This is a genomic window from Pseudomonas graminis (assembly GCF_900111735.1).
Taxonomy (GTDB): Bacteria; Pseudomonadota; Gammaproteobacteria; order Pseudomonadales; family Pseudomonadaceae; genus Aquipseudomonas; species Aquipseudomonas graminis.
In genome coordinates, this window is sequence record NZ_FOHW01000029.1 from 1 (window position 1) to 46002 (window position 46002).

The 46002-nt window shown below is 62.2% G+C and carries 40 protein-coding genes, 1 tRNA gene and 1 pseudogene; 24 read left to right on the forward strand and 18 right to left on the reverse strand.

Annotated features, from left to right (window positions below; all coding sequences use genetic code 11):
- Positions 1-181 precede the first annotated feature (181 nt).
- Positions 182-1069, reverse strand: coding sequence for a YghX family hydrolase (gene yghX / locus BMY98_RS19390; protein WP_074891819.1), 888 nt, complete (start codon positions 1067-1069; stop codon positions 182-184).
- A gap of 266 nt (positions 1070-1335) precedes the next feature.
- Between yghX and BMY98_RS19395 the strand changes: the two genes are divergently transcribed.
- On the forward strand, positions 1336-1767 hold the full coding sequence (locus BMY98_RS19395) for a nuclear transport factor 2 family protein (RefSeq protein WP_074891821.1): 432 nt from the start codon (positions 1336-1338) through the stop codon (positions 1765-1767).
- Between the two features lie 92 nt (positions 1768-1859).
- On the opposite strand, the gene BMY98_RS19400 is transcribed toward BMY98_RS19395, so the two are convergent.
- Positions 1860-2744: a LysR family transcriptional regulator gene (locus tag BMY98_RS19400; RefSeq protein WP_074891823.1), complete on the reverse strand. Its 885-nt coding sequence runs from the start codon at positions 2742-2744 to the stop codon at positions 1860-1862.
- 132 nt (positions 2745-2876) lie between these two features.
- Here BMY98_RS19400 and argC point away from each other — a divergent pair, with 132 nt between their 5' ends.
- On the forward strand, positions 2877-3800 hold the full coding sequence (gene argC, locus BMY98_RS19405) for an N-acetyl-gamma-glutamyl-phosphate reductase (RefSeq protein WP_139214542.1): 924 nt from the start codon (positions 2877-2879) through the stop codon (positions 3798-3800).
- Positions 3801-3822: 22 nt separating this feature from the next.
- On the opposite strand, the gene BMY98_RS19410 is transcribed toward argC, so the two are convergent.
- The 4 genes from BMY98_RS19410 to eat form a co-directional block, all read right to left on the reverse strand.
- On the reverse strand, positions 3823-5241 hold the full coding sequence (locus BMY98_RS19410) for a CoA transferase (RefSeq protein WP_074891827.1): 1419 nt from the start codon (positions 5239-5241) through the stop codon (positions 3823-3825).
- A 287-nt stretch (positions 5242-5528) separates the two neighbouring features.
- The gene (gene eutC, locus BMY98_RS19415) at positions 5529-6347 is read right to left on the reverse strand and encodes an ethanolamine ammonia-lyase subunit EutC (RefSeq protein ID WP_074891829.1); all 819 of its coding nucleotides are present in this window, start codon (positions 6345-6347) and stop codon (positions 5529-5531) included.
- Positions 6348-6382: 35 nt separating this feature from the next.
- Entirely contained in the window at positions 6383-7774 is a 1392-nt protein-coding gene (locus BMY98_RS19420) for an ethanolamine ammonia-lyase subunit EutB (RefSeq protein WP_074891831.1), read from the reverse strand.
- 27 nt (positions 7775-7801) lie between these two features.
- Positions 7802-9154, reverse strand: coding sequence for an ethanolamine permease (gene eat / locus BMY98_RS19425; RefSeq protein WP_074891833.1), 1353 nt, complete (start codon positions 9152-9154; stop codon positions 7802-7804).
- Between the two features lie 474 nt (positions 9155-9628).
- Between eat and qhpR the strand changes: the two genes are divergently transcribed.
- Positions 9629-10708 (forward strand): AraC-like transcriptional regulator QhpR, encoded by a 1080-nt coding sequence (gene qhpR, locus BMY98_RS19430; protein WP_074891835.1) that lies wholly within the window; start codon positions 9629-9631, stop codon positions 10706-10708.
- Positions 10709-10950: 242 nt separating this feature from the next.
- On the opposite strand, the gene BMY98_RS19435 is transcribed toward qhpR, so the two are convergent.
- The 3 genes from BMY98_RS19435 to BMY98_RS19445 form a co-directional block, all read right to left on the reverse strand.
- Complete coding sequence (locus BMY98_RS19435) at positions 10951-12900, reverse strand: AAA family ATPase (RefSeq protein ID WP_074891837.1); 1950 nt, start codon at positions 12898-12900, stop codon at positions 10951-10953.
- A 139-nt stretch (positions 12901-13039) separates the two neighbouring features.
- A complete protein-coding gene (locus tag BMY98_RS19440; RefSeq protein WP_074891839.1) occupies positions 13040-13294 on the reverse strand; it encodes a hypothetical protein in 255 nt (84 codons plus the stop codon).
- A 78-nt stretch (positions 13295-13372) separates the two neighbouring features.
- Complete coding sequence (locus BMY98_RS19445) at positions 13373-13636, reverse strand: DUF2790 domain-containing protein (protein ID WP_074891841.1); 264 nt, start codon at positions 13634-13636, stop codon at positions 13373-13375.
- Between the two features lie 303 nt (positions 13637-13939).
- Between BMY98_RS19445 and BMY98_RS19450 the strand changes: the two genes are divergently transcribed.
- Both BMY98_RS19450 and BMY98_RS19455 read left to right on the forward strand, forming a co-directional pair.
- Positions 13940-14680 carry a response regulator gene (locus BMY98_RS19450; protein WP_074891843.1) on the forward strand — a complete coding sequence of 247 codons (741 nt, stop codon included), beginning with the start codon at positions 13940-13942 and terminating at the stop codon, positions 14678-14680.
- Positions 14677-16017, forward strand: a complete 1341-nt coding sequence (locus BMY98_RS19455) for an ATP-binding protein (RefSeq protein ID WP_074891845.1) — start codon at positions 14677-14679, stop codon at positions 16015-16017. Before BMY98_RS19450 ends, BMY98_RS19455 begins: the two co-directional genes overlap by 4 nt.
- A 799-nt stretch (positions 16018-16816) precedes the next feature.
- Here the strand turns inward: BMY98_RS19455 and BMY98_RS19460 are convergent.
- Positions 16817-18943: a TonB-dependent siderophore receptor gene (locus BMY98_RS19460; protein ID WP_074891929.1), complete on the reverse strand. Its 2127-nt coding sequence runs from the start codon at positions 18941-18943 to the stop codon at positions 16817-16819.
- Positions 18944-19210: 267 nt separating this feature from the next.
- On the opposite strand from BMY98_RS19460, the gene BMY98_RS19465 reads away from it, so the two are divergent.
- Together BMY98_RS19465 and BMY98_RS19470 are read left to right on the forward strand one after the other, a co-directional pair.
- Positions 19211-21376, forward strand: a complete 2166-nt coding sequence (locus tag BMY98_RS19465) for a PA5441 family protein (RefSeq protein WP_074891847.1) — start codon at positions 19211-19213, stop codon at positions 21374-21376.
- 23 nt (positions 21377-21399) lie between these two features.
- The gene (locus BMY98_RS19470) at positions 21400-22116 is read left to right on the forward strand and encodes a DUF3142 domain-containing protein (RefSeq protein ID WP_074891931.1); all 717 of its coding nucleotides are present in this window, start codon (positions 21400-21402) and stop codon (positions 22114-22116) included.
- A gap of 484 nt (positions 22117-22600) precedes the next feature.
- Here BMY98_RS19470 and BMY98_RS19475 read toward each other — a convergent pair whose 3' ends face one another.
- Genes BMY98_RS19475 through BMY98_RS19485 form a run of 3 tightly spaced genes read right to left on the reverse strand, consistent with a single transcriptional unit; the run spans position 22601 to position 25713 of the window.
- Positions 22601-22918: an AtuA-related protein gene (locus BMY98_RS19475; protein WP_074891849.1), complete on the reverse strand. Its 318-nt coding sequence runs from the start codon at positions 22916-22918 to the stop codon at positions 22601-22603.
- Positions 22915-24279 carry an acyclic terpene utilization AtuA family protein gene (locus tag BMY98_RS19480; RefSeq protein ID WP_074891851.1) on the reverse strand — a complete coding sequence of 455 codons (1365 nt, stop codon included), beginning with the start codon at positions 24277-24279 and terminating at the stop codon, positions 22915-22917. The genes BMY98_RS19475 and BMY98_RS19480 overlap by 4 nt, the downstream gene beginning before the upstream one ends.
- The gene (locus BMY98_RS19485; RefSeq protein ID WP_342742123.1) at positions 24280-25713 is read right to left on the reverse strand and encodes a CitMHS family transporter; all 1434 of its coding nucleotides are present in this window, start codon (positions 25711-25713) and stop codon (positions 24280-24282) included.
- Between the two features lie 36 nt (positions 25714-25749).
- Between BMY98_RS19485 and BMY98_RS19490 the strand changes: the two genes are divergently transcribed.
- The 6 genes from BMY98_RS19490 to BMY98_RS26960 all read left to right on the forward strand — a co-directional run bounded on the left by BMY98_RS19490 (position 25750) and on the right by BMY98_RS26960 (position 32164).
- Positions 25750-26643, forward strand: coding sequence for a LysR family transcriptional regulator (locus tag BMY98_RS19490; protein ID WP_074891933.1), 894 nt, complete (start codon positions 25750-25752; stop codon positions 26641-26643).
- A 272-nt stretch (positions 26644-26915) separates the two neighbouring features.
- On the forward strand, positions 26916-27797 hold the full coding sequence (efeU, locus tag BMY98_RS19495; RefSeq protein ID WP_074891855.1) for an iron uptake transporter permease EfeU: 882 nt from the start codon (positions 26916-26918) through the stop codon (positions 27795-27797).
- Positions 27798-27805: 8 nt separating this feature from the next.
- Positions 27806-29017: an iron uptake system protein EfeO gene (gene efeO / locus BMY98_RS19500; protein WP_074891857.1), complete on the forward strand. Its 1212-nt coding sequence runs from the start codon at positions 27806-27808 to the stop codon at positions 29015-29017.
- Positions 29018-29082: 65 nt separating this feature from the next.
- Complete coding sequence (efeB, locus tag BMY98_RS19505) at positions 29083-30399, forward strand: iron uptake transporter deferrochelatase/peroxidase subunit (protein ID WP_074891859.1); 1317 nt, start codon at positions 29083-29085, stop codon at positions 30397-30399.
- A gap of 27 nt (positions 30400-30426) precedes the next feature.
- The gene (efeO, locus tag BMY98_RS19510; RefSeq protein WP_074891861.1) at positions 30427-31251 is read left to right on the forward strand and encodes an iron uptake system protein EfeO; all 825 of its coding nucleotides are present in this window, start codon (positions 30427-30429) and stop codon (positions 31249-31251) included.
- 565 nt (positions 31252-31816) lie between these two features.
- Positions 31817-32164: a hypothetical protein gene (locus BMY98_RS26960; protein ID WP_074891863.1), complete on the forward strand. Its 348-nt coding sequence runs from the start codon at positions 31817-31819 to the stop codon at positions 32162-32164.
- A 148-nt stretch (positions 32165-32312) separates the two neighbouring features.
- Here BMY98_RS26960 and BMY98_RS19515 read toward each other — a convergent pair.
- Positions 32313-32664: pseudogene (locus tag BMY98_RS19515) on the reverse strand (phosphohydrolase); the annotation flags it as partial.
- Positions 32665-32956: 292 nt separating this feature from the next.
- On the opposite strand from BMY98_RS19515, the gene rarD reads away from it, so the two are divergent.
- Positions 32957-33841 carry an EamA family transporter RarD gene (rarD, locus tag BMY98_RS19520; RefSeq protein ID WP_074891865.1) on the forward strand — a complete coding sequence of 295 codons (885 nt, stop codon included), beginning with the start codon at positions 32957-32959 and terminating at the stop codon, positions 33839-33841.
- 24 nt (positions 33842-33865) lie between these two features.
- On the opposite strand, the gene zapE is transcribed toward rarD, so the two are convergent.
- Positions 33866-34987 carry a cell division protein ZapE gene (gene zapE / locus BMY98_RS19525; protein ID WP_074891867.1) on the reverse strand — a complete coding sequence of 374 codons (1122 nt, stop codon included), beginning with the start codon at positions 34985-34987 and terminating at the stop codon, positions 33866-33868.
- 9 nt (positions 34988-34996) lie between these two features.
- Complete coding sequence (locus tag BMY98_RS19530) at positions 34997-36205, reverse strand: MFS transporter (RefSeq protein WP_074891869.1); 1209 nt, start codon at positions 36203-36205, stop codon at positions 34997-34999.
- Positions 36206-36409: 204 nt separating this feature from the next.
- Here BMY98_RS19530 and BMY98_RS19535 point away from each other — a divergent pair, with 204 nt between their 5' ends.
- On the forward strand, positions 36410-37855 hold the full coding sequence (locus BMY98_RS19535) for a SulP family inorganic anion transporter (RefSeq protein ID WP_074891871.1): 1446 nt from the start codon (positions 36410-36412) through the stop codon (positions 37853-37855).
- A gap of 27 nt (positions 37856-37882) precedes the next feature.
- On the opposite strand, the gene BMY98_RS19540 is transcribed toward BMY98_RS19535, so the two are convergent.
- Both BMY98_RS19540 and BMY98_RS19545 read right to left on the reverse strand, forming a co-directional pair.
- A complete protein-coding gene (locus BMY98_RS19540; protein ID WP_074891873.1) occupies positions 37883-38443 on the reverse strand; it encodes a cysteine hydrolase family protein in 561 nt (186 codons plus the stop codon).
- A gap of 248 nt (positions 38444-38691) precedes the next feature.
- Entirely contained in the window at positions 38692-39615 is a 924-nt protein-coding gene (locus BMY98_RS19545) for a LysR family transcriptional regulator (protein ID WP_074891935.1), read from the reverse strand.
- A 119-nt stretch (positions 39616-39734) separates the two neighbouring features.
- On the opposite strand from BMY98_RS19545, the gene BMY98_RS19550 reads away from it, so the two are divergent.
- The 9 genes from BMY98_RS19550 to BMY98_RS19585 all read left to right on the forward strand — a co-directional run bounded on the left by BMY98_RS19550 (position 39735) and on the right by BMY98_RS19585 (position 45687).
- Positions 39735-40484 (forward strand): 3-oxoacyl-ACP reductase family protein, encoded by a 750-nt coding sequence (locus BMY98_RS19550; RefSeq protein WP_074891875.1) that lies wholly within the window; start codon positions 39735-39737, stop codon positions 40482-40484.
- Between the two features lie 164 nt (positions 40485-40648).
- Positions 40649-40738 (forward strand) — tRNA-Ser (locus BMY98_RS19555).
- 466 nt (positions 40739-41204) lie between these two features.
- Complete coding sequence (locus tag BMY98_RS26965; protein WP_074891878.1) at positions 41205-41699, forward strand: helix-turn-helix domain-containing protein; 495 nt, start codon at positions 41205-41207, stop codon at positions 41697-41699.
- Between the two features lie 67 nt (positions 41700-41766).
- Complete coding sequence (locus BMY98_RS19565; protein ID WP_074891880.1) at positions 41767-42201, forward strand: DUF4124 domain-containing protein; 435 nt, start codon at positions 41767-41769, stop codon at positions 42199-42201.
- 9 nt (positions 42202-42210) lie between these two features.
- A complete protein-coding gene (locus BMY98_RS27840) occupies positions 42211-42339 on the forward strand; it encodes a hypothetical protein (protein WP_281248196.1) in 129 nt (42 codons plus the stop codon).
- Between the two features lie 254 nt (positions 42340-42593).
- Positions 42594-42887, forward strand: coding sequence for a DUF6388 family protein (locus tag BMY98_RS19570; RefSeq protein WP_074891882.1), 294 nt, complete (start codon positions 42594-42596; stop codon positions 42885-42887).
- A gap of 139 nt (positions 42888-43026) precedes the next feature.
- Positions 43027-43716 (forward strand): crotonase/enoyl-CoA hydratase family protein, encoded by a 690-nt coding sequence (locus BMY98_RS19575; protein WP_074891884.1) that lies wholly within the window; start codon positions 43027-43029, stop codon positions 43714-43716.
- A gap of 151 nt (positions 43717-43867) precedes the next feature.
- Positions 43868-44623, forward strand: a complete 756-nt coding sequence (locus tag BMY98_RS19580; RefSeq protein WP_074891886.1) for a lysophospholipid acyltransferase family protein — start codon at positions 43868-43870, stop codon at positions 44621-44623.
- A gap of 92 nt (positions 44624-44715) precedes the next feature.
- Positions 44716-45687, forward strand: coding sequence for a magnesium and cobalt transport protein CorA (locus tag BMY98_RS19585; protein ID WP_074891888.1), 972 nt, complete (start codon positions 44716-44718; stop codon positions 45685-45687).
- Positions 45688-46002 lie beyond the last annotated feature (315 nt).

The window sequence follows — 46002 nt, forward strand, 5'->3', positions numbered from 1 at the left end:
CCGTTCGGCGCGGGCCCACGGAGCGAGACCGGAGTGAAGGAACCCTGACGAAGGAAGGGCCCAACCAGGAGCAGGCACTTTTGCTTACTTTTGGTGCTGTTCAAAAGTAAGTCGCCGAAGGCGAAACAGTCTGCCCCCAGGCAGACGCCCTTGACCTTCTCCCAGCCGCACCACCCTCCCCTCAGACCAGATACTTCTTGAACCAATCCAACGTCCGGCTCCACGCCAATGTCGCGGCAGCGTCGTCATACCGCGGCGTCGAATCGTTATGAAAACCATGGTTGGCGCCCTTATAAATATGCGCCTCATACGTCTTCCCCGCCGCCTTCAATGCCGCCTCATACGCCGGCCAACCATCGGTGATCGGCTTGTCCAGCTCCGCGTAATGCAACAACAACGGCGCCTTGATCCGGCTGACATCTTCAGCCTTGGGTTGACGGCCATAAAACGGCACCGCCGCCGCCAGCTCCGGGTAAGCCACGGCGGCCGCATTGGCGACGCCCCCGCCGTAACAAAAGCCAGTAATCCCGACCTTGCCAGTGGAAGCGTGATGAGCCATCAGCCACTCGATGCCGGCGAAGAAATCGTTCATCAGCTTCTCCGGATCCACCTTCTGCTGCAGCTCGCGACCCTTGTCGTCATTGCCCGGGTAGCCGCCGACCGAGGACAAACCGTCAGGCGCCAGAGCGATGAACCCGGCTTTGGCCACACGGCGGGCGACGTCTTCGATGTAGGGATTAAGGCCGCGGTTCTCATGCACCACCATCACCGAGGCGACTTTGCCGTCAGCCTTCGCCGGCCGCACCAGATACCCGCGCACCTGGCCGTGACCTTTGGGCGACGGATAGGTGATGTACTCGGCGATGATGTCCGGGTCGGTGAACTCGACCTGCTCGGCCAAGGCGTAATTGGGGCTCAGCGAGGCAAGAATCGTCGTCGCCGCAAGCCCGCCCACGGCGAACACCGCGGCGCGATCGAGAAACTCGCGGCGGTTGATCTTGCCGTGAACGTAGTAGTCGTAAAGCTCAAGCAATTCCGGGGCGAAGTCTTTGGCGGTGAGACGGGTCATCAGTGCGCATCCTCATCGATAGGTCAGCGGCCACAGACGCGAAAGCGAGCGTCTGAAGGTGCCGCGCCGAGCCCTCAGTAAAGCAGTATTTCGCCGGCCTGTACCACCCCGCGCCGCGGCAGGCGTCCGCTTTCAACCGCGGCCTTTCCAACACGCCCATTGTGGGCTAGCCTGAGCGGCGCAGTTGTACGACGACGTACAAAGCATCTTTCGAACGAAAGCCGCTCCTGCATGACGCTCCATCAACAATAAAAAGGGATGCACCCATGACCAGACTCAAACTGACCCTCGGCTTCTTGTGCCTGTTCTCAGGCTTCGTCGCAGCAGCCCCCTCCGCCGATGAGCAAGACGTCGCCAAGGCCGTCGACAAAATGACCCAGGCCATGCTGCACAAAGACATCGCCGCCCTGGGCGCGCTGACTTCCGACAACGTTACCTACGGACACTCCAGCGGCAAGGTGCAGAACAAGGAAGCGTTCATCGCCGACATCGAAACCGGTCGCAGCGGTTTCAATACCCTCGAAATGAAAAACCAGACAATCAACATGAATGGCGACGTCGCCCTGGTGCGCAACCACTTCTCGGCCGAGGCGGTGAACAGTGGCAAGGTCGTGCCGACCGAGATCGAAAACTTTCAGGTCTGGCAGAAACAGAAAGGCCAATGGCTGCTGATCGGGCGCCAGGCGTTCAAGTTCTGACGGACTGATCGCACCGTTCTCGCCGACCGCGCCTGACAAATTCATGGGCCGGTCGGCGACCGTACCCGCTACCCCCCCCCCCCAAAAAAAAGCTACAACGCCTCCAGCTCCTGCAACACCTCCAGCACATACCCGGTCGACCGTTCGACGCTTCCGGCCCGGTGCGCAATGCCCAACTCCCGCCACAACGCCGGCTGCAACGCACGCATGACAATGCGGCTTTCCGGCGCCGGGGTGGACGCCTCATGGGGCAGCAACGTCGCGCCGTAGCCCGCCCCCACCAGACTCTTGATCGCATCGTTGTAATTGAGCTGAATGCGCGGCGTCGGCTGCGGCCCCTCGCCGGCAAACCACTCGGCCACCTGACGGGACAGACGGGTGGTGGCGTCGTTGAGAATCAGCGGCTGACCGGCAAGCCATGCCGGCGTGATGAGCAGCGGACAGTCCCAGCGCGCCGGCAGAAACGCCATCACCGGGTCGCGCCGCCACGGCTGAATCAACAGGCCCTTGACCGGCGCCTGGGGCAGCGCAATCACGCCGATGTCCAGGCTGCCGTCCGCGAGCTTTTGCAAGGTCTGTTGCGACGTCAGCACCGCCACCTGCACGTCGATGCCGGGATGCAACTGCTCCAGGGTTTCCAGCGCGTGGGGCAGCAATTGCGCGATGACGCCGGTTGACGCCCCGAGTCGCACCCTTCCGGCCAACCCTTTGACCTGACGCTCGACGTCTTCCAGCGCCTGCTCGGCATCGGCCAGCAAGCGCCGCGCGCGCTCGATCAGGGTGTCACCAATGGCCGAAGGCTGAACCCGCCCGCGGGTGCGCGACAGCAACGTTCCGCCCACCCGTTGCTCGAGGTCGGCGATGTGCAGACTGACCGTCGGCGGCGCGAGATTCAGCACCCGCGCCGCTTCGGCAAACGAACCGTGGTCGGCGATGGCCACCAGGGTGCGCAAACGATCCAGACTGATTTCCCGCACTGGTCAATCCTTCCTTCAGAAAAGCTGAAGTGTACCGTCATCAAATTCAACTTTCGCTATCAGCGAGCAGAATCGAAGATGTCGGTCATTGACGACCTCCTGCGGAATTAAAACCCCATGTCTTTAAAACAAGTGCCCCTCCCTATAGTTTTCATCGACGGCGACCAAGGCACCACCGGCCTGCAGATTCACCAGCGCCTGCAAGGCCGCACCGACCTGCACGTGGTGACGCTGCCGGCCGAGCATCGCAAAAATCCGGCCAGCCGCGCCGCCGCGATCAACGCCTGCGACATTGCCGTGCTGTGCCTGCCTGACGATGCTGCCCGAGACGCAGCGGCGAGCATCACCAATCCCGACGTGCGGGTTATCGACGCCAGCTCTGCGCACCGCACCCACCCCGACTGGGTCTACGGTTTCGCGCAGATGAGTGAAGCGCAGAAACAACGCATCGCCACCGCCCGCCGCGTCAGCAATCCCGGCTGCTACCCCACCGGGGCGATCGGTTTGTTGCGGCCGTTGCTGGAGGCGGGTCTGCTGCCGCGCGACTACCCGATCAGCATTAACGCAGTGTCGGGCTATTCGGGCAAAGGCCGCGCCGGTGTCGATGAATTCGAAGGGCCGGACGCGGCCCAGGCGATTCCGTTTCAGATTTACGGCCTTAGCCTGGCGCACAAGCACGTCCCGGAAATCCAGCAGTACAGCGGGCTGAGCGAGCGGCCGGTGTTCGTTCCGGCCTATGGCGCGTTTCGTCAGGGCATCGTGCTGACCATCGCGCTGCAAACGCGCTTGCTGCCCCACGGCGTCACCGGCAAGACGCTGCATGCCGCGCTGGCGGAGCATTATCAGGGCAGCGTGTGTGTGGAAGTGATGCCGATGGAGCAATCGCGCGCGCTGACCGGGATCGACCCGCGCCAGCTCAACGGCACGGATAACTTGAGGCTGATGGTGTTTGAAAACGATGGACACGTGTTGCTCGCCGCCGTGTTCGACAACCTCGGCAAAGGCGCGGCCGGGGCGGCAGTGCAGAATCTGGATTTGATGATTGCGGGTGGCTGACGCGCGTTCGACCCGTTACGCGTTACAGCCATCTCGCGTCGCCACTGCCCAGTGCGCTCGCCGGTAAATCCCAGTGGGTCGGCGTGCCGTCGATCTGCCCGGCGGGTTTGAGGCGCAGCGCCGGTCCCCAGGCGGTGTGCTCGATGTCTTCGGAATAATCGCTCGGATTCAACGGCTGCAGGGCTGAAGGCTGCGACTCGGTCGGGGCAAACGACATCAGCGATAACGCGGTGCGCGCCAGGGATGCCTGGACTTGAACGCCGTTGCCGGTGATCAGTCGCTGAGTCAACCCGCGCACCGCTGCCGCCGCCATCAAATAACCCGTCGCGTGATCCAGCGCCTGCACCGGCAGCGGCACGGGCCGATCACTGCCCGCTGCGACCTTGCCGGCGTCGGCGATGCCGCAACTCATCTGCACCAGGCTGTCGAAACCCCGTCGCTCGCGCCACGGGCCGGTCCAGCCGTAGGCGTTCAGCGAGACATCCACCAGACCGGGATTGAGCTGGCGGCGGCGTTCAGCACCGAGGCCAAGGCGCGCGAGGGCATCGGCGCGGTAACCGTGAATCATCACGTCTGCTTCGCTGATCAAGCCCTCCAGCACCGCGCGATCGGCAGGGTCGCGCAAATTAAGCCGCGCGCAGCGTTTGCCGAGCACCACTTCGGGCACGGTGCCCGGCTCGTCCCAGCCAGGGGGATCGATGCGCAAAACCTCTGCGCCGAACCCGGCGAGGAACCGCGTCGCCACCGGGCCGGCCAGAATGCGCGTGAGGTCGAGCACGCGGATGCCTTGCAAGGGACGTTCGCGCGGCACACGCCATTCGGGTCGTGCAGGGTTTGACTGATGCGATGCAGCCGGTCCCCCTGACGCATCAGTGCGATGCAACAACGGTTCCGCAGCGACGGCGCGACCCTGGGGATGCTCGCGCCAGGCAAGCGCATTGCCCATCGCGGCAGCGCAACCCTGATTGTCCACCACTGCCTGTTCAAGTTCACGGGTCTTCCAGACCAGCACCACCTGACTGACCGCGTCGCGCTCGGCAGCGGTTTTCAGCACGGCGAGAGCGGCCTGACGATGGTGCGGCGCGTTGGTGTGCAGACGAATCCAGCCATCCGCTGCGCGGTAATCCCCCGCCACCGCATCCCACAGCGACGGCAGCGACCAGCCTTGGGGTTGGAGCGAGCTGCTGAACCAGAACGAGGCCAGCCGCCGATCGACGGTGATCAGAGGCAAGGTGCCGTGGGTCTGATCGATCAGTTCGCCCACCGCCAGGTGCGCGGCAGCGATGGCGGCTGTGGCGAAATCGGTGACCGGGAACGCTGACGGCAGCGCGCCTTCGCCGGTGATCTGAAGATGATCGAGATAGCGAGGCTCGCCGCCAAGGGCCAGCCAGAATTCGCGCAGGAAATGCGTGGAGGCAGTGTCGGAATGGGCAGTGGGCATAACGCGGCGCTCTCGGAAGTGGTGAGAGCAGCCTAGCAAATGAGTGTGGGAAGGGGCGTGAAGCTGGCGTATCTGCCGCTGGAGATGCGGCGGATGTGATGGCGTCTTCCCGGCTCAAGCCGGTCCTACTAAAAGCACCGCGTGCATCCAGTCAAACTGGCTGTGACCTAAAATGTAGGACCGGCTTTAGCCGGGAAAGCGGTGTCTCTGCCAGTGGAGATGCAGCGAATGCACTGGCTTCTCCCGGCTGAAGCCGGTCCCACAAAACCCCGCAGTGTCTGAGACATTCACCCACCCAGCAAAAAATTCCCCGGCCGGCTGCCCTCTCCCGCTTCCAGCACCGGCACTTGCGCGTCGTCTTTCAGGTTCACGCCGGACAATTGCCGGCGCCAGGCCTCACGCATCAGGTACAACAACTTGTGCGCTGCCATGGCATAGCTCATGCCTTCAAGCCGCACGTTGGAAATGCAGTTACGCGCAGCGTCGTTCAGGCCCACGCGCGGCGCGTAGGTGAAATACAGGCCGAGGCTGTCCGGCGAGCTGAGGCCCGGCCGCTCGCCGATCAGGATCACCACCATGCGCGCCTTGAGCAGCGCGCCAATTTCATCGGCAACGGCGACGCGACCCTGTTCCACCAGCACCACCGGCGCCAGGCTCCAGCCTTCCGCCGCCGCCATCTCGTCAATACGCTCCAGCATCGCCGGGCTGTGACGCTGCACCGCCAGCGCAGACAACCCGTCCGCCACCACCAGCGCCAGATCGAAGCCTTCAGCATGGCCTTCCGCGTAACTGCCCAGTTGCGCAGCCGACGCCTCGGACAAACGTCGGCCCAGATCAGGCCGTTGCAGGTACATATGGCGGTCGGTTGCCGAGCTTTGCAGGGTCAGCGTCTCGCGGGAGCGGCCCGCCAGTTGCTCGGCCAGCGCCCCGTGATCGAACGCCAGATGCACAGCGTCGCGGGCCTGGGCGTGGGCGAACTGGAAATCCAGCTGCGCCGCCGTCGGCAAACTCGTGCCCGCATGCCCGAGGGCGATTCGCGCCGAGGTCAGCGACCGCAGCTGCTGCCAGGCATCGGCGTGTGCGGGTGATTTCTTGTCATCGCTCATGGCTCAGGCCCTTATCTCAACTGCTGATCAAGCGACTAATTCAATTGCGCCAGCGCCTTGCGGAACAGCGGCGGTACGCCCTGCCCCAGCCGCACGCCGCCGTCATCCTGGCGCAGGATGTCCATGCGCGTCAGCCATTCCTCGAATTCCGGCGCCGGGCGCAGGCCGAGGGTCTTGCGGGCATACAACGCGTCGTGAAACGAGGTGGTCTGGTAATTGAGCATCACGTCGTCAGACCCCGGAATGCCCATGATGAAGTTGATTCCGGCGACGCCGAGCAAGGTCAGCAAAACGTCCATGTCGTCCTGATCGGCTTCGGCGTGGTTGGTGTAGCAGATGTCGCACCCCATGGGCACGCCGAGCAGCTTGCCGCAGAAATGATCTTCCAGGCCCGCGCGAATGATCTGCTTGCCGTTGTACAGGTATTCCGGGCCGATGAAGCCGACCACGGTGTTGACCAGAAACGGGTTGAAATGCCGCGCGACGGCGTAGGCGCGGGCCTCGCAGGTCTGTTGATCGACACCGTGGTGAGCGTTGGCCGACAAGGCGCTGCCCTGCCCGGTTTCGAAGTACATCAGGTTGTCGCCCAGCGGGCCGCGCTTGAGGCTCAGCCCGGCTTCGTAACCTTCGCGAAGGATTTCCAGGCTGATGCCAAACCCGCTGTTGGCCGCTTCGCTGCCGGCGATGGACTGGAACACCAGGTCCAGCGGCACCCCTTTTTCGATGGCCGCCACCGATGAGGTGACGTGGGTCAGCACGCAGGACTGGGTGGGAATCTCGTAATGACGAATGACGCCGTCGAGCATTTTCAGCAGTTCACTGATGGCGCTGACGCTGTCGGTTGCCGGGTTGATACCGATCATGGCGTCGCCGTTGCCATAGAGCAGACCGTCAAGCACGCTGGCGGCGATACCGGCCGGGTCGTCGGTAGGATGATTGGGTTGCAGCCGTGTGGACATGCGCCCACGCAGGCCGACGGTGTTGCGAAAGCGGGTGACGACACGAATCTTCTGTGACACCAGCACCAGATCCTGCACGCGCATGATCTTCGACACCGCCGCCGCCATTTCCGGCGTCAACCCCGGCGCCAGGTCCTTGAGGCTGACCTCGGTGGCGTCTTCCCCCAGCAGCCAGTCGCGAAAACCGCCGACCGTAAGGTGGCTGACCGGGGCGAAGGCCGCGCGGTCATGGCTGTCGACGATCAAGCGGGTGACTTCATCCTCTTCGTAGGGAATCAGCGCCTCGGTGAGGAAGCGCTTGAGCGGCACGTCCGCCAGGGCCATCTGCGCCGCCGCACGTTCGGCATCGCTGCTGGCGGCGACTTCTGCCAGGAAGTCGCCGGAGCGTGCGGGGCTGGCCTTGGCCATGAGTTCCCGCAGGCTGTCGAAGCGCCAGACCATGCCACCGATGCTGTGGGAAAAGCTCATGCACACCTCTTCATTGGAACTGCGTGATTAACCGGTGACCGTGACCGACGCACTGCGCCCGCGGACCATTTTGCAGAACAGCGCGCCCACGGCCATCAGGCAGATGAATATGGCGCAGATCAGCAGGTTGAACCAGACCATGGCGACGAGGCACACCACCGCCAGCACCAGGGCGATGCCCGGCACGATCGGATAACCCGGCGCACGGAAGCTGCGCTCTAGGTTCGGTTCGCTGCGGCGCAACTTGAACAGGCTGAGCATGCTGATGATGTACATCACGATAGCGCCAAACACCGACATGGTGATCATCGCGGCGGTCAGCGTCATGCCCTGCAGGTTGATCACGCCGTCGCTGAGAATCGCGATGATGCCGATCACACCGCCCGCGAGAATCGCACGGTGCGGCGTCTGGAAGCGCGACAGTTTCGCCAGGCTCGCCGGCAGAAAGCCCGCCCGGGCCAGGGCGAAAAACTGCCGCGAGTAACCGAGAATGATGCCGTGGAAACTGGCCACCAGACCGAACAGGCCGATCCACACTAGCATGTGCATCCAGTTGGAGTTGCCGCCGACCACGGCCTTCATTGCCTGTGGCAGCGGGTCATTGATGTTCGCCAGGGTGCGCCAGTCGCCGACGCCGCCGGCGAAGATCATCACCCCGATCGCCAGCACCACCAGGGTCAGAATGCCGCCCACGTAAGCACGCGGAATGGTGCGTTTCGGGTCTTTGGCTTCTTCCGCCGCCATGGCTGCGCCTTCGATGGCGAGGAAGAACCAGATGGCAAACGGGATCGCCGCGAACATGCCGCTGATGGCCGGCAGCCCGAAGGTGTCGGACCCGGCCCAGCCGCCCAGCACGAAATTACTGAAGCTGAAGCCCGGGGCGACCACGCCCATGAACACCAGCAGTTCGGCCACCGCCAGAATGGTGACCACCAGTTCGAAGGTCGCTGCGATGCTCACGCCCAGGATGTTCAGGGTCATGAACACGAAATACGCGCCGATGGCCGCGACCCTTGGATCAAGGGCCGGGAATTGCACGTTGAGGTACGCGCCAATGGCCATGGCGATGGCCGGCGGGGCGAAGACGAATTCGATCAGCGTCGCCAGGCCCGCGATCATCCCGCCGGTCACGCCGAAGGCGCGCAAGCTGTAGGCAAACGGTCCGCCTGCGTTGGGAATCGCGGTGGTCAGCTCGGTGAAACTGAAGATGAAGCAGGTGTACATCACCGCGACCATCAGCGTGGTCACCAGAAAGCCCAGCGTCCCGGCGGTGCCCCAGCCGTAGCTCCAGCCGAAGTATTCGCCGGAAATCACCAAGCCCACGGCCAGCCCCCACAAATGCAGGGTTCCCAACGTTGGTTTGAGTTGTGAAGCAGTCATGAGCGTGTACCCCGGTAGCCAGGCGACGGTATTTGTCTGACGTCGAGCATAGTCACAGCTGGCAGGCCAAGGCTTGACCGTACGGCGCGCGGATTGTCGTCTGCGGTCAAGTTTTTCGGGTATCTGCCGGGGGTGCCCCACCGTGGCGCGTGAAAATGGCCCGGTGCTTTATTGAAGGTCACGCTTTGCCTGTGTTTGCTGACCGGCGTGGCACCAGACTTCCCAAATACCCGGTCGCCGAATGGGTCGCCAGGTAGCACCGATGCCCATGTAGGAGTGAGCTTGCTCGCGATGAGGTCGATACATTCGCCGAGTATGCAGCGGCTGGAATGCAGTCTTCGCGAGCAAGGTGGAGCGCCACCCCGGTCACTCCCACAGGACCGTTGATTCCCCGCCGACAAGGCCTGCGGCTGCAACAAGGTATGACATTTGCTTGCAAGGTCTGCCTACACACCGTCAGAGCCATCATCCCCCATGCTCCAGACCCTCGCCCCCGCCGCCGCATCGAACACGCCCGCCGCCAGCAATCGCGGCGTGCTGTCGGCTGCAGCCAACGGGCTCGATGGTTTTATCGTGCAGCACGGCGGTGATCTGGACCGGGTGTTCGGCCGCTCCGGCATCGACCCCGAGCAGCTGCTGCACCCGACCCTGAGCCTGCCGCTGACCAACTACTGCAAAGTGCTGGAAGAAGCCGCGAGTCAGACCGGCTGCGACAATTTCGGCCTGCGTTACGGGCAGCAATTCCGGCCCCAGGCGCTGGGCCTGCTGGGCTATATCGGCCTGTGCTCGGCGACGCTGGAAGACGCGCTGATCAATTTCTCCGCCGCCTTCCCGTTCCACCAGCACAGCACGCTGATCGAACTGGTCGATCAAGGCGAGTGCTACCGTTTCGATTACCAGGTCCGCCACGGCGCGATCAACGAACGCCGCCAGGACGCCGAGCTGACCATGGGCATGGCGCTGAACCTGGTGCGTCACGTGCTCGGCCCGAACTGGGCACCTCGGCAAGTGGCCTTCGAACACGCCCAACCCGAAGGCTGGCACGAACACCGCGACGTGTTTCACGCTGACGTGTGTTTCAGGCAGGGCTGCAATTCACTGCTGATTCCCAAACACGATGTCGTGGGCAAAGCCATGCCCGGTAGCGACCCGGTCCTGCTGATGCTGATCAAGGACGCGATCCGTCAACTGGGCGATACCGGCAGCGGCACAGGCAACGGCCAAGAAGCAACGCTCCTCGACCGCGCCCGCCAGACCCTCCTCGCCACCCTGCATCTGGGCGAACCGGCGCTGGACGACATCGCCCACACCCTGGGCCTGTCCGAATGGACCCTGCAACGCAAACTGCGCGAACACGGCATCAGCTTTACGCAACTGGTCGACCAGATCCGCCAGGACCTGGCCCTGAATCACCTGAAACAACAGAACCTCAGCATCACCCAACTCGCCTCGCTGCTCGGTTATTCGGAAACCAGCGCGTTCTCGCGGGCGTTCAAAAGATGGTTTGGCGTGAGTCCGAAGCAGTGGCGGGGTGGCGTGACAGCGCACCTTTGACGGTGCTCGACACTACCCATCCTCTACCGTGAACACGATTCCGTAGGAGCCGGCTTGCTGGCGAAATCATCGTATCGGTCGACTACGATGTCGAATGTGCCGACCTCTTCGCGGGCAAGCGCGCTCCTACAGGTCTTGCGCACGACGTCAGTTGTGAGGCGGGCGGAATCTCCATTGTAGGAGCGCGCTTGCCCGCGAATACGTTTTCCCGGACGGCCCTGCCTGCACTGACGAAACGCGGTTTACTTACGCCCCAAATCCTGCAACCAGTCATTCATGTTCCCCGGCAGCAGCAGTTCATGCCGGGCGCGGGAGCTGGCGGTGTAGAGCAGGGAACATACGCTGGCCAGTGAATGCGTCGAGCCCTCGCGCGGTGGGCGCATGAGGTCGCGGGAGAGCAGCACCGAGTCGAATTCCTGGTTTTTCACGTCTTCGACTTTCGCCAGTTTGAGGATCGCGGCCGGGTCGTTGCAGAACCGCTGGGTGGTGTCGAGGAAGTCCTGCAGCCGGTTGCCCTGGCCGAGCCACTCGTGCATGGCTTTGAATTCATGGCTGCCGCCCATGGCCGAGGCCAGCGCGTCCCAATAGGCGTAGCGGAAGATCAGCCGGTGTTGCGGGCGCAGGTCTTCGCGATAGAGCAGGTCCAGGCCTTTGACGAACAGCGTGAGATTTTCAAGGGTGCGCGGCGGCATCTGAAAACGTGCCCTCGCTTCGGTCAGACGCTTGAACCAGGCGAACAGGCCCCATTCGTTGGCGACCAGAATCGTCGTGGGTTTTTCCGGAATCGGCATGACGCCGTGGCCGATGATCCGTGTCGGGTGGGGCGCGCGTCCGACGAAGCCTTCTTTGATGTCGCTGGGGTGCAACTGAATCATCGGGTTGAGCACGTCGGCCATTTGCTTGCCGGCGCGAATCGACTGGGTCATGAAACGCTGGCGAATGAAGCCGCCGTGGCGCGGGGTCTTGCCGCTGAGCTGCTGGAATTCGTCGCCCAACGTAATGACCGCCTGGGGACTGCGATCGAGGATCTGCACCATTGGCGCCGTCAGCTCATGGCTTTCATCGATGATGATGTGGCTGTAGTTCTCGGGGATGACTTCGCTGGTCAGCGCCAGAAACTTGATCCGGTGGCTGTTGCGGATCGGCAGACGAATGTGCGGCGCCGACGGCCTGACCGTTTCGCGCCAGAGCAGGCGGCTGTATTCCAGCAGCAGGGCGATGTCCGCCTGACTCGCCGCGTGGCCCAACGACGGCAAGTGCCGCGCCTCAATGTTGGCCAGCGGCGACAGGCTGAAACTGTGCACGGTGCTGCGGCAGACCCGCGCCACATCCCGCGGGTGCAGCTTGCCCACGGCTTGCAGGTTCAGCCACTGCGCCACTTGCCGGTCATCGACCAGCGAGCTGGCGCCGGAGCGCTGAAGGTCGGTATTGCGCCAGCCCCGAGCGGTCAAGTCGCGGTTGAGCAGCAGGTTGGCCATGTGGCCGAAGGTGCAGGCGTTGATCCGTGCGTCGGGGTTGGCCTGACGCACCCGCGCCTGAAGCGCGGCCACTTGCCCCGGAAAGGTCGCCATGAGCAAGGTCTTTTCCGGGACCAGCACCTCGAAGAACTTTGCCAGCAGGTACGTCTTGCCCACCCCGGCATAGGCCTGCAGATGGAACGACTCTTCGTTGCAGACCTTGAACTCGTCGAAGATCCGGCTCTGCTGATCACTCAGGTGCAGGACGTCGCCGGACGGCATCACCACCTCGCGGGTCAGGGGTTCCAGTTTGGCGCGATGACGCAGTCCAAAGCCGAAGTCCCACTGCCCTTCCCCGTCGAGGTAATCCTGCTGCTCGACGTCCGCGTCTTCGAGCAGACTGACGCCGGCGACTTCAAGCACCGAGAGCCCTGCGGCCAGGTGGTCGACGGTGAACCTGCCGCGCACCAGATCGGCAAAACGACCGCCCGCTTCTTCAACGGAAGCGGCCGCGCGCAGCACATCATCGAGCATACGTTCGAGCTGTTCGACGGCGGTGTTTTGCGCGACCAGCGCGTTGAGATTGAGCAGCAGCATCAGCGCAGCGAGTTGCGCCCTGCCCGCCTCACTCAAAAAAACGTCCAGCGATTCGCCCGCGGCCAGGCCTTTGCACACCTCTTCGGTCAGGGGCAGAAACAGTGACGGCGGTGGCGCGAAGGCAGCGGGTGATCTCATTGCGGGTGTCAGGTCCTGAGCGGCGCGTGGGCGCGGGCAGTCAAAAAGGAGCACAGCTTACTCCTGCCGCCCGATCACCGCCCACTTGGGTGTCGCCGTTACTACCGACGGCCCGAAAGACCAGCGTCTGGCACGCCCTTCACACCCGGCTCTGCTGATGCCCCGCCACGCCGACCCGGGTGTGTTCCGAGCCGCCTTCGGCAACCATCTGCCCGCGGCTTTCGATCCACATCACCAATGGCGTTTTGTCGGAGCCGTTTTCGGCGACTTTCGGCGCAAGCTGGAAGCAGGTGCGCTCGTCGCCGCCGGTGTGCTGCACCGCTGCGTTGGCGTGAACGGCGAAACCCGCGAGTGCGAATGCTACGGCGGACAAGGTGGTTTTGATCGGTGTCATGGTGTGATCCTCACGTAATCTTCAACGGTAATGGGCGAACCGGGCGGCCGGCGACACGTCATCCGCGCGGCCCAGGACTCAGTTGTCCTGCGGGCAGTTCTGGGCAACGGTCTCGTAGTTCAGAACCTGTTGTTGGCCCTGAGAGTCGAGGTAGCGAAGGTGAGCATTGACCACGCCGCAGGCCGGGCTTGGGTCGACTTCGGTGGACAAGGCCTTGGCGATGTCCAGGTGCTCGCCGTACATGTAGTTGTGGGCTTGAGCAACGGGCTGGGCTTGGGCGGTCAGGGCGCCAAGGCTCATGGCGGCAAACAGGGTGGCGATGCTGAGGTTCTTCCAGTTCATGATGTTCTCCGGTATTCAAAGGGTCATTCGGTCAGGGTTCGAGGCGGTGTGTGTCTGTCGTCTCGATGGGTCCCATTGAACGCCCCGCAGGTATCTCGCTTGTGTCGCGAACCGCCGGAAAATCATCCTGACGTGTCAGAGCCCGCCGCAGATACACAGCGATACATTCGCATCGAAAAACCCGCTATTTGCATGCGCATGTATGCCCGGCAGCGCCAGATACAGTGGAATACAAAGCCCGGCAGGCAAGTCACGCGCGACTGGTTAAGATGCGCCACACACATGAATACGGGAACTGCGGCAATGGAGCACGTCGATCACATTCTGATTGTCGATGACGATCGCGAGATCCGAGAGCTGGTGGGCAACTACCTGAAGAAGAACGGCCTGCGCACCACCGTGGTGGCGGACGGCAGGCAGATGCGTTCGTTTCTGGAATCGACGCCTGTGGACCTGATCGTGCTCGACATCATGATGCCGGGCGACGACGGCCTGCTGCTGTGCCGCGAACTGCGCACCGGCAAGCACAAGACCACGCCCGTGCTCATGCTCACCGCCCGCAGCGACGAAACCGATCGCATCATCGGTCTGGAGATGGGCGCCGACGATTATCTGGTGAAACCCTTCGCCGCCCGGGAACTGCTGGCGCGGATCAATGCCGTGCTGCGCCGTACCCGCATGCTGCCGCCGAACCTGATCGTCAGCGAAGCCGGGCGTTTGCTGGCCTTCGGCAAATGGAAGCTGGACACCACTGCCCGCCATTTGCTCGACGCCCAAGGCACAGTGGTCACCCTCAGCGGCGCGGAATACCGCCTGCTTCGCACCTTCCTCGATCACCCGCAACGGGTCTTGAGCCGCGATCAGCTGCTGAACCTGACCCAAGGCCGTGACGCCGATCTGTTCGACCGTTCCATCGATTTGCTCGTCAGCCGCCTGCGCCAGCGCCTGGCCGACGACGCCCGCGACCCGGCCTACATCAAGACCGTGCGCAACGAGGGTTACGTGTTCACTTACGCCGTGGAAATTCTCGGGGACAGCCCATGAAGCTGAGCTTCGGATGGCCGCGCACCCTGGCGTCACGGCTCTCGCTGATTTTTCTGATCAGCCTGGTGCTGGCCCACGGGCTGTCGTTCGGCCTGCAATTCTATGAGCGCTACCAGAGCGCCATGACGCTGATGCTGGGTAATCTGGAACGGGACTTGAGTAACGCCGTGGCCGTTCTGGAACACTTGCCAGCCGACGAGCGTCAAGCCTGGCTGCCGCGCTTTGAGAGCTCCAATTGTCGTTACATCCTGGGTGCCGGAGAGACCGGCGCGCCGATGAACATGAGCAACGCGCCGATGTCAGTGCATTCCATGCAGCGCAGCCTTGGCCGTGATTACGCGCTGACCTTCACGGACATCCCAGACACCCGACTGCACTATCAGGCGCACCTGACGTTGAAAGACGGGAGCCCGCTGACGATTGACATGCACCCGCGGGTCACCCCGCTCTCACCCTGGCTGCCGCTGCTGTTGATCGGCCAACTCGTGCTGCTGCTTGTCTGTACCTGGCTGGCCGTACGCACGGCCATTCGCCCGCTGACGCGACTGTCCCACGCCGTCGACAACCTCGACCCGAACGGCGAAGGCATTCGCCTGGATGAAAGCGGCCCGACCGAAGTGGCCTTCGCCGCCGTGGCGTTCAACACCATGCAGCAACGGATTTCAACCTACGTGAAAGAGCGCATGCAACTGCTGGCGGCGATCTCCCACGACCTGCAAACCCCGATCACCCGCATGAAGCTACGCGCCGAGTTCATGGACGATGGCGTCGAGAAGGACAAGTTGTGGAGCGACCTGAGCGAGATGCAGCACCTGGTCCAGGAAGGCGTGGCCTATGCGCGCAGCATGGACACCTCGACCGAGAACGCGCGGCGTGTGGACATGGATTCATTCCTCGACAGCCTGGTGTTCGACTATCAGGACGTCGGCCGCGACGTGCAATTGAACGGCAAGACCGGCGCGGTCATCGACACCCGCCCCCATGCCTTGCGCCGGGTGCTGGTGAACCTGACCGACAACGCGTTGAAGTTCGGTGGAGCGGCGGAGATTAAAGTGATCGCCCACGCCGACCAGAGCCTGTCGCTGCACGTGCTGGACCGCGGGCCGGGGATTGCCGAAGGGGAATTGTCCGAAGTCATCAAACCCTTCTACCGCGTGGAAAGCTCGCGCAATCGGGATACGGGAGGCACCGGGCTTGGCCTGGCCATTGCCCAGCAATTGACGATTGCACTGGGCGGCACGTTGACACTGACCAACCGCGAAGGGGGCGGGTTGTGTGCTCAGCTGAAATTGCCCGCGCGGGTAACAACAGGAACGGTGAAAATCACGGATCTTTAGTGACGGTGATCGTCCCTAGTGGGACCGGCTTCAGCCGGGAAGAGGCCGGTGTGAGCACCGAACATTCTGCAGTGTGACGCCTGATGCATTCCCGGCTAAAGCCGGTCCCACTAAAAGCACCGCGTGCAGCCAGTGGAATTGGCTTTAATAGTAGGACTGGCTTCAGCCGGGAAGCTCTTGATCTGCGCAGCGCTTTTGATGATCGTCCCCACGCTCCGCGTGGGGATGCATCCTGTGACGCTCCGCGTCACTCCCACGGGCCTGAATGCGCGTCGTCCGTTGGGCGCAGAGCGTCCGGGGCGGCGTTGCGACGCGGAGCGTGGGAACGATCGAATGTCAGCGTCTGAACCGGCCTCTTCCCGGCTAAAGCCGGTCCCACTAAAAGCAACCAGTGCCGTCAGTGGGAATGGCCTGTTCCCGGCTAAAGCCGGTCATACAAATGCACTGTGTACACTTCGTAGGACCGGCTTCAGCCGGGAGGCCGTTGATCTGCTCTACGCTTTTGATCTTCCTACGCAAAAAGCCCAGTCACCACCAAGCGCGACTTGGGTGCAGGCTGAACGCAGGTCTCGCGCAGTGGACCGAGCCGCATGGATGCGGCGAGAGCGCCGTCAGGACATGGATGTCCGTTCGGCGCGGGCCCACGGAGCGGGACCGGAGTGAAGGTACTCCGACGAAGGAGGAGCCCAACCGGGAGCATAAGCCCTTGGTTACTTGGGGCTTTATCAAGTAACTCGCCGAAGGCGAAACCCGAGGCCGTTAGGCCGACGCCCTTGATCTTGATCTTGATCTTGAAAAATCAAAAATCCAGCTTCACCCGCGCCACCAACTGCCTCGGCTCGCCGATGGAAATAGCCGGCGATCCCAGCCCACTCGCCGAGGTGTAATACTTCTCGTCGAACACATTCTTCAGATTCAACTGCAACGTCACATCACGCTCATCCAACTTCACTTTATAAGCCACAAACGCATCGGCGACTTTCGACGACGGCAGGTAATACTCCTTCCCCGCGCCATCGTTGACACCCCAGCGGCTGGCAAACCGTGCACCGGCACCCGCGCGCAAATCACCCACGCCGACGTGGCCGAAGTCACGGGTCAGATACACCGCGCCGGTGTGCTTCGACACGCCGTCCAGCGGCTCACCCTTGAGAATCGGATCTTCCAGCACTTTGGTGTCGGTATAGGCGTAGCTGCCGGTGATACTCCAGAACTCGTTCAACTGCCCGGTGATGTCAGCTTCCAGCCCGCGCGAGCGCACCTCCCCGGATACTCGCGTGCAGGTCTCGGTGCCGCACGCTTCACTGGTCTGCACGTTCTGCTTGTTGATATTGAACAGCGCCACCGTCGCGGTGATCGCATCATTCTGGAACTTGGTGCCGATTTCGTAAGCCTTGCCCTCCTCCGGCGGCAGGTCGCCGATCGGTGAGGCAATCGACGTGTTCGGGCGGAACGACTCGGTGTAGCTGCCGTACACCGACCAGTCCGGCTGGATCAGGTACACCAGCCCGACGCGGGGCACCACTTTGCTGTCCTTCACATCGGCGCCAACCACGAACGGCCGGCCCTTGCCGGTCAGCTCGTCGAACGCGTCATAACGCAGGCCGGTCTGCAGAATCCAGTTCTCGCCCAGGTGCATCGCGTCCTGAACAAAGAACGCATGAGTGCGCAGGTGATCGGTCTGGTCGCTCTGGGCGGCATTGGCCGTAGTCGGTTGCTGAGTGACGCCGTACACCGGGGCGTTGTAATTGAAGTCGACCTTGTTGGCACTGCGGTACAGGTCGCCCAGGTCGCGGTCGTTCTTCATGTAATCGGCGCCGATCAGCACTTCGTGACGCACATCGCCCCAGTACAGATTGCCGAGCGCGCTGACGGTGGCGGTGTGGGCGAATTGGACGGCGTCGCGGGTGGCGTCACCGCGACGGGTCACGGCGCCGGTGTTGTAGTTGGCCGAAATGAAGCGCGACTGGTAGTCGTTGTAGTAATTGCGGCTGTAAGCGTAGCCGGTGCGCAGGGTCCAGGTGTCGTTGAGGCGGTGATCCATGCGCAGGTCGAGGGAATCGGAGCGGCCGGTGGTGACGTTGAACGGCTCGTCCAGACGGCGGCTGCGCGGGATGTCCAGCACCTTGCCGGTCTTGGGGTTGATCTGCGTGCCACGGTCGAACGGTACCGAATACTCCATGTGCTCGTAGGCGACCGACACCGTGGTGTCGTCGCCGTACCAGGCCAGCGAAGGGGCGATGACCGACTGATCGATGCTGCCGAAATTGCGCCAGTAATCGTAATTCTGCTTGTCGGCGATCACCCGGTAGGCCAGGCCGTTGGTGCCGATCGGGCCGGTCAGGTCGATCTGCTCGCCGCCGCCGCCAAAGCTGCTGCCGAACGCAGAAATGGAACGGGCCTCGACCAACTCCGGTTTCTTTGTCACCACGTTGATCACGCCGCCCGGGTCCTGCACGCCGTAGAGCATCGACGCCGGCCCCTTGAGCACTTCGATGCGCTCGGTGGTCGGGGTGAAATTGCGCGCGCGCACCGATTGCATGCCGTCGCGCATGATCGAGTTGTCGCGGTTGGTGCCAAAACCGCGCTTCTGAATCGCGTCCTGGGTGCCGCCCAGGGTGTTGCCCGGCTTGACCCCGCTGACCGCGTTGATCGCCTCGTCCAGGCTGGACGGCTGGCGGTCTTCGATGACCCGGTTTGTCACCACGTTGACGCTCTGGGGCACTTCCACCAACGGTGCTTCGGTGCGCGTGGCCACGGTCGCCTTGCGCGCCTGATAGCTGTCGCGGCTGTGCTCGGTCTCGCTGACCTCCGGCTGGGACGTGGCGTCGATATTGACCGCGTCCAGCTGCATTTCTTCAGCCCCGGCAACAGGACTCATACCCAGCGAGCACAACAGCGCCGTGGCTGAGCACATGCCCAACAACGATGCAGGACGAAGCACGGGAAAAGCGGGCACGCGAAAACCGGATTGAGCTGTCATGGAAGCAAGAACCTGAGGCGTCGAGAAGCGATGCGCCCGTTACGAAACGCATCTGATTCTCACTACACGGATGCCGACGGGGTTTACCTCACATGAATCTGAAAATAATTTTTTATACAGGCGCCAGTGGCCCTCAGTGGATCAGGCGAAACACCCTGTATCATTCCCCGTGCTCACCCTCTTCTTACGTAGCGAAATCAAGGATTGTTCATGCGTATCCGCTCCCTGACTCCTCTTGCTTTGATCATTGGCGCGACGATGGGCGGCCAGGCCCAGGCCAGCAGTGATGACTCCTGCTACCCCAACTGGTCGCTGTTGCGCGATTCGCTGGACGTCTGCAACAACCTGCCCTTCCTTACGCCCGGCAATGACAGCCGGGTCAACCTGCGCCTGCTCCTCGCCGATCAGAAGGCGCTGACGCTCCAGCCCAACGCGCTGACCGAGCAGGAGCTGGCCGAGGGCTATGGCCCGGTGCCGTTTGCGGCATTCAGGTTGGCCAACGAAGAGATCGAGGGCGACGAAAGCGAAGAATCGGGCGCCGCTGCCATGGCCGACCTGCTGGGCAAGCTCGGCCTCAGCCGCGACAGCAACGACACCGCAGGCCAGGCCTTCCTGCAGGGCGAAGGCAGCCGCTGCCGCAGTAACCGCGACGAGAGCGCCGCTGATTTCATCGGCCAATTGCTCGACACCGCAGGGCTGTCCGCCACCGAGCGCCAATCCCTGGCCCGCGCCCGCCTGCAACTGCTGGACGCGTGCACCTGGGAGGCGGACAAACAGGCCAGCCTGTTGCCGACCGATGTTCAGTCGTCTGAAGCCAAGGCCTTCGTTGCCTACCTTCGCGCCGCATCGGACTTCTACAGCGGGCGCTTCAGCGATGCGGAGACCGGATTCAACACCCTCGCCGAAAGCACACAACCGTGGCTCAAGGAAACGGCGCTTTACATGGTCGCCCGCACCCGGCTCAACGCCGCGCAGCAGGATGCGTTCGACGAATACGGCAGCCTGAAGGAAGACCACGATCGCACCGCCTATGCCGGCGTCGGGCAAGCCATCGAGCGATACCTCAGCGCTTACCCCGACGGCCGCTACAGCCGCTCCGCCACCGGACTTCTGCGCCGGGTCCACTGGCTGGCGGGAGACACCGACAAACTGGCCGCCGATTACGCCTGGCAACTGACGGAAGCTGGCGACGCCCGCGCATCCGCTCCGCCGGAAGCGTTGATTCAGGAAGCCGACAACAAACTGCTGACCGCCCTGACCGGCGCCACGCCATCGCCTTTGATGACCGCGACCCATGACCTGATGATCATGCGCCCGGACCTGCCGAACCGGTTGACCCGCGAGCAGCTCGACGGGCAAAAAGCCCTGTTTGCGGCGCAACCGGCGATGTTCGATTACTTGCAGGCCGCTTTCGCGTTCTACGTCGACAAAAATCCGGCCGAAGCGCTGAAACGCCTGCCGAACGACGTCCCCGAAAAACTGGATTACCTCGCTTTCAGCCAACAGACCCTGCGCGGCCTCGCCCTGGAAGCCGGCAAGGACCTGCCTGCCGCCCAGGCTCTGTGGCTGAAACTGCTGCCGCTGGCGCAGCAACCCTTGCAGCGCGAGCAGCTGGAACTGGCGCTGGCGATGAACTACGAGCGCAGCGGGCAACTGACGAAGGTGTTCGCCAGCGATTCGCCGATCACGTCCGCTCAGGTGCGTCTTATCCTGCTGGGCAAGGTGGCCGACGCGCCGCTGCTGCGCCAGCAGATCGGTCAGGGCATCAGCGACACCGAAAAGTCCGCCGCGCAATTCGTCCTGCTCTACAAGGAGCTGCTGCACAACCAGTACGCCGCGTTCGCCGATGACGTGAAAGCCCTCCCGGACGCGCCTGCCGACACTAAACTCGGCACCAGCTTGGGTTATGTCTACGACGCCGGCCAGACGCTGCAGTTGTTCCGCTGGAACGGCGCCAAGGCTGAGTCGGGTTACGCCTGCCCGAGCATCGGCGAGATCGCCGCCGCATTGCAGGTCAATGCCAAAGACGCCAAAGGCCTGAACTGTCTGGGTGAGTTCATCCTGCGCAACGGCCTGGACGGGATGCCGCTGGATCAGAAGCCCGACGCGGGTGATCTGGGCAGCAGCGAACCCGGCTTCAAAGGCGCCGTGTTCTCGCGGCTGAACGGCTATCAGACCGTTATCGCCGACAGCAAGGCAGCGCGGGACGACAAGGCCTACGCGCTGTTCCGGGCGATCAATTGCTACGCGCCCTCTGGCTACAACAGTTGCGGCGGCAAGGACGTGGCTCCGGCCGTACGCAAAGGCTGGTTCAAGCAGCTCAAAACCAGCTACGGCGCCACCAGCTGGGGCAAATCGCTGCAGTATTACTGGTGATGAGCACGCGGTTTCGCTGGCGGATGATCGCCGGCGGATTGATCGGTTTGTTGATGGCGGGGTTGAGCAGCGGTATGACGTGGGCGGCGGTAGACGCCCGCGAGCACGATGCCTTCTGGTTGTGGAGCGGCGTGGCGACGCAGCCGGTACTCGATCAGGCGCAGACTCTGTACGTGCTGCAAGGCCAGATCAGCGCAACCCGTCGTGACCGGCAAACGCTGGCGCTGATTGCCCAGGGGATGAGCGTGACGCGTCTGCCACAGCGGGAGGTGTGGATCGTCTACCGCGCCCACACCCTGCGCTGGCCCGAATCGATTTACAAACAGCTACTGGGCCAAGTGCAACGCTGGCGGGACACGGGCACAGCGGTGGCCGGCGTGCAGATCGATTTCGATGCGCGCACCCGTTATCTGCAGGAGTACGTGGTGTTTCTCAAGGACCTGCGCCAGCGTCTGCCACCTGAGCTGAAGCTAAGCATCACTGGGTTGATGGACTGGAGCAGCAATGCGGATTCCCGGGCGATCGGCGAGTTGAAAGGCGTGGTCGATGAAGTGGTAGTGCAGACGTACCAGGGCCGCCACAGCATCCCCGACTACGCCGCGTACCTGCCACGCATCAGCCGGCTGGGCCTGCCGTTCAAAATAGGCTTGGTGCAAGGCGGGGAATGGCAAGCGCCCCGGTATTTGCAGGACAGCCCGTGGTTTCGCGGGTATGTGGTGTTTTTGCTGAATCAGAAGTGACAAAAGTCCGCGTCGAAACGCAAAACCCTGCAGGAGCCGGCTTGCTGGCGAACCCGCTGTGTCAGCCGACTGATGCCAACCTGGCCCACCGCATTCGCCAGCAAGCCGGCTCCTACGGATTTTTATGCGCCGACGATTGTGTGCGTTGCCACACTCCACTGTAGGAGCGCGCTTGCCCGCGAACGCGTAATGCCTGTGATGAATCGATCGCCTGACACAACGCGTTCGCGGGCAAGCGCGCTTCTACAGTTTGACTTCATCCAACCGAGATTATTGCGTCGAGCGCCATTCGTTGATTGTGGGGCAATCAGGCAAATGCGCCGTGGTCACTGGCCTCTTCCCGGCTAAAGCCGGTCCCACTAAGGACCGCGTGCACTTCGTAGGCCCGGCTTGGAGACACCCGGTATGGCTGACACGCCGCGCACCCTGTGGGACCGGCTTCAGCCGGGAGGGCGTCAGGCGCTGCGCCACAAGACTTGCAGTCTCACACGTCGATATCCAGCAACGCCGCCCCCAGCGCTTTGCCATGGGCATCGAGGGCGAGTGATCGTGTGACGCCGCCCTTCAGAATGCCCGGCAGCACAAAATTAAGCGCACCCACCTTCGGCAGTTCATACCGAAGCACCCGCAAGGCATCGTCCCCGAGCAGCTCGGCGAAATGCTCAGCCACCCGCTCGGCCGTCAGCGCATGCACCAAACGCGGATAGTCTTCCGACTTGAAAGCGATGACCGAAATATTCGAGGTGTCGCCCTTGTCGCCGGTCCGGGAATGGGCCAGTTCGCGTAATTTCACGGTGCTCACGATGCGTCCTCCAGATGAACCTGCGCCTTGATGGCATCCCGCGGCATCAGCAGCGACGCCACCGCCACCACCTGCCGCACGCCCTTGGTTGCGCCGCCGCCGCCATAAGGTCCGTTGGTGTACAGCGTTTCGACTTCATTGCCAATGCGCACGGCCTCGGCCTTGTCTGAACAGCGCGCGGCAACCCGCAGGCGCACTTCCCACGGCTCGGCCGCTGCCCGCGAACCCAGCGCCCCACCGTGCAACGCGTCCACGCCGATCAGCTCGGCACGGACGTCATCGAAGGCCACGCCGGTCAGCTGCAAACGCTCCAGCACCACGTTCCGCGCCAATTGCGCCCGGGCCAGCGCGCCGGGGCCGCCATAGGAAATCTGCCCCTCGCCGATCCAGCCGTCGAGATAACCCACCGACACCTTGAGCGTCCCGGGTCGAGAACGGCCATCGGCGCCTTCAGCCCGTACTTCGTCAGTGGCAACTGGATGAAACGACACGCCGGAAAAATCCGCCGTCACGTCCGGGGTCAGGTACGCCGCCGGGTCATGCACTTCATAAATCATCTGCTCGGTGCAGGTCGCCGTATTGATGCGCCCGCCGGAGCCGTCGACCTTGCTGATCACCGCCCTGCCCTCGGCGTCGACTTCAGCCAGGGGAAACCCGAGGCGCGCCAGATTCGGCACCTCTTTCACACCCGGATCCGCGAAGTAGCCGCCGGTAATCTGCCCGGCACACTCCAGCAAGTGGCCGATCAAGGTGCCGCGTCCCAGCCGCGTCCAGTCGTCTGCTGCCCAGCCGAACTCAAAGAGCTGTGGCGCGAGAAACAACGAAGGATCGGCAACCCGACCGGTGATCACCACATCGGCATCGGCCTCCAGCGCCTCGACAATTCCCTCGGCGCCCAGGTACGCATTGGCCGAGATCAAGCGATCACCCAACGAAGCAATCGTCGCGCCGTTATCCAGCATCTGCTCAGGACTTGCCTTGAGAATAGCCAGCACGTCATCCCCTGTTACCGCGGCGACCTTCAGCCCATGCAGGCCCAGTTCGACCGCGATGCGCCGGACTTCCCGCGCCGCCGCCAAGGGATTGGCAGCGCCCATGTTGCTGATCAGCCGCAGCCGGCGCTGCCCGACCTCGCGCCCTCGGCCTACAAATGGCAGCACGCGACGCATGCGCTCACTCAGCAGCGGGTCAAAACCGGCTTCGGGATCGCTAAGCCGCGCCTGTTGCGCCAAGGCAATGGTGCGTTCGGCCAGGCATTCGAAAACCAGATAATCGAGGTCGCCCTTCTCGGCCAGTTCCACTGCAGGCTCGATACGGTCACCGGAGTAACCGGCGCCAGAGCCGATACGTAAGGTCTTCATTTAAAACACTCCCAGCAGCAGTGCGGTCAGGGTCATCAGCACCGATGCGGCAAACAGAAACGGAATGGTGAAGCGCTGGTGGTCGGCCAGCTCGACCTTGCACAGCCCGACCAGCAGGAAGGTCGCCGGCGTCAGCGGGCTGACTGGAAAGCCGGTGGTGTGCACGCCCAGCAGCGAAGCCTGGGCCACTTGCAGCGGGTCGACGCCCAGGGAGCGGCCGACTTCAGCAATCACCGGCATCACGCCGAAATAAAAGGAATCGGGATCGAACAGCAGGCTCAGCGGCATCGACACGAAGCCCACCACCATCGGAATCAATTTGCCGTGACCGGCCGGGATCTGCGCCACCGCCACTTCGGCCATGGCCTTGAGCATGCCGGTGCCCTGCATGATGCCGGTGAACACCCCGGCCGCCAGAAGAATGCTGGCCATGGTCAGGGCGGTCTTGGCGTGGGCATCAATGCGCGCGCGCTGGGCGTCGACGTTGGGGTAGTTGATGCACAGCGCCAGCACCGTGCCGACCATGAACATCACCACCGGATCGACCCAGCCGGAGATCATTATTCCCATGACGGCGATGGTCAGCAGCAGGTTGAGCCAGAACAGCCGCGGCCGGCGCAGCACCGCTTCCTGTTCGGTCAGCACCCGCTGCGGCACCACATCGATGTGCTCGGCCGTGGTCTGAAAGCGGCCCAGCCCAAGACGCTTTTCTTCACGCCGACCGAGCATCCAGGCACAGAAGAAGACAAATGCCAGGCCGACGATCTGCACCGGAATCAGCGGCTGAAACAGCTCGGACACCGGCACGTGCAGCGCCGCAGACGAGCGCAGCACCGGCCCGGTCCACGGCAGGAAATTCACCCCCGCCGCCATCGCCGCGACGCAGGCCAGGATCCGCCGATCAATGCCCAGCCGCGTGTACAGCGGCAGCATCGCAGGGATCGTCACCAGAAAGGTCACCGCGCCGGAGCCGTCGAGGTGCACCAGCAACGCCAGCAGCGCGGTACCGACGACAATCCGCGTAGGACGCGTGCCCACGGTGCGAAGGATGCGGTCGATAATCGGGTCGAGCATGCCCGCGTCGGTCATCACCCCAAAGAACAGGATGGCGAAGACGAACATGCCGACCACCGGGGCGACGTTCTTGATTCCGGTGATGATGAAGCCGCTGGTTTGCAGGCCGAATCCGCCGATCAGCGCGGCGATGATGGGCAAGGCAATCAGGGCGACCAGAGGCGAGAGGCGCTTGCTCATGACGGCAGCGAGCAGGCAGAGGATGGTAATGACACCGAGGATGGCGAGCATGGTTTGATCCTTTGTCGTCCCTGACCGGCGTGCGGCGGGATGAGCTGTTGTTGTTTTCATCGAGTATCGAAACGGGGGTAAGCTTTGTAAATTGAAATGTTCGGCGTCCTGCGTTCGGAAAATCCGAATGGCGTGCGTACGGCAACTTCTTCGGAAAACTCAGCCATGAAGAACTCGATCCAGCACATCCGCGCCTTTCTTGCCGTCGCCCGCACAGGCAGCTTTGCCAAGGCGGCCCTTGATCTGAACCTGTCGCCCTCCGCGCTGACCGTGCAGATCCAGCAGCTGGAAGAATGGCTCGGCGTTGCCTTGCTGGAGCGCAGCCCGCGCCAGGTCAGCCTGACCGCTGCCGGCCAGAACAATCGCGGGCCCATGGAGAAACTGCTGCTGGACCTGGACAACATCGTCAGCGGCTCGCGGGATCTCGCGGCGCTGCGCCGGGGCGTGGTGACCATCGCTGCCCTGCCCTCAATGTGTTCCGGCACGCTGCCGCCGATGCTGAAAGCCTTCCGCGAGCAATTTCCCGGCGTTGAGGTGCGTCTGCGTGACGTGGTCGCGCAGCGGATCGATGCGCTGGTGCGCGAGGGCGAAGTGGATTTCGGGCTGGGCGTGCGATCACGCAGGGGCCACGGGCTGACGTTCGAGGTGGTGTTGGTCGACCGGCTCAGCCTGTTCGTTCCCGTTGATCATCCGCTGGCACGGGAACGCTCGATCACGCTGCAGGCGCTGGCCGGGCAGCCGATCATCCTCACCGGTCGCGACAGCAGCGTGCGCGAGCGGGTGGAACAGTTATTTGCCGAAGAAGGGCTTGTTCTGACGCCGGGGCTGGAAGCGAACTACATGTCGACGGTCATGGCGCTGGTGCGGCAAGGCCTGGGGATGACGTTGCTGCCGGAATCCGCCGACGAAGGCCGCGGCGATTTGACGCAGGTGCGGGTCGAGCATCCCGGGGTGTGTCGGGAGATCGGGCTGATTACCCGGACGGGTGTGAGCCTGAGCCCCGCAGCCCAGCGATTCGTCGAAACCATGAAGGACGCCCTGTCACCGCAACTACCGTAGGGGCCGGCTTGCTGGCGAATGGGCCGTCTTGGAGACGGATAGCGAAGACACACCGCGTTCGTCCGATCGCGTCCCGCAGCAATCCGGCTCTTACAGCCCGCGATTACCCGCGCCTGAACGGCAGCTGAACGCCTGCAGCACAAGCAGGGTTTTGCAAAAAAACCAGTACAGCCATTCAATAATGAGTATCATTATGTTACACAATGGCTGAATGCGAATGGCTACATGACGCATTCACGTCGCACACCCTACCAGATCTGCACCGGTGATAAATGCTCGTTCCTTTTTTGATCATGCTGCGCGAAGGGATTGAAGCCGCGCTTATCGTTGGCATCATTGCCAGTTACCTGAGACAGACCGGCCGTGGCGAGTGGATGCCCGCGGTATGGATCGGCGTGTTCCTGGCCGTCGCGCTGGCGCTGTTCGTCGGTGGTGGTCTGGAGATGGTCAGCGCTGAATTCCCGCAAAAGCAGCAGGAACTGTTTGAAGGCATCGTCGGCCTGGTTGCCGTGGTAATCCTCAGCTCGATGGTCGTGTGGATGCGCAAAGTTGCGCGCTCGGTCAAACATGACTTGCACCAGTCCCTGGACGCCGCGCTGGCCGGGTCGAGAAACCAGACCTACGCGCTGATCGGCATGGTGTTCTTCGCCGTGGCCCGCGAAAGCCTCGAAACCGTGTTCTTCCTGCTCGCCGTGTTCCAGCAGAGCGAAGGCGTGTCCGGCCCGCTGGGTGCGCTGTTCGGCCTGATCATTGCGGTGTGCATCGGCGTCGCCATCTACAAAGGCAGCATGCGCCTGAACCTGGGCAAGTTCTTCCGCTACACCGGCCTGTTCATCCTCGTCGTGGCGGCGGGCATTCTGTCCAACTCCGTGCGGTCCCTTCACGAAGCCGGGGTCTGGAACCACTTCCAGGACGTGGTTTTCGACATCAGCGCGACCCTGCCGATGGATGGCCCGACCGGTTCGGTGCTGGCCGGCATGTTCGGTTATCAGGATGCGCCGACCGTCAGCGTGCTGGTGGCGTACCTGGCGTACCTGTTCTTTGCGCTGTTCCTGTTCTTCAAGCCTCAGGCGCGTGTGGTGAGTCTGCCCACCCGCCCGGCCCATGAACACGGTCACACTTCTTCCGTTACGAATTCAGTTACGAACAAATAAGGGCACTCATGAACTCCACTGCCAACGGCCTTCCTCCCAAGAAAGCCAAGCCATCTCGCGCCTTGCAGTTCGCCGTTGCAGGCTCGGTGATTTTGATGATCGCCGCCGGCGCCATGTTCTATTTCGCCTCCCAGGCCGCGCAGAAAAAGCGCATCGCCAACAGCGGCAATGAAACTGTCGTGACCATCAACGCGAAAAACTGCGAGCCGAATGCGATCACCGTGCCGGCCGGCAAGAACGCCTTCCGCATCGTCAACGCGTCGGATCGCGCTGTGGAGTGGGAAATCCTCGACGGCGTCCTCGTGGTGGAAGAGCGGGAAAACATCGTTCCGGGCCTGAGCCAGATCATCAACGCCAACTTGCAGCCGGGCGACTACGCCATCACCTGCGGCCTGCTGAGCAACCCGCGCGGCACCCTGCACGTGACGCCGACCGCAGAATCGGATGCCGCCGCCAAAGCGCGTCCGTCGATGGTCGCCTTCATCGGCCCGCTGTCCGAGTACCGCGTCTACCTGAGCACCCAGAGCAGCGCGCTGATCCGCGCGACGAACGATTTGCAACAGGCCATCGACAGTGGCGACCTGGCCCAGGCGCAGAAGGCCTACGCCCCGGCCCGTGCTGCCTATCAGCGCATCGCCCCTGCGGCGCAGCGCCTGTCCGAGCTGGACAACGCAATCAACGCCCGCGCCGATTACTACGAAAAACGCGAGCAGGATGCGGCCTTCGGCGGCTTCCACCGTATCGAATTCGGCCTGTTCTCACAGAAATCCGTCGATGGGCTGACGCCGGTCGTGCAAAAGCTGCAAACCGACATCGCCAGCCTGAAACAGCAACTGCTGGCCCAGAGCATCGCCCCCGAACAACTGGCGAGCATGGTCGTGCGCAACATGCGCAGCATCGCCGAGGTCCGCAACAACGGCGAAGAAGAACGCTACAGCCACCTCGACGTGAACGGTTTTGCCGCCAACCTGGAAGGCACGCGCAAGGTCATCGAGCTGCTGCGTCCACTGCTGGCCAAGTCGTCCGGCGACGTGCTGAAAAAGATCGACACCGCGAGCACCGCGCTGGATGACCAGTTGCTGATGCTCAAGACCGCCGACGGCTTCAAGCCGTACGACCAGGTCAGCACCGAACAACGAAAACAAATAGCAGACAAGGCCAAGGCACTGGCCGATGCACTCGATGGAATCGATCCGGCCCTCGGCCTCTCAGGCCTGTGAGCGTGCCCGGGCGGGTGCCCCATGCGCCCGCCTGGCCTTGAAACCAGAGCGAAGACAGCATTCACATGAAAGATTCCGATTCGAAAAACGCGCCGATCTCCACAGACCGTCGCCGTGTCCTGATGGGCCTTGGTGCCGCAGGCGCAGCGGTCGCCGGTGCAAGCCTGACCGGCAACGCCTTCGCCGCCACCGCGCCGGCGCAGGTCACCGAAGCACCGAAGAGCGAAAAGACCCAGGACCACAACGCGTTCCACGGTCTGCATCAAAACGGCATCGTCAATCCGCGCCCTGCGGCCGGGATGATGGTCTCCTTCGACGTCCTGGCGCAGGACCGCGAAGACCTTGAGCGCATGTTCCGCACCTTGAACGAGCGCATTACGTTCCTCATGACCGGCGGCGCTGTGCCTCAGGTCGACCCGAAACTGCCACCACTGGATTCCGGCATCCTCGGCCCGGTGGTCACGCCGGACAACCTGACCATCACCGTGTCGGTGGGCGACTCGCTGTTCGATGACCGCTTCGGCCTGGAATCCGTCAAACCCAAGCGTTTGCAGCGTATGGTCGGTTTCCCCAACGACGCGCTGGAAGCCGATTGCTGCCACGGCGACTTGAGCATTCAGTTCTGCTCGAACGCCCCGGACAGCAACATTCACGCTCTGCGCGACATCGTGAAAAACCTGCCGGACCTGCTGCTGGTGCGCTGGAAACAGGAAGGCACCGTGCCCGCCCAAGCCCCGCTGAAACCGGGTCAGGCGCCGGAAAGCGCGCGCAACTTCCTGGGTTTCCGCGATGGCTCGGCCAACCCGGATTCGAACAACCAGAAAACCATGAACGAGCTGGTCTGGGTGCAACCAGGCAGCGACGAACCGGCCTGGGCCGCCAACGGCAGCTACCAGGCGGTGCGCATCATCCGCAACTTCGTCGAGCGCTGGGACCGTACCCCGCTGCAGGAACAGGAAGCCATCTTCGGCCGGGTCAAAACCACCGGCGCGCCAATGGACGGCAAGACCGAAGCCGACGTCCCGAATTACCACAATGACCCGGCAGGCAAGATCACCAAGCTGGACTCACACATCCGCCTGGCCAACCCGCGCACGGCTGAAACCCAGCGCAACCTGATCCTGCGTCGCCCGTTCAACTACTCGAACGGCGTGAACAAGAACGGTCAGCTGGACATGGGGCTGCTGTTCATCTGCTACCAGGCGGATCTGGAGAAAGGCTTTATTACCGTGCAGACACGCCTCAACGGCGAGCCGCTGGAGGAGTACCTCAAGCCCATCGGCGGCGGGTATTTCTTCACCCTGCCGGGCGTGGTCGACAGCAACGATTTCATTGGCCGGTCGCTGTTGGCCGCCTCTGCCCACACAACAAAAACTGCCTGACACCCCTTACCTCACAGGAAGAGCTCTATGAAAAAGTCGCCTCTCGCGTTGTTGCTTACCTTTGGCGTATTGCAGACATCGATGTCCGCGTTCGCTGCCACCGCGCCGCTGGACCTGGTCACGCCGGTTTCGGACTACAAAATCTACGTGACGGAAAACGTCGACACCCTGGCTGCCGACACCCAGAAGTTCACCGACGCGATCAAGAAAGGCGACCTGGCGACCGCGAAGAAGCTGTTCCCTACCACGCGTCTGTCCTATGAGTCGATCGAGCCGATTGCCGAGCTGTTCAGCGACCTGGACGCGTCGATCGACTCCCGCGAAGACGACCACGAGAACGGCGTGAAAGCTGAAGACTTCACCGGTTTCCACCGTCTGGAGTATGCGTTGTTCTCGCAGAACACCACGAAAGATCAGGGTGTGTTCGCGGACAAGCTGTTGGCTGACGTGAAAGAGCTGCAGTCGCGTATCGCCGGCATCACCTTCCCGCCTGAGAAGGTCGTGGGCGGTGCTGCTGCGCTGATGGAGGAAGTGGCGGCGACGAAGCTGTCGGGCGAGGAAGATCGTTACAGCCATACCGATCTGTATGATTTCCAGGGCAACGTCGACGGTTCGAAGAAGATCGTTGATCTGTTCAAGCCGCAGCTGGAGCAGTCGGACAAGGCGTTCGTGGCGAAGGTGGAGAAGAACTTCGCGACGGTGGACAAGATCCTGGCGAAGTACAAGACCAAGGACGGTGGCTATGAGACGTACGACAAGGTGAAGGAGCAGGATCGCAAGGCGCTGGCAGGTCCGGTCAATACGCTGGCGGAAGATCTGTCGCAGATGCGCGGGAAATTGGGTCTGAACTGATTTCGATGCGATGAAAAGCCCGTTTGCCGAGTGATTGGCAAGCGGGCTTTTTGTTTTTCAGGGTTTGGAGGCCAGATCAAGTGCGTCGGCCTAACGGCCTCGGTTTCGCCTTCGGCGAGTTACTTGGAAAAGTCGAAAGTCGCACCATCCCCAAGTAACCAAAGGTGCCTGCTCCTGGTTTGGCCCCTCGTTCCTCGGGGTTCCTTCACTCCGGTCCCGCTCCGTGGGCCCGCGCCGAACGGACATCCATGTCCTGGCGGCGCTCTCGCGGCATCCATGCCGCTCGACCCACTGCGCGAGACCTGCGTTCAGCCTGCACCCAAGTCGCGTTTGGCGGTGTCCGAGCCTTTTGCGTATGAAGATCGCAAGCACATCAAAGACAGATCAGAAGCAGATCAAGGGCTTCCCGGCTGAAGCCAGTCCTACTCAGTGAGCGCGTTGTTTCAGTGGCACCTCGGGTAGGTGCAGGTAAGCACCTTCCAGGGGGCGGGCCCGAGAGGGTTATCAATTCAATTCCGACGATTGATTCTATAAATGTTAAGACTATTAGCACGGTGATTGTGAAATGAACTCTGTTAAATACACTACTAAGGCCTACGTTGCGGAAGGCGCGCTAGCAGAAGTTGTGGTGAAAGTCATAGATGAGAGTGTGACTGACCTACTCAAAGCGTTGGGTTTCTCACCCGCGCCGGATAAGGGACAGAGAGCGCTGTCTTTAACTACCCCAAATCAAAGCGCTAAAGTAAAGGTTTTTGAAAAACTACGAGATGAAGGAGTGTGCTTTTCCGCTGGCCCGGATTGGTGTCCTGCCGACGTATTTGAATTCCTAAGAGATAACAACCTGTTGACGGGACCGTACCGAAAAATAGCGTGGCGCGGACCGGGTGAGCCGGAAATAATTGAAAACTGTTAGCCAGCGATACAAAGTATTCGGTAAACGTGTACCTGTCCTATTGGTGCTAAAACGCTTCCCGGCTCAGCCGAGAAGCTTCTGCTTTCGCCTTTGATCTTCTACGGGATAGTACAGACGCCGCAAAACGCGACTTAGGTGCAGGCTGATCCGGCTTACGCCTGAACCCATTGGCAAACGCACACAGAACGCATTCCTTGAACCCCTCACCGCGCGGGTGAACATGGGTGACGACCTTACGCTGCTCATCGCTGAACTGCGCGTAAACCCAGGTTCGCGCTGCGGTGCTGCTCCACCAGACCCAAGTCATGAAACATCGCCCCGACGTAAAGCTGCTCGCCGTCGTAAGTCAGCCCTTTGCGCTTCCCGGTCAGCGCGCCCCACAAAAACACACGGCGCGAGTGATTGAACAGCAGGTCATCTTCCTGCTCGCGGATGTACTCGGTGGCGGCGCGGGCCAGCGCGCTGTCGGGGATTTTGATACCGGCGATTGATTGACTCATGGGAAGTCTCTCCAGCGACGCCGCCAGTGTGGCGCGTTGAAGAGAAGTCTGGGTGACGGCGCAGGCCGGCTCGATCGGCGCGCGGTCTTGTTCTCTGGCAAACGTGCATCGTTTACTGCCAGCCCACCTGCGGTTTACCAGATTGCTGCGGACCGACGGCACGACCTCGGATAAACTCTGCGCGGTTGTGATGCCCAGCGCTTCAACAAGGGCTATCAAGCGTGCCGTCAGAGCCCGCCGATAAAAGCATTCCTGCACCCCAATTTTGATGCATCGAAAACAAGGAGCCCCTGTGTACAAGGGTGTTGCGTTATCGGTCATGGCCTCCTGCCTGTTCGCGGTCATGTACTACTACACTTCATTGCTCACGCCATTGAGCGGTGAAGAAATCTTCGGTTGGCGCATGCTGCTCACCCTGCCCTGCGTGACGGTGTTCATGCTCTCCACTGGAGACTGGAAACTCGCCCGCGCCCTCGCCGTACGGGTGCGTCAGACGCCTGCCCTGCTGGCGGCAATGGCGCTGTCGGCGACGTTGATGGGCGCGCAGTTGTGGCTGTTCATGTGGGCGCCGCTGCACGGCCGCAGCCTGGAGGTATCGCTGGGGTATTTTCTGTTGCCGCTGACCATGATCCTCACCGGGCGTGTGGTGTACGGCGAGCACCTGTCGCACCTGCAGAAAATCGCCGCTTGCTGCGCGCTGGTCGGGGTCGGCAACGAACTGCTGCGTCTCGGCAGTTTCTCCTGGGAAACCCTGCTCGTCTGCCTGGGGTATCCGCTGTACTTCGTGCTGCGGCGCAAGCTCAAGACCGATAACCTCGGCGGTCTGTGGTGGGACATGCTGCTGATCCTGCCCGTTGCGGTGCTGTTCATCTGCCAGGGCAACCCGTCAGTGGTGGAACAATTCCCACGGTTTTATCTGCTGATTCCGGTGTTGGGAGCGATCAGTGCATCGGCGCTGGTCAGCTACATCCGCGCCAGCCGCCTGCTGGCGTTCAGCGTGTTCGGCTTGCTGAGCTACGTCGAGCCGGTGCTGCTGGTGGGCGTCGCGCTGCTGCTGGGTGAATCCATCGGCCGCGATGAGTGGATGACCTACCTGCCCATCTGGCTGGCGGTCATGGTACTGGTGGGAGAAGGCGCGAAACACGTGCTGGCGCAGCGGCGACGCAACCGCGTGTGAAGTGAAGTTCGCCCGGTCGCAGCGTTAATGCCCGAACCGCGCCAGTTGCATCTCCTGCAAGCGGCTCAACGTGCGCCGATACGCGAACGCCAGATAGCCTTCGGTGTACAGCTCGGCCATCGGCATCGCAGCTTCGATGTAGAGCGGCACCTTGCGGTCGTAACACTCGTCCACCAGCGCAATGAAGCGCCGCACGCCATCGTCGTAAGGCGACAGCTGCGGCAGCTCGCGGTCCCCCGCCGTGACCTGTTCCACACCGTCCTCGGTACCACGGGCAATGCGCCCCTCGCGCTGGGGTGCGCTCAACGCCGGCACTTCACTCAACAGGACCGCTGTGTAGCGATCGCACAGCTCGATGAAATCCATCGCCGCCAGCGGCTGTTCGCACAGGTCGGCATAACGGCACCAGATCACTGTTCGACTGCTGCGCACCACCGGCACATGTCGACGGCCTAACGGCACCGGCTGAGTCGACACCGATTCGCCGCTGCTCAGCGCCTCGAACACCTCGACCAGCGCGCTCGGCTGCGTCTGCGCCTTCACCCAGTAACGCTGCTGCGCCTGACCGGGATGCAGCCGGTGGTCCTCGCCGCCGTCAACCGAGACCACTTCCATGAAGTGGTTGATCGCCGTAATAGCGGGCACGAAACGCTCCCGGTTATGACCCGTGGCGTACAACTGTTCGGGCAATTGATTGGAGGTGCACACCAGCACCACGCCCTCGTCGAACATCGCCCGCACCAGACCGCCGAGGATCACCGCATCGCCGATGTCGTTGACGAACAACTCGTCGAAGCACAGCACCCGTACGTCCTGGGCCAGCTCCCGGGCCAGCACTTGCAGCGGCTTGGCCACGCCAGTGAGCTGAAACAGGCGCTGGTGCACCCAGCGCATGAAGTGATGAAAATGCTGGCGCCGGGCCGGGACCTGCAGGCTGTCGTAGAAGCGGTCCATCAGCCAGGTCTTGCCGCGCCCCACCGGGCCCCACAGATAAACACCTTTGACCGCGCCGCTAAGCTTGCCGTCGTTCAGCGCCTGCCAGCACGCCTGCAAGTGCAGCGCGGCATTGCGCTGAGCTTCGTCCGGCTGAAAACCCTGGGCATCAACGGCCTGCTGCCAGGCCTCAAGTGGAGAAAGAACGGTCATCGAAACGCTTCACTGCACACTGGAATTTTGGTCGTGGCGCCTGGAATACGAGGCGCCCAACAGATAGAAACAGCCGCCGGCAATGATGAACGCCGCCAGCATGTAAAACATGAAATGCGCCGACTGGGTCGCCAGTGCGAAGCCGCACAGCACCGGCCCCAGCGCGCCACCGAGGTTGGAGAGGTTCTGCGCGCCGTAATACATGCCGCGCAAATGGGTGGGTGCGATGCGGTCGATGAACATGTACTCGGCGGGAAACACGATGATCTCGCCGAGGGTGAACACCGCCACCGCCAGCGACCAGTGCAGCACCGTGGTCGACAGGGCAAAGCCCACCACGCCCATCAGGAACAGACTGAAACCGGCGGTCAGCCACTGATTCAGGTACTGATGGCTGATGCGTTTGCCGACCAGATACTGCAAGCAGATGACCACCGCCGCGTTCACCGCGACCACCGAGCTGATCACCTGATAAGTAAATTCCGGCGTGCTGGTGGTCACCAGGTATTGCGACAGGTACGCGGTGAATTGTCCGAACACCACAGCGCTGAGCACGCCGCCGACGGTGAAACACACCAGTCGGTAGTCCTTGAGCAGGATGCGTCCGACGGCAATGAAGGAAATCGGCGCATTGGCCGGGTCCGCCGAACTCAGCTTGCGGTCGCCGTACATCGCGTAAACCAGCAAGAAGCCCAGGCCCAAAACGGCCGACATTACGAACGGCAGCTTCATGTTCCAGTGCGCCAGCCCTGCGCCAATGAACGGCCCGACGGCATAGCCGATGTTGATCAGCGTGTAGCGCACCGAGAACACTTTGCTCTGATCGGCCACCGGCAACAGCTTGCCGAAGGCCGCCTTGACCACGATATCGATGACCGAATACGCGAAATTGAACGACACCAGAAACAGGAAGAACAGCCACAGCTTGCTGGTCACGCACATGCCGATGAAGCCGGCGACGAAGAACCCGGTGAAGCACAGGATCAACCGATAGCTGGACAGCTTGTCGGTGAGGTAGCCGCCATACAGGCTCAGCAGCGAGCCGACAATCAGCGCACCGCCGACGACCATGCCGATGTCGCTCATGCTCAAGACGAAATTCGAAGAAAGGTAAATCACCAGGTACGGCAGAGTGATCGCCCTGCCCAGCGTCAGAAAAAGCGACGACGAAAGCAGGAGATTGACTGAAGCCGGGTAGTGTCTGAGCGCAGCGAGCATCCGTGTTCTGTCCTTCATTACGTGCCGAGCCTTGGTGACAGGCATCGGCGAGCGGTTTGAGTCAAACATCGTTACACAATCGGCAGTGACAGGACACCTGCAGAATGAGTGAAACGCGGCAGGGTGCGGCATTCCTCCGACTGGCCGTCTGCGTTCACATTCCGTAACATCCCCTCCTTTTGCACGCCGCCCTTCAGGACCGCTATGAAACCTGCCCGTCTTCGCGCCGATGTCCTCGCCGGACTCACCACCTCTTTCGCCCTGGTGCCCGAGTGCATCGCCTTCGCGCTGGTCGCGCACCTTAATCCGCTGATGGGCCTGTACGGGGCGTTTATCATCTGCACGCTGACCGCGCTGTTCGGCGGCCGTCCCGGCATGGTCTCCGGCGCGGCGGGTTCGATGGCCGTGGTCATCGTGGCGCTGGTGGTGCAACACGGCGTGCAGTACCTGCTGGCAACGGTGTTGCTGGGCGGATTGGTGATGATCGCGTTCGGATTGCTGCGCCTGGGCAAACTGGTGCGGATGGTGCCGTATCCGGTCATGCTCGGGTTCGTCAACGGCCTCGCGATCGTCATTGCCATGGCGCAGCTGGAGCATTTCAAAAGCGGCGAAAGCTGGCTCAGCGGCACGCCGCTCTATCTGATGATCGGCCTGGTGGCCTTGACCATGGCGGTGGTGTATGTGCTGCCGCGTCTGACTCGCTCGGTGCCGCCGGCGCTGGTCGCCATCCTCGGTGTCGGCCTGCTGGTGTACCTGTTCGACCTGCCGACGCGCACTCTCGGCGACATGGCGCACATTGCCGGCGGTCTGCCGGGCCTGTCGCTGCCGGACGTGCCGTGGAATCTGGAAACCCTGCAAATCATTGCGCCCTACGCGGTTCTGATGGCGCTGGTCGGTCTGCTGGAAACCCTGCTGACCCTGAACCTCACCGATGAAATCACCGAGAGCCGCGGCTACCCCGACCGCGAGTGTGTCGCCCTCGGCGTCGCCAACCTGGCGTCCGGCCTTTGCGGGGGCATGGGCGGCTGCGCGATGATCGGCCAGACCGTGATCAACCTCAGCTCCGGGGGCCGAGGTCGTCTGTCCGGCATCGTCGCCGGGGTGATGATTCTGATGTTCGTGCTGTTCCTGTCGCCCCTCATCGAGCGCATCCCGCTGGCAGCGCTGGTCGGCGTGATGTTCGTGGTGGCCCAGCAGACTTTCGCCTGGGCCTCCCTGCGGGTGCTGCGCAAAGTGCCGCTGAACGACGTCTTTGCGATCATCGCCGTGACCATCGTTACCGTCCTCACCGACCTGGCCACCGCCGTGCTGTTCGGCATCCTCATCGCCGCGCTGAACTTCGCCTGGCAACAGGCTCGCGAGCTGTACGCCGACAGCCATATGGAGGCGGACGGCAGCAAGATGTACCACCTGCACGGCACGCTGTTCTTCGCTTCCACCACGCCGTTCCTCGATCAGTTCGACCACCTCAACGATCCGCAACACGTCACGCTCGACTGCCGTCATCTGATCTTCGTCGACTATTCCGCGATCGCGGCGTTGAAAACCCTGCGCGAGCGCTACCACAAGGCGGGGAAACACCTGCGCGTGGTGCATCTGTCGGAGCGCTGCAAGAAGCTGCTCAAGCGCGCGGGCGTGCAGCACGCCTGAGACGCGTGTTGAGCCTGGCAATGCGGGTTAACTGATCGCCCGCAAAATAGCCTCGGTCGTCACCACCTGCGCGTACTCACCGTGCAGGTTAGCCAGCGACATGGCGTGGATGTCTTCGGCACTGCGCGGCTGTCCGAAGAAGTCCGCGCCGTCGAAGGTGAAGCAGGCATCGTGGGGCACGATGACCTCGAAGCCGAGATTGCCGCCAGTGCGCGCGGTCGACTCCACGGAGTTGTTGGTCACCACGCCGACGATCACCACCTGATTGATCCCGTCCGCACGCAGCCAACCCTCCAGCGCCGAATGGCAGAACGCATCAGGCACCTGTTTGTGCAGCTCGCCTTCGTCGTCCCACGGGACAAACGCCGGCTGAAATTCGACGCCGGACTGCTGCGGCCAGAACACCGAGTCCGGTGAGCGGGAGAAATGCCGCACGTGAATCACCGTGCGCCCGCTGTCGCGCCAGGCGCTCAACAGTTCCAGCATCCGCTGCTCGGCGTCAGGGTTGTTGCGCCGGCCCAGCTTGGGGTGGTTGATGCCCTGCTGCATGTCGATGAGGACCAGCGCCGCTTTGTGATGGATGTCCACTGCTCTTCCTTTCATGACTGGAGGGGCGTACCCCGCGTTGCTGATTATTTGACGCTGAATTCAATGGGACCGCACCTTCCGTAGGAGTGAGCTTGCTCGCGATTGCATTTTTTCAGCGACATCAATGTCGGCTGAAAGAACCTCTTCGCGGGCAAGCGCGCACCTGGAGATTATTTGTCGCTCACTGACCGCAATCGCGAGCAAGCTCACTCCTACAGGGGCTGCGTCAGCAACTAATGTTTGCATAATTACACGGCACTGAAATGCCGCGCCCATTGGTGTTCGGCGAACTGCTCGATGATGAAGTCGACGAACGCGCGGGTCTTGCCCGGCAGTAGTTTGTGCCCACTGTAATAGATGGAAATGTTGCCGTCCTCGACATACCACTCGGGCAGCACCCTTTGCAGCGCACCGCTGCGCAGGTACGGCAGGGCAAACGGCATGCTCACCAGCGCAACGCCCAAGCCCTGACTCGCCGCGCGGCAGGCAGCCTCGGAATCGCTCAGGGTCATGCGCACCTTCATGCGCAGCGGGCTTTGCTCATGACTGCGATGGCTCAACGGCCAGGAGCGGATCCGCCCTGTTTGCGGCGAACGGATCAGAATGCCGTCGCAGTGGTGCAAGTCGTCCGGATGCCTGATCCCTTCGTGGTCTTGCAGCCAATGGGGCGACGCCACCAGCACGCGGTGGGCAGGCGCGAGTTTGCTCGCAACGACGCCCTGGGGCAGGTCGAAGCCGCCGCCAATCGCGGCGTCGAACCCCTGCCCGATCAAGTCCACCTGGCGGTTATCGAAATGCCAGTCGGGGGTGATGGCCGGGTAGCGCTGCAGAAACTCGGCCAGCAGCGGCACCACATAAAGACAGCCGAACACCGTGCCGACGCTGACTTTCAAGGTGCCGGCGGGACTGCCTTCGGCGCTGGCCAGGTTGGCGACAGCGTTCTGAATGGTATTGAGGCTGGCACTGACCTCGCCGAGGAAACGCTGGCCCGCCTCCGTCAGCGTCAACTTGCGCGTACTGCGCTGAAACAGCCTCACGCCCAGCTTCGCTTCAAGTTTGGCGACGCTCTTGCCCACGGCAGCAGGCGTCAGGCTGAGTCGGCGCGCAGCCTCGGCAAAGCTGCCGACCTCGGCACTGCGCACGAAGCATTCAATGCTGCTGAAGTTTTCCATCGCGCTCACTCACAACTTCCGGTTTACACAGACTATCTCGATTACCGGCTACCGGACGGGTAATCCTCGGCAGATACCCGTGTCCATCAACTCACTCCTCACATTCATCGGAGATCGACATGACCCATCCCACCAATCTGATCGGCAAAACAGCACTGGTCCAAGGCGGCTCGCGGGGCATCGGCGCTGCGATCGTCAAACGGCTGGTCGAACAAGGCGCAGCAGTGGCCTTCACCTTCGTCAGCTCGGAAGCCAAAGCGCAGGAGTTGCAAGACAGCATCACCGCAGCCGGCGGCAAAGCCCTGGCGATCAAGGCCGACAGCGCCAACGCCGAAGACATCCGCGACGCCGTCGCCCAGACCGTGGAGACGTTCGGCGGCCTCGACATCCTCGTCAACAACGCCGGCGTGCTGGCCATTGCGCCGCTCGACGAATTCACCCTCGAAGACTTCGACCGAACCCTGGCCATCAACGTACGCAGCGTGTTCATCGCCAGCCAGGAAGCCGCACGGCACATGAAAGAAGGCGGTCGCATCATCAACATCGGCAGCACCAACGCCGACCGCATGCCGTTCGCCGGTGGCGGCGTCTACGCCATGAGCAAGTCGGCGCTGGTCGGCCTGACCAAAGGCCTGGCCCGTGACCTCGGACCGCGCGGCATCACCATCAACAACGTCCAGCCCGGCCCGGTCGACACCGACATGAACCCGGCCGACAGCGACTTCGCCGAAACACTGATGGGCCTGATGGCCATTCCGCGCTACGGCAAATCCGAAGAAATCGCCGCCATGGTCGCCTACCTTGCCGGCCCCGAAGCGGGCTACGTCACCGGCGCCAGCCTGACCATCGACGGCGGCTTCGGCGCCTGATCTCAGCGCCCTCGCCCTCGACGCGAAGCCCCGGACCTCAATGACGAGCCGGGGCTTCGCGCTTTTTGCTTAAGCGCATGAAAATTCTGAAAAAAAGTTTTGCCTTCGCCAAAGCTTTCGACTACATTAGCGCGCCTCGACAGACTGAACGTCTGGAGAGATACGGTGAAGTGTCCGAGTGGCTTAAGGAGCACGCCTGGAAAGTGTGTATACAAGAAATTGTATCGAGAGTTCGAATCTCTCCTTCACCGCCACATTAAAAAGATCCCCGCAACGCTCATGGCGTGCGGGGATTTTTGTTTGTGTCGCTCAGCAAATAGTGTCTATGTGGGAGTGAGCTTCTCACGAAGGCGGCATTTCAACCGCTGGATATTCTGCATTTCAAAGACGCTCTTCGCGAGCAAGCTCACTCCCTCAGTTCTTTCATCGACTTGTAAAGCGGCGATGTATCTGCCCACCTCGCGCCATCCGACCATGTCACGACCGCCTGACCCACTCCATTGGAAAGAATAGAATCGCGCGCTGTTGATTTTTCCACGCAAAACGTCGGAAAAATCGCCATTCGAGTGCCTTAGCAGCTAAGGTCTACCCGTTGTACAGTGTGAATGAATCCAATTCCCATACGCGGCTAGCTTTATATTAAAAACCAGCGCGTATTCCGGCCCCCATTGCGCACCCGCGGGAGACACGAGCAGGGTGCGAATTCGCAGGAGTAGGTTGATGAATGGCATCGGTAAACGGTTGAGGCAAGAAAGGAAGCGTCTGAAATTGACGCAAAGCGCACTGGGCGCCATTGGTGGTGTGGAAGCCAACGCTCAGGGACATTATGAAAGCGGGCAGCGATTGCCCAGGGCGGATTATCTGTTCAAGATCGCCGCCGCCGGCGTGGACATTAACCGCGTCGTCACTGGGGTGGAGGCCTCGGGCCGCGGAGAAGCGCCCTTATTTGCGACGATGCTTGCGGATAGGGAGACGGAGACTGAAGCCGATCTCGACAGCTCGGAAAGCATGGTGAAAATCATCAGCCAGTTGCGTCAAAGCCTGTGGATCACGGCGAATGCCTTGTGCGAAGTCACCCGGCTGGTTGATTCCGAAGAGCCGCGCTCGAGCGCCGATCATGTCGAAGATCACCTGAAGGTGTTGCAAGGCGACGCCGACATGTTCGCGGCACTCGCGCTGGCGAAAGTCCAGAAAGCCGCCCACGAGGCCCACTGATCCCGATCAGCGTCACTGACAACCGAACCTCTCAGATGGTAGCCTTGCGCCATCCAGGGAGGTTCCTATGAGCAGATTTCCACTACTGTCCGCAGCGGTCATGGCGTTGCTCTTGTGCGACGCGGCAAACGCGGACGTGTTCAAGTGTGTCGCCGCCAATGGCGCCATCAGTTTCGGCCAAAGTCCTTGCCCCACTTACGTAGGGGAATCCACGGTACAGCGCCCGCCTCCGTCCCGGCTTTCCAGCGAGTGGGAGGAAACCGATTTCCCCTATCGCTTGAACAAGAACGCCACCGAGATTCTGCAAGTCAGCCGACGCAGGAAGCTGATCATCACCAACGAGCGTGAAATTGCTGATCGCCTGCAAAGCATCCGCCCTCCGCCACCTGGCCTCCCCTCGACGTGCGTCGCCCCTCGTTATGACAGCGCCTGCTTCGACCCCTCCGGCGGCCGGGTTCGCCAACCCGTGAAAAGCGGCCTGATGAAATCCTCGGGAAAATGACAGCGCCGCTTGTTTACTCGCGTTATCGACATCAGCCTGCCGATCACCCTTGGCCTGGCGGCGCTGTTGTACATCACCCTGCTGCGCACCTTTCCCGAACCGGTGGGCGTGTATGGCTCCATGGGTCCGCACCCGTGACTCGGCAATAACGCACATCGCAACGTAAAGAAGCCGATGGCGATCGGTTGAAAGTCCGACGCCGTTGACAAGGGCTCGCTGCAAAGCGGGCCCTTTTCGTTGGGGAACCTACCCGCGAGGCTACCCCGACCGACGGGTCGCGTGCCGCTGGCGCGAGTGATTCACATCACGCACAATCGTTGCCTGGCTCATTACCTCAGCAGCATTCCACCCACAGCAACACGTCAGCTCGACCCACAGGAGATCACCCCCGCATGAACGCAAACGACTGGACCGAAGCTGCCTTGGCGAAGTACATCGTGACCAATCCGATGTTGCAGGCTGAAATCCAGGATTTGAGCCCGAAAGAGCAGCAACAGCAAACCCTCTGGGCCTTCGAAGATGAAGCCGAAAATCTGGGTATCCCGACCTGGGAGCTGGCGCTCACCTTCATTGCCGAAACCCCCGAGCAGCTCAAGGAACTGCGCGTTGCTGCACACAAGGAAGCGGCCGAGGCACTGGACATGGACTGGGAAGAGTACTGCGAACTGAACGAAGTCGAAGTTTAACCGCCCCTCTCCGCTCCCTCTCAGGGTCGCCAGCGCTGGCGACCCGCTCCCCTGACTTGCCAGTCATCCTTTACGCTTTACCTTGCCCTGCCGGGTGAGTAACGTCTGCGCCACTTCAAAACAAAAAAGGACTCGCTCCATGAGTGATTTGGTCGCCTATCAACTGGATGACGGCGTTGCGACGCTGACCCTGACCAACGGCAAGGTCAACGCCATCAGCAACGACGTGGTCGCTGCGTTCAATGCTGCACTCGACCGCGCCGAGCAGGACCGCGCCGTGGTGATCATCACCGGTCAGCCCGGGATCCTTTCGGGCGGGTACGACCTGAAAATCATGACCTCGTCGCCGGAAGCCGCCATGGCCCTGGTCGCCGAGGGTTCCACGCTGGCGCGGCGCATGCTGTCGTTCCCGTTCCCCATCGTGGTCGCGTGCGGCGGTCATGCCGTGGCAAAAGGCGCGTTCCTGCTGTTGTCGGCGGATTACCGCATCGGCGTCGACGGCCCGTTCAGCATCGGTCTGAATGAGGTGCAAATCGGCATGACCATGCACCACGCCGGCATCGAGCTGGCCCGTGATCGCCTGCGCAAAAGTGCCTTCGGACGTTCGGTGATCTGCGGCGAGATGTTCGATCCCCAAGGCGCGCTGCAAGCCGGCTTCTTCGACAAAGTGGTCGCCCCGGAAGAACTCACCGAGGCCGCGCGCACCGTGGCGCTGCAAATGAAGAAGATCAACATGCGCGCCCACAAGCAAACCAAGTTGAAAGTGCGCAAGGAATTCCTCGAGACCCTCGACCGGGCGATCGAGCTGGATCGTCAGATCCCGCTCTGAGGGATCACCGACAACGCGCTGCATTCCTTGCGGCGCGTTCCTCCTGAAACATCCCGTTAAATTCCTGATCCTCCGCCCGGCCCGTGGGCGATTGCCGATTCCAGTGCACATCCGTACACTGCGCGCCTTTTCGCCTACCGGGTGGTTTTGCATGCTGTTCGTACTGCGTATGTTGCTGATGGGGCTTCACTTTATCGTCGCCGGCGCGCTGGGGTTGTTGCTCGGCTTGTGCCGTCCCTTCAACCCTGACAACAGCCGCCTGTGTGCTCGCCTCTACGCCCTCCCCGCCATGGGGATTCTCGGGCTGCGCCTGAATGCTCAGCTCACCCCGCAGTTCGAGCAGGCCAGGCCCTGCGTGATCATCTGTAACCACCAGTCCAACCACGATCTGTTCGTCCTCGGCAACATCGTGCCGCCGCGCACGGTTTGCATCGGCAAAAAAAGTCTCAAATGGGTGCCGTTCTTTGGCCAGTTGTTCTGGCTGGCGGGCAACGTGCTGATTGATCGCGGCAACCCGCAACGGGCGCGCCGCGCCATTCTCCAGACCACCGACACCCTGCAGCACAAGGACACCTCGATCTGGGTGTTCCCCGAAGGCACGCGCAACAAGGGCGAAGGACTGATGCCTTTCAAACGTGGGGCGTTTCAGATGGCGATCGAGGCCGGAGTGCCCATCGTGCCGGTGTGCGTGAGTACCTACGTGCGCAGCATGGATCTGAATCGATGGAGCAGTGGCGAAGTGATCATCCGTACGCTGCCCGCTCTCCCGACTTCGGGCCTGACCAGCGAAGACATCCCGCAACTCATCGCGCTCTGCCACGGCCAGATGCAGGCCTGCATCGCCAGCATGGACGCGCACGTCCGTGGGTCCGCCACCGCCATCCCAACAGACGCTGAACAGCCCTGAAAAAACCTGCGAACTCGTTTAAATCCGCCGACTCTGATCAGGGAGCGCGCTAAGCTGCGCGTCAGTTCTCCCTAAAAGAAGAAGCAGACATTATGGGTCGAGTGGTTGCCGCTGCCGTTTACAGCGCCGGAAAGAAAGTCACCAACATTTCCCTCGACGAAGGCGCGGCCTGGGCGGCGAAACCCGGGCATTTCGTCTGGATCGGCCTTGAGCAGCCAGACCTCGAACAGCTGACCACCCTGCAACGGCAGTTCAACCTGCACGAGCTGGCCATCGAAGATGCGCTGGAAGTCCACAGCCGGCCAAAGCTGGAAACCTTCGGTGACGCACTGTTCATCGTGACCTACGCGCCGATCCGCGAGAACGGCAAGCTGATCTTCATCGAGACGCACATCTTCGCCGGCAAGGGCTACATCATCACCTCGCGCAACGGCGATTCGAAGTCCTACGGGGTGGTGCGTCAGCGCTGCGAGGCCCGGCCGCTGCTGCTGGAGCACGGTGAAGACTTCGTCCTGTATGCGCTGCTGGATTTCGTCACCGAGAACTACCAGCCGGTCACCGAGCAGATTCACTGCGAGCTGGAAGAGCTTGAGCACAATGTGCTGCGCAAGGACCTCAACGAATCCGACATTCACCGCATCCACGCGCTGCGTCGTGACCTGCTGCGCCTGCGCCGCTACGTCGCCCCCATGGTGGAGATCGGCGAGGAGCTGCAGAAGCTCAGCTTCCCCTTCATCGACAAGAACATGCGTCCGTACTTCCGTGACGTGGAGATCCACGTCAAACGGCAGATGGAAGACCTTTCCAACCTGCGCGACATCGCCAGCCAGACCATCGAAATCAGCCTGCTGCTGGAGTCTTCACGGCAGAGCCTGACCCAGCGCAAATTTGCCGCCTGGGCCGCAATCCTGGCCTTCCCCACCGCCATCGCCGGGATCTACGGGATGAACTTCGAGAACATGCCCGAACTGACCTGGCATTACGGTTATTACATGGTGTTAAGCGTGATCGTCGGCGGGTGCGGGGTCTTGTTCGCGAGCTTCAAGCGGTCGGGGTGGCTTTGAACATTCTCCTGCTTCGAGTCATACACCGCCTGTAGGCGCCGGCTTGCTGGCGAACGCGTATGCACGTACGACCATCATGCGTCGGATGTACCGGCCTCTTCGCGGGCAAGCGCGCTCCTACACCGATCGGCGGCAAACAGTGAGATCTGGTGGCAGACGCTGGTCTTTTCCTGGCTGAAGCCGGTCTAGAGAAACACCGCGTACTTTAGTGGGACCGGCATTAGCCTGGAAGACGTCGGGTGTCACACCGCGCAGCAATTGACGTACTGCAGATCTGTAGGAGCGCGCTTGCCCGCGAATGCGTAGTCACGGACG

Excerpts from the sequence above, each read along its gene's own strand:
- BMY98_RS19585 (WP_074891888.1), top strand. The coding sequence starts at position 44,716 with ATGGGTCGAGTGGTTGCCGCTGCCGTTTACAGCGCCGGAAAGAAAGTC.
- BMY98_RS19530 (WP_074891869.1), bottom strand. The coding sequence starts at position 36,205 with ATGCTCGCTGCGCTCAGACACTACCCGGCTTCAGTCAATCTCCTGCTT.
- efeB (WP_074891859.1), top strand. The coding sequence starts at position 29,083 with ATGAAAGATTCCGATTCGAAAAACGCGCCGATCTCCACAGACCGTCGC.
- BMY98_RS19480 (WP_074891851.1), bottom strand. The coding sequence starts at position 24,279 with ATGAAGACCTTACGTATCGGCTCTGGCGCCGGTTACTCCGGTGACCGT.
- BMY98_RS19395 (WP_074891821.1), top strand. The coding sequence starts at position 1,336 with ATGACCAGACTCAAACTGACCCTCGGCTTCTTGTGCCTGTTCTCAGGC.
- BMY98_RS19420 (WP_074891831.1), bottom strand. The coding sequence starts at position 7,774 with ATGAGCTTTTCCCACAGCATCGGTGGCATGGTCTGGCGCTTCGACAGC.
- BMY98_RS19565 (WP_074891880.1), top strand. The coding sequence starts at position 41,767 with ATGAGCAGATTTCCACTACTGTCCGCAGCGGTCATGGCGTTGCTCTTG.
- BMY98_RS19575 (WP_074891884.1), top strand. The coding sequence starts at position 43,027 with ATGAGTGATTTGGTCGCCTATCAACTGGATGACGGCGTTGCGACGCTG.
- BMY98_RS19470 (WP_074891931.1), top strand. The coding sequence starts at position 21,400 with ATGATCGCCGGCGGATTGATCGGTTTGTTGATGGCGGGGTTGAGCAGC.
- BMY98_RS19435 (WP_074891837.1), bottom strand. The coding sequence starts at position 12,900 with ATGAGATCACCCGCTGCCTTCGCGCCACCGCCGTCACTGTTTCTGCCC.
- BMY98_RS19410 (WP_074891827.1), bottom strand. The coding sequence starts at position 5,241 with ATGCCCACTGCCCATTCCGACACTGCCTCCACGCATTTCCTGCGCGAA.
- zapE (WP_074891867.1), bottom strand. The coding sequence starts at position 34,987 with ATGACCGTTCTTTCTCCACTTGAGGCCTGGCAGCAGGCCGTTGATGCC.
- BMY98_RS19450 (WP_074891843.1), top strand. The coding sequence starts at position 13,940 with ATGGAGCACGTCGATCACATTCTGATTGTCGATGACGATCGCGAGATC.
- BMY98_RS19490 (WP_074891933.1), top strand. The coding sequence starts at position 25,750 with ATGAAGAACTCGATCCAGCACATCCGCGCCTTTCTTGCCGTCGCCCGC.
- qhpR (WP_074891835.1), top strand. The coding sequence starts at position 9,629 with ATGCTCCAGACCCTCGCCCCCGCCGCCGCATCGAACACGCCCGCCGCC.
- BMY98_RS19580 (WP_074891886.1), top strand. The coding sequence starts at position 43,868 with ATGCTGTTCGTACTGCGTATGTTGCTGATGGGGCTTCACTTTATCGTC.
- BMY98_RS19545 (WP_074891935.1), bottom strand. The coding sequence starts at position 39,615 with ATGGAAAACTTCAGCAGCATTGAATGCTTCGTGCGCAGTGCCGAGGTC.
- BMY98_RS19445 (WP_074891841.1), bottom strand. The coding sequence starts at position 13,636 with ATGAACTGGAAGAACCTCAGCATCGCCACCCTGTTTGCCGCCATGAGC.
- BMY98_RS19465 (WP_074891847.1), top strand. The coding sequence starts at position 19,211 with ATGCGTATCCGCTCCCTGACTCCTCTTGCTTTGATCATTGGCGCGACG.
- BMY98_RS26960 (WP_074891863.1), top strand. The coding sequence starts at position 31,817 with ATGAACTCTGTTAAATACACTACTAAGGCCTACGTTGCGGAAGGCGCG.
- eutC (WP_074891829.1), bottom strand. The coding sequence starts at position 6,347 with ATGAGCGATGACAAGAAATCACCCGCACACGCCGATGCCTGGCAGCAG.
- eat (WP_074891833.1), bottom strand. The coding sequence starts at position 9,154 with ATGACTGCTTCACAACTCAAACCAACGTTGGGAACCCTGCATTTGTGG.
- BMY98_RS19440 (WP_074891839.1), bottom strand. The coding sequence starts at position 13,294 with ATGACACCGATCAAAACCACCTTGTCCGCCGTAGCATTCGCACTCGCG.
- BMY98_RS19570 (WP_074891882.1), top strand. The coding sequence starts at position 42,594 with ATGAACGCAAACGACTGGACCGAAGCTGCCTTGGCGAAGTACATCGTG.
- efeO (WP_074891857.1), top strand. The coding sequence starts at position 27,806 with ATGAACTCCACTGCCAACGGCCTTCCTCCCAAGAAAGCCAAGCCATCT.
- yghX (WP_074891819.1), bottom strand. The coding sequence starts at position 1,069 with ATGACCCGTCTCACCGCCAAAGACTTCGCCCCGGAATTGCTTGAGCTT.
- efeO (WP_074891861.1), top strand. The coding sequence starts at position 30,427 with ATGAAAAAGTCGCCTCTCGCGTTGTTGCTTACCTTTGGCGTATTGCAG.
- BMY98_RS19535 (WP_074891871.1), top strand. The coding sequence starts at position 36,410 with ATGAAACCTGCCCGTCTTCGCGCCGATGTCCTCGCCGGACTCACCACC.
- efeU (WP_074891855.1), top strand. The coding sequence starts at position 26,916 with ATGCTCGTTCCTTTTTTGATCATGCTGCGCGAAGGGATTGAAGCCGCG.
- BMY98_RS19455 (WP_074891845.1), top strand. The coding sequence starts at position 14,677 with ATGAAGCTGAGCTTCGGATGGCCGCGCACCCTGGCGTCACGGCTCTCG.
- BMY98_RS26965 (WP_074891878.1), top strand. The coding sequence starts at position 41,205 with ATGAATGGCATCGGTAAACGGTTGAGGCAAGAAAGGAAGCGTCTGAAA.
- BMY98_RS19550 (WP_074891875.1), top strand. The coding sequence starts at position 39,735 with ATGACCCATCCCACCAATCTGATCGGCAAAACAGCACTGGTCCAAGGC.